The organism is Microbacterium sp. W1-4-2, from assembly GCF_058349885.2.
The window spans coordinates 111106-166313 of the sequence record NZ_JBYRJC020000002.1; the positions used below are offsets into that span (position 1 = coordinate 111106).

57 protein-coding genes (2 of these 57 only partly in view) are annotated in these 55208 nt (G+C 70.5%); 19 read left to right on the top strand and 38 right to left on the bottom strand.

What is annotated here, in order from left to right; translation table 11 throughout:
* Positions 1-879, top strand: partial view of a glucose-6-phosphate dehydrogenase (coenzyme-F420) gene (gene fgd, locus AC3RX0_RS08325; RefSeq protein WP_491505512.1) — the 3' portion only. 129 nt of this gene lie to the left of the window's left edge; 879 of the gene's 1008 nt are visible here — the last part of the coding sequence; the start codon falls outside the window, past its left edge; the stop codon is at positions 877-879.
* Complete coding sequence (gene cofC / locus AC3RX0_RS08330) at positions 836-1606, top strand: 2-phospho-L-lactate guanylyltransferase (protein WP_491505513.1); 771 nt, start codon at positions 836-838, stop codon at positions 1604-1606. Before fgd ends, cofC begins: the two co-directional genes overlap by 44 nt.
* Positions 1607-1774: 168 nt before the next feature.
* Here cofC and cofD read toward each other — a convergent pair whose 3' ends face one another.
* The 6 genes from cofD to AC3RX0_RS08360 form a co-directional block, all read right to left on the bottom strand.
* Positions 1775-2740: a 2-phospho-L-lactate transferase gene (gene cofD, locus AC3RX0_RS08335; protein WP_491505514.1), complete on the bottom strand. Its 966-nt coding sequence runs from the start codon at positions 2738-2740 to the stop codon at positions 1775-1777.
* Between the two features lie 7 nt (positions 2741-2747).
* The gene (locus tag AC3RX0_RS08340) at positions 2748-3557 is read right to left on the bottom strand and encodes a uroporphyrinogen-III synthase (RefSeq protein ID WP_491505515.1); all 810 of its coding nucleotides are present in this window, start codon (positions 3555-3557) and stop codon (positions 2748-2750) included.
* Between the two features lie 188 nt (positions 3558-3745).
* Positions 3746-4018 (bottom strand): hypothetical protein, encoded by a 273-nt coding sequence (locus tag AC3RX0_RS08345; protein WP_491505516.1) that lies wholly within the window; start codon positions 4016-4018, stop codon positions 3746-3748.
* The gene (locus AC3RX0_RS08350) at positions 4008-4418 is read right to left on the bottom strand and encodes a phage holin family protein (protein WP_491505517.1); all 411 of its coding nucleotides are present in this window, start codon (positions 4416-4418) and stop codon (positions 4008-4010) included. The genes AC3RX0_RS08345 and AC3RX0_RS08350 overlap by 11 nt, the downstream gene beginning before the upstream one ends.
* 1 nt (position 4419) lies before the next feature.
* The gene (locus AC3RX0_RS08355; protein WP_491505518.1) at positions 4420-4782 is read right to left on the bottom strand and encodes a hypothetical protein; all 363 of its coding nucleotides are present in this window, start codon (positions 4780-4782) and stop codon (positions 4420-4422) included.
* 67 nt (positions 4783-4849) lie between these two features.
* The gene (locus AC3RX0_RS08360) at positions 4850-6385 is read right to left on the bottom strand and encodes a protoporphyrinogen/coproporphyrinogen oxidase (RefSeq protein WP_491505519.1); all 1536 of its coding nucleotides are present in this window, start codon (positions 6383-6385) and stop codon (positions 4850-4852) included.
* Between the two features lie 83 nt (positions 6386-6468).
* Here AC3RX0_RS08360 and AC3RX0_RS08365 point away from each other — a divergent pair, with 83 nt between their 5' ends.
* The 3 genes from AC3RX0_RS08365 to AC3RX0_RS08375 all read left to right on the top strand — a co-directional run bounded on the left by AC3RX0_RS08365 (position 6469) and on the right by AC3RX0_RS08375 (position 8715).
* Entirely contained in the window at positions 6469-7161 is a 693-nt protein-coding gene (locus AC3RX0_RS08365) for an aspartate/glutamate racemase family protein (protein ID WP_491505520.1), read from the top strand.
* Positions 7162-7202: 41 nt separating this feature from the next.
* Positions 7203-7778 (top strand): HhH-GPD-type base excision DNA repair protein, encoded by a 576-nt coding sequence (locus AC3RX0_RS08370; protein WP_491505521.1) that lies wholly within the window; start codon positions 7203-7205, stop codon positions 7776-7778.
* Between the two features lie 103 nt (positions 7779-7881).
* A complete protein-coding gene (locus tag AC3RX0_RS08375) occupies positions 7882-8715 on the top strand; it encodes a universal stress protein (protein WP_491505522.1) in 834 nt (277 codons plus the stop codon).
* Positions 8716-8732: 17 nt separating this feature from the next.
* Here the strand turns inward: AC3RX0_RS08375 and AC3RX0_RS08380 are convergent, their stop codons facing one another.
* Positions 8733-10247 carry a fatty acyl-CoA synthetase gene (locus AC3RX0_RS08380; RefSeq protein ID WP_491505523.1) on the bottom strand — a complete coding sequence of 505 codons (1515 nt, stop codon included), beginning with the start codon at positions 10245-10247 and terminating at the stop codon, positions 8733-8735.
* 98 nt (positions 10248-10345) lie between these two features.
* Entirely contained in the window at positions 10346-10777 is a 432-nt protein-coding gene (locus tag AC3RX0_RS08385; protein WP_491505524.1) for a PPC domain-containing DNA-binding protein, read from the bottom strand.
* A gap of 93 nt (positions 10778-10870) precedes the next feature.
* On the opposite strand from AC3RX0_RS08385, the gene AC3RX0_RS08390 reads away from it, so the two are divergent.
* Entirely contained in the window at positions 10871-13888 is a 3018-nt protein-coding gene (locus tag AC3RX0_RS08390) for an FAD-binding and (Fe-S)-binding domain-containing protein (protein WP_491505525.1), read from the top strand.
* Here the strand turns inward: AC3RX0_RS08390 and AC3RX0_RS08395 are convergent.
* The 14 genes from AC3RX0_RS08395 to AC3RX0_RS08460 all read right to left on the bottom strand — a co-directional run bounded on the left by AC3RX0_RS08395 (position 13878) and on the right by AC3RX0_RS08460 (position 26809).
* A complete protein-coding gene (locus AC3RX0_RS08395; protein ID WP_491505526.1) occupies positions 13878-14876 on the bottom strand; it encodes a nucleoside hydrolase in 999 nt (332 codons plus the stop codon). The genes AC3RX0_RS08390 and AC3RX0_RS08395 overlap by 11 nt on opposite strands.
* On the bottom strand, positions 14873-15547 hold the full coding sequence (locus AC3RX0_RS08400) for a M24 family metallopeptidase (RefSeq protein ID WP_491505527.1): 675 nt from the start codon (positions 15545-15547) through the stop codon (positions 14873-14875). The genes AC3RX0_RS08395 and AC3RX0_RS08400 overlap by 4 nt, the downstream gene beginning before the upstream one ends.
* Positions 15548-15575: 28 nt before the next feature.
* Entirely contained in the window at positions 15576-16325 is a 750-nt protein-coding gene (locus AC3RX0_RS08405) for a glutamine amidotransferase (protein ID WP_491505528.1), read from the bottom strand.
* 42 nt (positions 16326-16367) lie between these two features.
* Positions 16368-17102: a BtpA/SgcQ family protein gene (locus AC3RX0_RS08410; RefSeq protein WP_491505529.1), complete on the bottom strand. Its 735-nt coding sequence runs from the start codon at positions 17100-17102 to the stop codon at positions 16368-16370.
* Positions 17103-17139: 37 nt separating this feature from the next.
* Positions 17140-17934 carry an energy-coupling factor ABC transporter ATP-binding protein gene (locus AC3RX0_RS08415; RefSeq protein ID WP_491505530.1) on the bottom strand — a complete coding sequence of 265 codons (795 nt, stop codon included), beginning with the start codon at positions 17932-17934 and terminating at the stop codon, positions 17140-17142.
* Positions 17924-18787, bottom strand: coding sequence for an energy-coupling factor ABC transporter ATP-binding protein (locus AC3RX0_RS08420; protein WP_491505531.1), 864 nt, complete (start codon positions 18785-18787; stop codon positions 17924-17926). Before AC3RX0_RS08420 ends, AC3RX0_RS08415 begins: the two co-directional genes overlap by 11 nt.
* Positions 18778-19581 carry an energy-coupling factor transporter transmembrane component T gene (locus AC3RX0_RS08425; RefSeq protein WP_491505532.1) on the bottom strand — a complete coding sequence of 268 codons (804 nt, stop codon included), beginning with the start codon at positions 19579-19581 and terminating at the stop codon, positions 18778-18780. Before AC3RX0_RS08425 ends, AC3RX0_RS08420 begins: the two co-directional genes overlap by 10 nt.
* Positions 19578-20228: a hypothetical protein gene (locus tag AC3RX0_RS08430; RefSeq protein WP_491505533.1), complete on the bottom strand. Its 651-nt coding sequence runs from the start codon at positions 20226-20228 to the stop codon at positions 19578-19580. Before AC3RX0_RS08430 ends, AC3RX0_RS08425 begins: the two co-directional genes overlap by 4 nt.
* Before the next feature lie 49 nt (positions 20229-20277).
* Positions 20278-21213 carry a carbohydrate kinase family protein gene (locus tag AC3RX0_RS08435; protein WP_491505534.1) on the bottom strand — a complete coding sequence of 312 codons (936 nt, stop codon included), beginning with the start codon at positions 21211-21213 and terminating at the stop codon, positions 20278-20280.
* Complete coding sequence (locus AC3RX0_RS08440) at positions 21210-22214, bottom strand: LacI family DNA-binding transcriptional regulator (RefSeq protein WP_491505535.1); 1005 nt, start codon at positions 22212-22214, stop codon at positions 21210-21212. The genes AC3RX0_RS08435 and AC3RX0_RS08440 overlap by 4 nt, the downstream gene beginning before the upstream one ends.
* Positions 22215-22336: 122 nt before the next feature.
* Positions 22337-23248, bottom strand: a complete 912-nt coding sequence (locus tag AC3RX0_RS08445) for an HAD family hydrolase (RefSeq protein ID WP_491505536.1) — start codon at positions 23246-23248, stop codon at positions 22337-22339.
* Between the two features lie 4 nt (positions 23249-23252).
* A complete protein-coding gene (locus AC3RX0_RS08450) occupies positions 23253-24641 on the bottom strand; it encodes a glycine--tRNA ligase (RefSeq protein WP_491505537.1) in 1389 nt (462 codons plus the stop codon).
* Between the two features lie 93 nt (positions 24642-24734).
* Positions 24735-25154, bottom strand: a complete 420-nt coding sequence (locus tag AC3RX0_RS08455) for a DUF4870 domain-containing protein (RefSeq protein WP_491505538.1) — start codon at positions 25152-25154, stop codon at positions 24735-24737.
* A 326-nt stretch (positions 25155-25480) separates the two neighbouring features.
* Positions 25481-26809: an alpha-hydroxy-acid oxidizing protein gene (locus AC3RX0_RS08460; protein ID WP_491505539.1), complete on the bottom strand. Its 1329-nt coding sequence runs from the start codon at positions 26807-26809 to the stop codon at positions 25481-25483.
* 51 nt (positions 26810-26860) lie between these two features.
* On the opposite strand from AC3RX0_RS08460, the gene AC3RX0_RS08465 reads away from it, so the two are divergent.
* Positions 26861-27481: a class I SAM-dependent methyltransferase gene (locus tag AC3RX0_RS08465; protein ID WP_491505540.1), complete on the top strand. Its 621-nt coding sequence runs from the start codon at positions 26861-26863 to the stop codon at positions 27479-27481.
* Positions 27482-27578: 97 nt separating this feature from the next.
* Here the strand turns inward: AC3RX0_RS08465 and menC are convergent, their stop codons facing one another.
* The 3 genes from menC to AC3RX0_RS08480 all read right to left on the bottom strand — a co-directional run bounded on the left by menC (position 27579) and on the right by AC3RX0_RS08480 (position 30762).
* Positions 27579-28712, bottom strand: coding sequence for an o-succinylbenzoate synthase (gene menC / locus AC3RX0_RS08470; RefSeq protein WP_491505541.1), 1134 nt, complete (start codon positions 28710-28712; stop codon positions 27579-27581).
* 80 nt (positions 28713-28792) lie between these two features.
* Positions 28793-29875 (bottom strand): ScyD/ScyE family protein, encoded by a 1083-nt coding sequence (locus AC3RX0_RS08475; protein WP_491505542.1) that lies wholly within the window; start codon positions 29873-29875, stop codon positions 28793-28795.
* 182 nt (positions 29876-30057) lie between these two features.
* The gene (locus tag AC3RX0_RS08480) at positions 30058-30762 is read right to left on the bottom strand and encodes a GNAT family N-acetyltransferase (RefSeq protein ID WP_491505543.1); all 705 of its coding nucleotides are present in this window, start codon (positions 30760-30762) and stop codon (positions 30058-30060) included.
* A 99-nt stretch (positions 30763-30861) separates the two neighbouring features.
* On the opposite strand from AC3RX0_RS08480, the gene AC3RX0_RS08485 reads away from it, so the two are divergent.
* Positions 30862-32331 (top strand): peptide MFS transporter, encoded by a 1470-nt coding sequence (locus tag AC3RX0_RS08485; RefSeq protein ID WP_491505544.1) that lies wholly within the window; start codon positions 30862-30864, stop codon positions 32329-32331.
* Between the two features lie 16 nt (positions 32332-32347).
* Here AC3RX0_RS08485 and AC3RX0_RS08490 read toward each other — a convergent pair whose 3' ends face one another.
* The 12 genes from AC3RX0_RS08490 to AC3RX0_RS08545 all read right to left on the bottom strand — a co-directional run bounded on the left by AC3RX0_RS08490 (position 32348) and on the right by AC3RX0_RS08545 (position 43824).
* A complete protein-coding gene (locus tag AC3RX0_RS08490) occupies positions 32348-33568 on the bottom strand; it encodes an MFS transporter (RefSeq protein ID WP_491505545.1) in 1221 nt (406 codons plus the stop codon).
* 199 nt (positions 33569-33767) lie between these two features.
* Positions 33768-34943: a thiolase family protein gene (locus tag AC3RX0_RS08495; protein ID WP_491505546.1), complete on the bottom strand. Its 1176-nt coding sequence runs from the start codon at positions 34941-34943 to the stop codon at positions 33768-33770.
* Between the two features lie 48 nt (positions 34944-34991).
* Positions 34992-35639, bottom strand: coding sequence for a 3-oxoacid CoA-transferase subunit B (locus tag AC3RX0_RS08500; RefSeq protein WP_491505547.1), 648 nt, complete (start codon positions 35637-35639; stop codon positions 34992-34994).
* A complete protein-coding gene (locus tag AC3RX0_RS08505; RefSeq protein ID WP_491505548.1) occupies positions 35636-36397 on the bottom strand; it encodes a 3-oxoacid CoA-transferase subunit A in 762 nt (253 codons plus the stop codon). Before AC3RX0_RS08505 ends, AC3RX0_RS08500 begins: the two co-directional genes overlap by 4 nt.
* Positions 36394-36828, bottom strand: coding sequence for a 4-carboxymuconolactone decarboxylase (pcaC, locus tag AC3RX0_RS08510; protein ID WP_491505549.1), 435 nt, complete (start codon positions 36826-36828; stop codon positions 36394-36396). Before pcaC ends, AC3RX0_RS08505 begins: the two co-directional genes overlap by 4 nt.
* 103 nt (positions 36829-36931) lie before the next feature.
* Complete coding sequence (locus tag AC3RX0_RS08515; RefSeq protein WP_491505550.1) at positions 36932-37735, bottom strand: alpha/beta fold hydrolase; 804 nt, start codon at positions 37733-37735, stop codon at positions 36932-36934.
* Positions 37732-39084, bottom strand: coding sequence for a lyase family protein (locus tag AC3RX0_RS08520; RefSeq protein ID WP_491505551.1), 1353 nt, complete (start codon positions 39082-39084; stop codon positions 37732-37734). The genes AC3RX0_RS08515 and AC3RX0_RS08520 overlap by 4 nt, the downstream gene beginning before the upstream one ends.
* Positions 39085-39112: 28 nt before the next feature.
* The gene (gene pcaG, locus AC3RX0_RS08525; protein WP_491505552.1) at positions 39113-39670 is read right to left on the bottom strand and encodes a protocatechuate 3,4-dioxygenase subunit alpha; all 558 of its coding nucleotides are present in this window, start codon (positions 39668-39670) and stop codon (positions 39113-39115) included.
* Positions 39670-40539 carry a protocatechuate 3,4-dioxygenase subunit beta gene (pcaH, locus tag AC3RX0_RS08530; RefSeq protein WP_491505553.1) on the bottom strand — a complete coding sequence of 290 codons (870 nt, stop codon included), beginning with the start codon at positions 40537-40539 and terminating at the stop codon, positions 39670-39672. The genes pcaG and pcaH overlap by 1 nt, the downstream gene beginning before the upstream one ends.
* Before the next feature lie 123 nt (positions 40540-40662).
* Complete coding sequence (locus tag AC3RX0_RS08535) at positions 40663-41418, bottom strand: IclR family transcriptional regulator (protein ID WP_491505554.1); 756 nt, start codon at positions 41416-41418, stop codon at positions 40663-40665.
* A 21-nt stretch (positions 41419-41439) separates the two neighbouring features.
* Positions 41440-41886 carry a MarR family winged helix-turn-helix transcriptional regulator gene (locus AC3RX0_RS08540; protein ID WP_491505555.1) on the bottom strand — a complete coding sequence of 149 codons (447 nt, stop codon included), beginning with the start codon at positions 41884-41886 and terminating at the stop codon, positions 41440-41442.
* 15 nt (positions 41887-41901) lie between these two features.
* Positions 41902-43824, bottom strand: coding sequence for an FAD-dependent monooxygenase (locus tag AC3RX0_RS08545; protein WP_491505556.1), 1923 nt, complete (start codon positions 43822-43824; stop codon positions 41902-41904).
* A gap of 78 nt (positions 43825-43902) precedes the next feature.
* Here AC3RX0_RS08545 and AC3RX0_RS08550 point away from each other — a divergent pair, with 78 nt between their 5' ends.
* Together AC3RX0_RS08550 and AC3RX0_RS08555 are read left to right on the top strand one after the other, a co-directional pair.
* Complete coding sequence (locus AC3RX0_RS08550) at positions 43903-44646, top strand: IclR family transcriptional regulator (protein ID WP_491505557.1); 744 nt, start codon at positions 43903-43905, stop codon at positions 44644-44646.
* A gap of 307 nt (positions 44647-44953) precedes the next feature.
* On the top strand, positions 44954-46135 hold the full coding sequence (locus AC3RX0_RS08555) for a 4-hydroxybenzoate 3-monooxygenase (RefSeq protein ID WP_491505558.1): 1182 nt from the start codon (positions 44954-44956) through the stop codon (positions 46133-46135).
* 59 nt (positions 46136-46194) lie between these two features.
* Here the strand turns inward: AC3RX0_RS08555 and AC3RX0_RS08560 are convergent, their stop codons facing one another.
* On the bottom strand, positions 46195-46668 hold the full coding sequence (locus AC3RX0_RS08560; RefSeq protein ID WP_491505559.1) for a MarR family winged helix-turn-helix transcriptional regulator: 474 nt from the start codon (positions 46666-46668) through the stop codon (positions 46195-46197).
* 120 nt (positions 46669-46788) lie between these two features.
* On the opposite strand from AC3RX0_RS08560, the gene AC3RX0_RS08565 reads away from it, so the two are divergent.
* The 9 genes from AC3RX0_RS08565 to AC3RX0_RS08605 all read left to right on the top strand — a co-directional run.
* Positions 46789-47700 carry an SDR family NAD(P)-dependent oxidoreductase gene (locus tag AC3RX0_RS08565; RefSeq protein WP_491505560.1) on the top strand — a complete coding sequence of 304 codons (912 nt, stop codon included), beginning with the start codon at positions 46789-46791 and terminating at the stop codon, positions 47698-47700.
* A gap of 14 nt (positions 47701-47714) precedes the next feature.
* Positions 47715-48611: an amidohydrolase family protein gene (locus tag AC3RX0_RS08570; RefSeq protein WP_491505561.1), complete on the top strand. Its 897-nt coding sequence runs from the start codon at positions 47715-47717 to the stop codon at positions 48609-48611.
* Positions 48612-48636: 25 nt separating this feature from the next.
* Complete coding sequence (locus tag AC3RX0_RS08575) at positions 48637-49104, top strand: MaoC family dehydratase (RefSeq protein ID WP_491505562.1); 468 nt, start codon at positions 48637-48639, stop codon at positions 49102-49104.
* Positions 49105-49191: 87 nt separating this feature from the next.
* A complete protein-coding gene (locus AC3RX0_RS08580) occupies positions 49192-50178 on the top strand; it encodes an ABC transporter substrate-binding protein (RefSeq protein WP_491505563.1) in 987 nt (328 codons plus the stop codon).
* Positions 50179-50250: 72 nt separating this feature from the next.
* Positions 50251-51801, top strand: a complete 1551-nt coding sequence (menE, locus tag AC3RX0_RS08585) for an o-succinylbenzoate--CoA ligase (RefSeq protein ID WP_491505564.1) — start codon at positions 50251-50253, stop codon at positions 51799-51801.
* On the top strand, positions 51798-52646 hold the full coding sequence (locus tag AC3RX0_RS08590; protein WP_491505565.1) for an ABC transporter permease: 849 nt from the start codon (positions 51798-51800) through the stop codon (positions 52644-52646). The genes menE and AC3RX0_RS08590 overlap by 4 nt, the downstream gene beginning before the upstream one ends.
* Positions 52643-53419, top strand: coding sequence for an ABC transporter permease (locus tag AC3RX0_RS08595; RefSeq protein WP_491505566.1), 777 nt, complete (start codon positions 52643-52645; stop codon positions 53417-53419). Before AC3RX0_RS08590 ends, AC3RX0_RS08595 begins: the two co-directional genes overlap by 4 nt.
* Positions 53409-54263: an ABC transporter ATP-binding protein gene (locus AC3RX0_RS08600; protein WP_491505567.1), complete on the top strand. Its 855-nt coding sequence runs from the start codon at positions 53409-53411 to the stop codon at positions 54261-54263. Before AC3RX0_RS08595 ends, AC3RX0_RS08600 begins: the two co-directional genes overlap by 11 nt.
* A protein-coding gene (locus AC3RX0_RS08605) for a Bcr/CflA family efflux MFS transporter (RefSeq protein WP_491505568.1) crosses the window boundary here: on the top strand, positions 54260-55208 show its 5' portion. The gene runs 278 nt beyond the window's last position; 949 of the gene's 1227 nt are visible here — the first part of the coding sequence; its start codon is at positions 54260-54262; its stop codon lies beyond the right edge, outside the window. Before AC3RX0_RS08600 ends, AC3RX0_RS08605 begins: the two co-directional genes overlap by 4 nt.

A 55208-nucleotide genomic window follows, 5' to 3' on the forward strand; every position in this document is an offset into this window, starting at 1 on the left:
ATGCACGAGGGCGGGCATGCTCCGGCGGCCCTGCCGTGGCTCGGCGCGCTCGGCGCGCGCACCGAGCGCGTGCTGATCGGAACGTCGGTGCTGACGCCGACGTTCCGGTACCACCCGGCGGTGATCGCGCAGGCGTTCGCGACGCTCGGGGTGCTGTACCCGGAGCGGGTGATCCTGGGCGTGGGCACCGGCGAGGCGCTGAACGAGGTCACGCTCGGGCTCGAGTGGCCCGATCCGCCGGAGCGGTTCCAGCGGCTGAAAGAGGCGATCACGCTCATCCGCGCGCTCTGGCAGGACGAGCGGGTCACGTTCGACGGGCGGTTCTGGCAGGTGAAGGATGCCACGGTCTACGACCGTCCGCTTCGTCCGGTGCCGATCTACATCGGCGCGTCGGGGCCCGCCGCCACGCGACTCGCGGGCCGCATCGCCGACGGGTACATCACGACCAGCGGCAAGGACCCGGCGCTGTACAGCGACACGCTGCTGCCGGCGCTGCGCGAGGGGCTGGAGAAGGCCGGCCGCGCCGCGGACGACGTCGACACGCTCATGGAGGTGAAGGTCTCGTACCACCCCGACCGCGAGACCGCGCTGCACAAGACCCGGTTCTGGGCGCCGCTGGCGCTGACCCCGGAGGAGAAGCGCGACGTGCACGACCCGATCGACATGCAGCGGCGGGCGGCCGCACTGCCCATCGAGCGCGTCGCGTCGCGGTTCATCGTGTCGACCGACCCCGACGAGCACGTCGAGCGGATCAGGCAGTACATCGACCTGGGATTCCGGCACCTGGTGTTCCACGACCCGGGCGCCGACCAGGAGGAGTTCCTGCGCATGTACGGTGCCGAGATCCTGCCGCGTCTGCGCGCGATGGTCGGGCAGTGAGTCCGGTGGTGGTGCCCCAAGCGCGCAGAACTCCGGAGATCTGATCATCACCGGCCCCCTTCGGCCTCTGCGCGGGCCGCACTCCGCCCGACGTCCACAGCTCTGCACGGGCTGGACCGTCGTCATTCCGGTCAAGCCGCCCGCGCACGGCAAGTCCCGGCTGGGAAGAGCCGGCGTCGACCGGGCGGAGCTCGCCCGCGCCATCGCGCTCGACACGATCGATGCCGCTCGCCGGGTCTGTGCCGTGATCGTCGTGACCGGCGACGCCGCGGTCGCCGCCGCCGCGCGCGGACTGGGCGCGACGGTGGTCGACGAGGGTGATCCGCACGGGCTGAACGCTGCCATCGCCCGGGGGATGGATGCCGCGGACACGGGCCACCGAGCGGCGCTGCTCGGCGATCTGCCGGCGCTGCGACCGGCCGATCTCGCCGCAGCGCTGCGGGCCGCGGCATCCATCGACCGCGCTGTCGTGCCCGACGCCGAGGGCACGGGGTCCACGCTCGTGACCGCTCGGCCCGGCATCGGATGGGCGTCGGCGTTCGGCGACGGGTCGTTCGCGCGGCACGTCGCGCTGGGCTGCACCGTGCTGGACGTACCGGATGCCTCGACCCTGCGCCGCGACGTCGACACGCCCGAACAGCTCGACGACGCCGCCGCGCTCGGCCTCGGCCGCCGCACAGCCGCGCTGTACCCCTCCGACCCCGCGGGCCCCCGCGCAAGCGGCTGAGCCCCGGGATCGAATGCTGCAGCATCCCGCTGATGCGGCAGGTTTCGCCGACGCGCTGCAGGCTCCCGCTGATGCGGCTGCTTTTCTCTGGCGCATCAGCGGGAACCTGCAGCCCAGCCACGGGGGTAGCCGGCGCGGCCGCGGGCCGGACGCCGCCGCGCGACGGGGTCAGCGGTCGAGATCGACCGCGGCGAGGGCGGCGTCGACGATGGCGGCCGACGCCGCGACGTCGGTCATCCACAGCGGGGCGACGACGGGCTTCACGCCCAGGGCTTCGACAGCCGGCGCGAGCGCGGCATCCTCTTCGCCGAGAAGCCACGCATCCAGCAGTCCGCCGCTCACACGGGCGCCGTAGTGGGCCGCGACCGCATCGGCGCGCGTGTCGACGCCGATCGCGGTCAGGCACACGTCGGCCATGCCGCGCACGACCTTGCCGCCGATGATCCCCGAGACGCCGACGACGCGGCGGGCCTCCCGCAGCGCGTCGCGGACGCCCGGCACGGCGAGGATCGGACCGATCGAGACCACGGGGTTGGAGGGCCCGAGCAGCACGACGTCGGCTGCGGCGATCGCCTCGAGCACGCCCGGCGCGGGCGCGGCATCCTCGATGCCCGGGTTCTCGAATCCGACCGGTGCAAGCGCCGCGCGGTGCCGGGTCCACCATTCCTGGAAGTGCATACGACCGCCGTCGGCCAGCCGCACGTGCGTGTCGACCTCGCTGTCGGTCATCGGCAGCAGCCGCACGCCGATCGGCCAGCGGCGCGAGAGCCGCTCGACGACCTCGGTCACCGACAGGCCGTCGCGCAGCCACCCGGTGCGGGCCAGGTGCGTGCCCAGATCCAGGTCGCCGAGTGTGAACCACGGCCAGCCCGCCCCCCAGGCCTGCAGCTCGGCGTTCACCCGCTCGGTGTCGCTCGCGCGGCCCCAGCCGCGCTGCGTGTCGTTCTGCTCAGCCAGCGCGTACAGCACCGAGTCGACGTCGGGCTGCAGCCGCACGCCCGACAGCCACAGGTCGTCGCCGGTGTTGACCACGACGGTCGCCTCGGGGTCGCCGCGGCGGACGAGCGCCGCGCGCACGCCGAGCGTGAACCTCGCGCCGCCGACACCGCCGGCGAGGACGACGACCCGGGTCACCCGGGCCTCAGAAGTGGAACTCGTCGGTCGCGTGCGGCAGCGAGAACTGCGACACGGCGTCGATCAGGGCGTCGACGGTCTGCCGTTCGGCGACGATGTCGACGTCGAGGCCGGCCTTGCGCGCATCCTTCGCGGTGCGCGGGCCGATCGCAGCGATGAGCGTCTCGGGCGGGATGTCGTGGAACTGTGTGCGCACCTGCTCGGCGACCGAGCCGCTGGTGACGAGGATCGCGTTGATGCGGCCGTTCGCGACATCGCGGGCGATGCGCTCGGTCACCGGCACGCCGACGGTGCGATACGCGACGACCGAGTGCACGTCGTGCCCGGCGGCGACCAGCCGCTTGGTCAGCACGGGCTTGGCGATCTCGCTGCGCAGGGTGAGGATGCGGCGGGGGTTCGCCTCGAGGGCGATCAGCTCGTCGGCCATGCCGGCTGCGGAATTGTCCTTCGCGGGCACGAGGTCGACGTTGTAGCCGACGGACTGCAGGGCCGCCGCGGTCGTCTCGCCCACGGCGGCGACCTTGGTCGTGGACGGGATCACGGCGCGATAGGCGAACAGGACGTCCACGGTGGTGGCGCTGGTCAGCGTCACCCAGTCGTAGGCGCCGGCGGCGAGATCGGCGATGGCCTGCTCGAGCGGGGTGAGGTCGTCGGGCGAGGCGAAGTTGATCAGGGGCGCGACGACCGGCACGGCGCCCTGTGCGCGCAGCGTCGCCGCGACGGAGTCACCCCATGGGCCGCCTCGGGGCACGAGTACGCGCCATCCGTCCAAGGGCTTGGCGGTCTCGGCCGCGGGATGCGATGTGGCTGGGTTCATGATGTGGTGTTCGGGGGCTCGGCTCATCTGATTCGACGCCGGCCGCCCAAGTTGGGGCAGCCGACGGGCGACTTCGGCCCCGGCGCGCACAATGCGCGGTTCGGGTTCGCGCCGTCGGCAGCACTCGCACCTTTGCCACTGCCTAACGACAGAGCATACCCCCGCCGGAGTGTGCTACGCACCGCGGGTCATCGCGTGTAGAGCTTGACGAGCCCCCACACCGTGAGTCCGACGGCTGCGGCGACCCCCACCACGGCGACCGACGCCAGGGCGGGGCTCTCCTGCGCGAACACCCGTGCGGCGGCGATCCGGCGCTGGGTGGCACGCGCGACCCGCTTGGGCACGTTCGCCTTCTCTTCGATCGCGGCGAGCGCGGCCTTCAGCTCCGCACGGGCCTTCGCGACGGGATCCTCGATGTCCAGCGGCACGGCGGTGCGCGGGATGCCGGTGTCAGAACTCATCGGTCACGTCCTTCACGATCTTCACGTCCTTGGCGATGGCCTGGCCGGGGTTCTCGCGACGGGTCAGCCGCCGGAACCGCAGCAGCCCCAGCAGCGCGAACACCACCGCCAGCAGCAGGCCGATGAAGAAGACGACCAGCGCCGACAGCCACACCGGCCACCACGACGAGAGCCCCGCGACGAAGAAGCCGAGCAGCACCGGCACCGACCAGAACAGGAAGAACAGGGCCACGACCATCCAGCCCGCGCCGATCCCGGCATCCTTCGCGGTGCGGCGCACCCACGTCTTGGCGGCGTCGATCTCGGCGACGACGAGATTGCGCACGAGCTCGGGCAGCTCGCCGACCAGGGTCAGGAAGCCGTCCGCCGACCGGTCGCGAAACCTGCGTGACGTGGGCATCTCAGCTCCCGTCGCGCTCGCGCGATGCGTCCTCGGCATCGGCGGCCGCCGTCTTCACCGCATCCGCGACGTCACCGGCGGCTTCGCGGCCGGCGCGGCCCGCGGCATCGACCCGTTCGCCCGCGGTGCCCCGCGAGCCGGCCGCCTTCACGACCTTCACCGCCCCGTCCCACAGGACGCTCGGCACGGCCATCGCCGCCGACTTGCCGAACTCCTTCGCCTTGTCGACCTGTTTCTGCACGGGCGGGAGGTTCCAGAGTTTCTCGGCCTGCTCCTTGATCTGCTCGTACCGCTCGCGTCCCGCTCGCGCCCCGAGGACGTAGCCCACGGCCATCCCGATCACGAGTCCGACTTTGCCCCTCATCGGGTCTCCTCACCTCGTTGGTCTCACCCCAGGGTAACGCTGTATGCCGTTTCAGGCATCCACCCTTTCAGGGCTCGGAACGATCCCCGAAGAGCGTGCGCCGACGCAGCCGATCGGCGGCCGCCGCCGCATCGGCGACCACCTGCGCGAGGCCGCCCCCGCCGATCCACGCACCGGTCACCGTGAGTCTCGGCAGCGCCTCGACGGCACGGCGTACGCGCGCGACCGCGTCGACGCGCCCCTGCACCGCGCGGTTGGGCGCGAGCACGAACGGCTCGCGGACGGCGGCGCGCACGGCGGCGGGCGGCAGCTCCACGCCGAAGAGGGCGGATGCCTCGGCCCGCGCGAGGTCGGCGGCCTGCGCGTCGTCGAGTCCGGCGGTGGCGGCGGCGCGGGCGCCCGACCCGAACGTGACGCGCAGGACATGCCGCGACCCTGCGGCCTCGGCCAGCCACGCCCACCGGGCGGTGAGGTGCTGGGCGCTCGCGGCGGCCCGCGCCCCGGGGGCGACGACGATCTCGGCGCCGCGCGGGCGTGCGTCCAGCCCGGGCGCGTCGACGACGAGCACGACGGTCTCGATCGCGACGCCCGCACCGGCTTCGGACCCGTCCCCGACCGCCGCGGGCAGCGCCTCGAGGATCGGCGCGAGCACCGCCCGTGCCGCGCCTTCGCCGGTCGCGACGATCACGGCGTCGAAGGCCTCGGGGGCGGGCTCGAGCTCGGCGGTCTCGACGGCGGCCTCGACCGTGGCCACCGTCTCGGCCGCCGTGTGCACGATCCACCGAGGACGGCCGTCGGCCGGCGCCTCGAGTGCCGTGGCCGCGGCATCCGTCCGCAGCCGCACGCCGCGGGCGGTCAGGTGCTCGGTCAGGGCATCGACGAGCCGGCCCATGCCGCCGGTCAGCGACCGCAGGGCGGGGCCGCCCTCTCGCTCGGCCCGCAGCACCGCGACCGCACCCGACAGCGACCCGGCGCGGGTGAGGGCGGCGTTCAGCCCGGGGGCGGCGATGTCGACGTCGATCCGGTCCGGCGTCGTGCCGTAGACGCCGGCGGTGAGCGGCGCGACCAGGCGATCGAGCACCTTCTGCCCCATGCGACGGCGCACCAGCACGTCCAGGCGGCGCTCGTGGCCGATCGTCAGCGGCGGGCGCAGCCGATCGAGATAGGCGCGCCACATGCCGGCGGTGCCGAGCAGCCGGCGTGCGTCGTCCGAGAACATGTTCTCGGGGATGCCGAGGACCGTGTCGCCCGGCAGCGGTGCGGCGGCGCCCGTCCAGACCCAGCGCTGCTCGGTCAGCGGCTCCACGACGTCGTCGGCCAAGCCCAGGTCGTCGATCAGGCGGGTCAGCGCGGCGGGACCGAACGCGTCGGCTCCGGCATCCACCCGCAGCCCGTCGATTTCGACCGAGCGCACCGTGCCGCCGAACCGCTCGGACGCCTCGAACACCGTGACGTCGAGTCCGACCTTCGCGCACTCCCAGGCCGCGACCAGACCCGCGACGCCCCCGCCGATCACGGCGACGTGCAGCCCGGCGGCCTGCGCCGCGAGCGCGTCGAGCGGAACTGCGTCCGACTCAAAGGAGGACGGGTCGTCGGTGTTCACCCGTCCATCCTGTCATCCGCGCCCCACCAGGGCCGCGGCAGGATCTTCTGCCCGGCGTCCGAGGCGATGGATACTGTGGGGCGATGAAGATGATCGGGCTGCTGGGCGGGATGAGCTGGGAGTCCAGCGCGGAGTACTACCGGGTGGTCAACGAACGGGTCCGCGAGCGGCTAGGCGGAGTCCATTCGGCTCGCGTACTGCTGGACTCGGTGGATTTCGACGACATCGAGGCGCTGCAGAGCACCGGGCGCTGGGAAGACGCGGGCGCGGTGCTCGCCGCACGTGCCGTCGCGCTGGAAGCAGGCGGGGCGCAGATCATCGCGCTGTGCACGAACACGATGCACAAGGTCGTCGCAGACATCGAGGCCGCCGTCCGGGTCCCGGTGCTCCACATCGCCGATGCGGTCGCACAGAGGGTTCGCGCGGCAGGCCTCGACCGGATCGGCCTGCTGGGCACCGCGTTCACGATGGAGCAGGACTTCTACCGGGACCGGCTCGCCGGGCATGGGATCGAGACCCTCGTCCCCGACGCGGACGACCGGGCCGTCGTCCACCGGGTCATCTACGACGAACTCGTGCGGGGCGTGATCTCGGAGGACTCGCGCCGGGCCTACCGAGAGATCATCGAGCGTCTCGTCGCGGTGGGCGCGCAGGGCATCATCCTCGGCTGCACCGAGATCGAGCTGCTCGTCGCCCCCGACGACAGCCCGGTCCCGGTCTTCCCCACCACGCGCATCCACGTCGAGTCCCTCGTCGACGCGGCGCTCGAGCCCTGAGGGCCCTGCGCGCCGTCACCACGAGGTGCCACACTGTCTGCATGGCGCTGAACATCACCGCGGACGCCGCGGCCGACGACCTGCTCACGCACAACCCGCTGGCGCTGCTGATCGGCATGCTGCTCGACCAGCAGGTCGCGATGGAGACGGCGTTCACCGGTCCCCTCAAGATCGAGCAGCGCGTCGGGTCGGTGGATGCCGCGACCCTCGCCGGCTGCGATCCCGACGCCCTCGTCGAGGCGTTCCGCCAGACGCCGGCGATCCACCGCTATCCGGGCTCGATGGCCGCACGCGTGCAGGCGCTGTGCCAGACGATCCAGCAGGACTGGGGCGGGGATGCCGCAGCCATCTGGACCCGCGACGAGCCCACCGGCGCCGAGGTGTACAAGCGACTGCGCACGCTTCCGGGGTTCGGCGAGCAGAAGGCGAAGATCTTCCTGGCCCTGCTGGGCAAGCAGCGCGGATTCACCGGCGCCGGCTGGCGCGAGGCATCCGCCCCCTACGGCGACGAGGGATCGCTGCGCAGCGTCGCCGACATCGTCTCGCCGGAGTCGCTCGCGAAGGTGCGCGAGTTCAAGCGCGAGATGAAGGCCGCAGCCAAGGTGGCCAAGGGCTGAGCGCTCAGGCGCCGAGGACTGAGCGCCCAGACGAATTCTCCCGGCGCCGGGGCTCGCCGCCGACCGCACCGGTGGCCTAGCCTGTGAGCACAGGGAGGTCATCATGAGCGACACGATCCTCGTCGGAGTCACCGCCGCCCCCGTAGCGGCCCGCACCGTGGACTGGGCGGCCCAGCGGGCGGCGGCCCTCGGACAGCACCTCGAGCTGATCACCGTGGTCGGCGGCGCCGTCGGCGCCGTCGGCGAGGACGACGTCGTCCGCACGGCCGAAGAGGCGGCCCAGCATCTGCTCGACCAGCACGCCGAACGCGCGCGTCGGGCGGGCGCGGAGGTCTCGACCCGCGTCGAGCGCGGCAATCCGGTCGCGCTGCTGGTCGAGGCATCCGAGTCCGCGGCGCTGCTCGTGATCGGCAGCGATGCGCAGGGACCGGGGTCGACGCGCGGGTCGCACGGCATCCGGATCACCGCGGCAGCGCACTGCCCCGTCGTAGCCGTTCCCGACCTCGACACGACGGGGCGCACCGGGGTCGTCGTGGGCACCGACGGCTCCGAGACCTCGGCCGGCGCGGTCGCCTTCGCCGCCGCCGAAGCGTCACGGCTCGGCGAGACGCTCACCGCGGTCAGTGTGTGGACGCCCATGCCCATCCCGGGCCCGCTCAGCGGATACCCCGAGCCGTACCTCGACGACATGCAGGGCGTGACCGGCGAGATCCTGCGCAACACGCTCACGGCGGTGCGCGAGCAGTACCCCGACCTCGAGATCGTCGAGCGCGTGGAGTGCGGGTATCCCTCGACGATCATCACCGAGCTGGCGCAGGACGCCCGGCTCGCCGTCGTCGGCAGCCACGGCCGCGGTGCGTTCGCCCGCCTGCTGCTCGGCTCGATCAGCCACGAGGTGCTCGCGCGCCTGACGACCATCACCGCGATCGTCCGCTGACCTGCGCGCGCCCCGCGTCAGCCGCGGGCGCGCAGCTCGCGCTTGAGCAGCTTGCCGCTCTGGTTGCGCGGCAGCTCGTCGACGAACTCGACGCGCTTGGGCACCTTGAACGGGGCGAGCACGCCCTTCACGTGCGCGATCAGCGCCTCGGGCGTGGCATCCTGCCCGTCGCGCAGCACCACGAAGGCCGTGACCGCCTCGATCCACCGGTCATCGGGCATGCCCACGACAGCGACCTCGGCGACCGCGTCGTGCGTGTACAGCGCGTCCTCGATCTCGCGTGACGCGACCAGGATGCCGCCGGTGTTGATGACGTCCTTGATGCGGTCGACCACCGTGATGAACCCCTCGGCGTCGCGGGTGACCATGTCGCCGGAGTGGAACCAGCCGTCGCGGAACGCCGCGGCCGTGGCCGCCTCATCGTTCCAGTACCCGTCGCACAGCTGCGGCGACCGGTACAGGATCTCGCCGGCCTCACCGTCCGGCACGTCTCGGCCCTCGGCATCCACCACCCGCGCCTCGACGAAGAACACCGGACGGCCGCACGACGCAGGCCGCTGGTCGTGCTCTTCGGGGCGCAGCACCGTGGCCAGGGGCGCCACCTCGGACTGGCCGAAGCAGTTGTAGAAGCCCAGGTCGGGGTAGCGTCCGCGCAGCCGCTGCAGCACCGTGACGGGCATGATCGACGCCCCGTACTGAGCCTTGGTCAGCGACGACAGGTCGCGAGTGTCGAGGTCGGGGTGGTTCGCCAGCGGCACCCACACCGTGGGCGCGAGGAAGAGCGACCCGATCCGCTCGGCCTCGACGCGCTCGAGGATCTCGCCGACCACGGGCGCACCCAGCAGCGTCACCGTCGCCCCGATCGACAGGTACGGCAGCATGAACACGTGCATCGCGGCCGAGTGGTACAGCGGCATGCACACGAGCGGCCGGTCGTCTGCGGCGAGATCGAGCGCGATGACGCACGACACGTACTCCGCGACCAGGGCGCCGTGGCTCATCATGGCGGCCTTGGGCTTCGAGGTCGTACCCGACGTGAACAGCAGCTGGGCGAGATCGCCGGCATCGGGTCCGTCGACGAACGAGGGCACGGGGCCGTCGGTCGCGGCATCCAGCAGCGAACCGGGGCCGTCGCGCAGGGGAATGACATCGTCGATCGCAAGGGCCGCGCAGACAGGGGTGGATGCCTCGGCCAGCGCCGGGTCGACGAGCACGACGCTCGCGCCCGACGTGGACAGCAGGTACGACAGCTCGTCGCCGCGCAGGGCGTAGTTGATCGGCACGTGCACGAGCCCGGTGCGGGCGCAGGCGAGGAACGCGATCAGGTACGCGTCGGAGTTCGTGCCGTACGCGGCGACGCGGTCACCGCGCGCGGCGCCCTTGGCCACCAGCCAGGCCGCGGCTCGCGAGACGGCGTCGTCGAGTTCGCGATAGGTCCACGTCCGGTCCTGGAAGGTCAGTGCGGTGTGATCGGGGGTGCGGGCGGCGCTGCGACGCAGCACGCCGTCGACGCTGTCGGCGCGGGGGTTCATGCCTGAAGCCTAGTGCGGGCGACATGGGTCGAAGGCGGCGTCCGCGTGGCGATGGGCAGGCGCCGGGCGACGCGCGCGGAACGGTGCGGGGACGGTGTTCAGAGTCGGATGAGCGCGAGGCCCGATTCCGGATCGATGTGCTTTCTCAAGGGTGCCGGCGTCTGGGTCAGGATCAGTTCGCACGTCGGCCGGACCGTCGCCTCCTGCAGGTGCCCGCCGTGTGCGGTGCCGTCGCGCCGGCCGACGACGACATGCGCGTGCACGACCGGTTCGTCGTCCTTCAGGGCGATGTCGCCGGCCAGCGAGAGCAGTTCGATCTGCTCGCGCAGGTCGACGGACACCCGGTACTGCTTGGTCTCCCAGTCGAACCAGGCCAGCGTCACGGACGAGAGGGCGCCGATGGCGGTGAAGCTGCCGCCTGAGATCTGCTGCTCCGCGACGAATCGCTGCAGCCCTGCCACCAGGTCGTCGCCTGTCTCGAAGATCAGGGCGTAGGTCTTGGGATCCTCTTCGATCACCTTGTAGCGCATCGCTTCCCTCCGATCTCTTGCACGCAGGATAGACGCGATGCCGCGAAACGCAAGGGGCATTGCCCGCAGGCGCTCCGGGACGCAGGATGGAATATGGCCGCTCTTCAGCTGCCGGACCTCGTGTCGTCTGAGCGGACGGTCGACATCGCCGCGCTGGCGCGCGAACTGCGCGCTCGGGTGGACGGTGAAGTGAGGGTCGATCCAGGGTCGCTGGCGGCGTATTCCACGGATGCCTCGAACTACCGGCAGACGCCCCTTGCCGTGGTTGTGCCGCGCACGGTGGATGCCGCGGCAGAAGCGGTCGCCGTGTGCGCACGGTTCGGAGCACCGGTGCTCTCTCGAGGCGGAGGCACGAGCCTGGCCGGGCAGGGGTGCAATGCGGCGGTCGTGATCGACTGGTCGAAGTACTGCAACGAGATCGAGTCCATCGATCCGGCATCGCGGACGGCGATCGTGCAACCCGGCGTGGTCTTGGACCAGCTCAATGGCAGGGCCGGCGAGCACGGGCTGATGTACGGCCCGAAGCCTGCCACGCACGCGCACTGCACGATCGGCGGGATGATCGGCAACAACTCGTGCGGGGCCACCGCGCAGGCGTACGGGAAGACCTCCGACAACATCGTCAGGCTCGAGGTCCTCTGCGCTGACGGCACCCGATTCTGGGCGGGCGGCGAGAGAGAGCTGAACGGGGACGGCGACGGCCGGGTGGGAGAGATCCACCGCGGGCTGCTGACGATCGTCGACGAATTCGGCGACGACATCCGGCAGCGGTTCGTCGACATCCCCCGGCGGGTGTCGGGCTACAACCTCGAAGATCTGCTGCCCGAGCGCGGGGTCGACCTCGCGAAGATGCTGTGCGGTTCGGAGTCGACCCTGGTCACAATCCTGCGCGCCGAGATCGCTCTGGTCCCGGTGGTGCCCGTCACCTCGGCGGTGCTGCTCGGATACCCGTCGCTGTCACAGGCGGCAGATGCCGTGCCGCAGATCGTGCCGCACCGCCCGTTGCAGCTGGAGGGATTCGACGCGCGCCTCGTCGACCGGGAACGCACACGCGGACGCAACGCCGCCGGCATCGCCGCACTGCCTGACGGCCAAGCATGGCTGATGGTCGAGTTCGGTGGCGCCGATCGCGACGAGGCGGACGCGCGGGTGCAGGCGCTCGTCGATGCCCTGAAGCACGCGGACCGCCTGCCTGCCGTGGCGATGGCAGAGGACGAACAGAGCCGCGCGGCGGTGGTCAGGCTGCGCGAAGACGGCTTGGCGGCCGCCGCCGGCTCCCCCGCCGATCAGTCGAGCTGGTCAGGGTGGGAGGATGCGGCGGTTCCGCCGGAGCGGCTGGGCGACTACCTGCGGGACTTCGATGCGCTGCTGAGCGAGTTCGACTACCGCGACGGCACCACGATCTACGGTCATTTCGGGCAGGGCTGCGTGCACTGCCGCATCCCCTTCGAATTCGGCAGCCTGCAGGGCATCGGGCGCTTCCACCATTTCGTGGCCCGGGCCGCCGAACTCGTCGTGGGCTACGGCGGCTCGCTGTCGGGCGAGCATGGCGACGGGCAGTCCCGCGGCGAATTGCTGCCGATCATGTTCGGCGATCGGGTGATGGAGGCGTTCGCCCGCACCAAGACGCTGTTCGATCCGGCCGACCAGCTGAACCCCGGCAAGATCGTGCGCCCCCACGGCGTCGAGGACGATCTGCGTCTGGCCGGCTACCGCCCTCGGGCCGTTCGTCATCAGCAGTTCGACTATCCGGATGACGGTGGAGCTTTCGGCAACGCCGCGTTGCGCTGCATCGGCGTCGGCGCCTGCCGCAACCACTCCGGCTCCGTGATGTGCCCGTCGTATCGGGCGACCGGTGAAGAGGAGCACTCCACTCGGGGCCGCGCCCGGCTGCTGTTCGAGATGCTCGACGGGCAGCGTACGCGCGGCAGCATTCAGGATGGCTGGCGCTCGACCGCGGTGCGTGACGCCCTCGACCTCTGCCTGTCGTGCAAAGGCTGCAAGTCCGACTGCCCGGCCGGCGTCGATATGGCCACGTACAAGGCGGAATTCCTTTCACACCACTATGCCGGCCGCATCCGGCCCGCCTCTCACTATTCGATGGGCTGGCTGCCCTCCTGGGCACGCCTGGCGCGCCTGGCGCCACGTCTGGTCAATCTGCTCGTGCACGTCCCTCTTCTCGCTTGGCTCGCGGCCCGCATCGGCGGGCTCGAGCCGCGCAGGCCGATCCCCTCCTTCGCGACAGAGCGATTCACCGACTGGTACCGGCGGCGTGGCCCCCGTGGCGACGGCAGCCGCGGCGAGGTCATGCTCTGGCCCGACACGTTCGACAACTACCTCCAGCCGGCGGTAGCCCGGTCCGCCGTGGAGGTGCTGGAGGACGCCGGCTATCGCGTGACGATCCCCGAGGACGATCTGTGCTGCGGCCTCACCTGGATATCCACCGGTCAGCTGCGCCGTGCGAAGAAGGTGCTGACCCGCACCGCCCGCGCCTTGGCGCCTGCCCTGCGCACGGGAACCCGGCTGGTCGGGCTGGAGCCCAGCTGCACGGCGGTCTTCCGATCCGACGGCCCCGAGCTGCTTTCACGGGATGCCGACGTCGCGCTCCTCGCCGATCGCACGGTCACCTTCGCCGAACTGCTCAACGACATCGATGACACGGAGTGGACGCCGCCGGCGGTCGACCGCGCGGCGGTGGTGCAGCCGCACTGCCATCAGCACGCGGTCTTGAGCGTCGACGCCGATCTGGAGTTGATGCGCAGGGCGGGCATCTCGCCGGAGACGGTCGGCGGATGCTGCGGCCTCGCCGGCAATTTCGGATTCGAGGCCGGTCATTTGGAGGTGTCGCTGGCGTGCGCCGAGACCGAGCTGCTCCCGGCCGTGCGGGCCGCCGATCCCTGCACCCTCGTCGTGGCGGACGGCTTCAGCTGCCGCACACAGATCGAGCAGTCCGGGGTCGGCAGGCAGGGGGTGCACCTGGCCGAAGTCCTCGCTGCGCGCCTGCGCGGCGTGGAGTTCGCCGACCACGCCGAAGAGTCCATCCTGGTGCGCCCGGCGCCGCCGCAGGTCATCCGCCGTGCTCCCGCGGCGCGGCCGTTCGTCAGACGTTGAGCACGGCTGTCGAGTCTGGGCCGGCCGGCCGATTCCCGTCAAGAGTCGAAGCCGAGATGGCGGCATCCAGCCGCGACAGCCGCGTGTCGAGCAGCGTGCGGAACCGTGCGACGTCCACGTTCATCGCGACGTCGCAGTTCGGCGCGCCGCCGCGTCCCGAGAGGTCGACGACGGTCATGCCGGCGGTGAGCCGTCCGACGTTCTCGACGTCCACGAACGCCGGGACGGTCGTCAGCACGGCCGGGTCGATGACCGCGGCCATCGCGAGCGAGTCGTGCTGCGGCATCGCCGCATCCGGGTCTCCCCCGACGTCGTGATACCCGTCCAGCAGCTGACCGACGATCTGGGCGACCGGACCGCCCGAGGCGAACAGCCGCGGCAGGTGCTTGCGCCCGAGCAGCGCCTGATGTGTCGCGTTGAGCCCCACCATCGTGATCGGGATGCCGCTCGCGAACACGCGGGTCGCGGCATCCGGGTCGAACCAGATGTTGAACTCGGCCGCGGGGGTGACGTTGCCGAGCACGTCGCCCGTACCGCCGCCCATGATGACGAGCCGCTCGATCTTGCGCGCCGTTTCGGGGTACTCGTTCACGAGGAGCGCGATGTTCGTCAGCGGCCCGATCGGCACGAGCGTGACCGGCTCAGGGCTCTCGTCGATGAGCCGGGCCAGCAGCGGCAAGCCGGGCTCGAGGACGCGCGTCGACGCGGGCAGGCTGTGCCCGGCGAAGCCATCCGTGCCGTGCACGTCGGGGGCGAACGCGATGTCGCGACGCCACAGGGGGCCTGACGCACCCCGCCCCACCGGGCAGTCCAGCCGAACCAGGTCGGCGAGCGCCGCGGCGTTGGCCGAGGTGTGCTCGATGCCGACGTTGCCGGCCACGGCGACGATGCCGCGGATGTCGACCTCGTCGCTCGCGGCGGCCAGCATGATCGCCAGCGCATCGTCGATGCCGGGGTCGGTGTCGATGACGATCGGCCGCGCGCTCATGCGATCACCGTGCAACGAGTCGGGCCGAACCAGACGACGTCTTCGCGTTTCACCCCGTAGAGATGGTTGCCGATGAACGGTTCCACCGCCCAGGCGCCCCGCATCACGGTCTCGTTCCACGCGTCGATGTAGCCGTCGTCGTACGACGAGTTCGCCGTGAGCGAGTGGCCGATATTGCTCAGCCGGTCCAGGAGGACGTACGGGGTCTTGGCGAGCTCTTCAGCGAACACGCCGAACCAGTCGCACGCGCGCATGCCCGGCCGGGCGGCGGCGAGCACGGTGGCGTGGATGCGCTCGATCGTGGCCAGCGCTTCGGCCTGCGCCTTGTTGTCACCGCGCTGGAACGACCGTGTGCAGTCCCCCCACCAGCCGTCGGCCGTCACCGGGTGCACGTCGATCATGCCGAGGTCGAGGTTCCACAGCGCGCGGTCGGTGGGGACGTCGGTCGGGAAGCAGCTGAGCGTCCCGACGCCGAACCCGACGGTGGTCGGCGTCCAGGTCCCGACGGCCCCGGCATCCAGGACCATGCGGTCGACCACGCGATGCAGCTCGCGCTCGGTCTGTCCGGCCACGGCCGCTCGGGCGCCGGCCTCCGCGACTCGGATCGCGATCCGCTGCGCGGCCACGAGGCCGGCGGGCGGCTCGTCGGTGATGGGCTGCTGTTCGGTCATGTTCGCTCCTCGTCAATGCTTTCCGGTCTCAGTGCGCGTGGCCGGCCAGCCACGCCACCAGGTCCTGCCAGAGCGGGTCGTACCCGTCCCACGCAAGGAACTCGGGCGGCAGCCAGTGCGGTCCCATGTCGCTCGCGAACGCCGCGACCCGACCCTCGCCGGCGCGGCCCACCACCAGCAGCGGTCGCCCGTCCACGGCGATGAGCGTCTCGGCCGCCGGGCGCATCGTGAACCGCTGGTAGCCGAGGATCGGGGGCAGCTCCGGCGCGACCCGCGCGACCGCGGCGTGCCGTGCCACGACGTGCGGGCGCACTCCGTGCGGCGTCTCCTCACGATCGTCGCCCACCTCCATCACGACGGGGAGGACGTCGGCCAGCGCGGTGGCACGATAGTTCGCCTTGGCCTCGATGCCCTGGAAACTGAGGTATCCGCCGACCATGAGCAGCGACCCGCCGCCGCGCACCCAGTCGGCGAGGGCGGCGAGCCGGTCGGGCATCGCCTGCCCGTGCGCGAACACGCGCGGCGGCAGAAGCAGCGTGTTCGCTCCGATGTCGCTGAGCACCACGACGTCGTATGCGGCCAGCTCGTCGGCAGTGGCCGGGAAGCGCTCGGATGCCACATGGTTGGGCATGAACTCGACGTCGTGGCCTTCCCGCTCGAGCGCCGCGATGAAGGCGCCGCCGCCCTCTTCGTAGCTCGACGTGAAGAACGAGTCGAACCCTTTCGTGTGGATCGCCGTCGTCGACCAGGATTCTCCGGCGAGGAGTATGCGTGCCATGTGGCCTCCGCTCGATGGGGGGGTGAACTGCAGGGGATCGGGTCAGCGGACCGCGCGGACGGCACCGACGAATCGGGCGACGTGGTCGGCCGCGACGTCGCCCGTGTCGGCGAGCGTGTCCTTCAGTGCGCTGCCGACGACGACGCCGTCGGCCGCGGCGAGCTGCTCGCCCGCGTTGTCGGGGGTGACGCCGGCGCCCACCACGATCGGGAAGTCGGGTCCGACGATCGCGCGGAACGACGAGATCTTCTCGAGGGGCGTCGTCAAGCCGGTGCCCTCACCGGTCACGACGATCGCGTCGCAGCGCCCGACGGCCAGGGCGAGATCCTCTTCGAGCGTGCGGCCCGAGCGGTACGGCTGGTACTTGAACCGCACGCCGCCGAACACCGCGGCATCCACCCCCGCACGCGCGTCGGCGAGCCACTCGGCGAACTCGGCATCCTCGTCCGGGGGCAGGTGCCCGGCGACCGAATCGAGCTGGATGAAGGCGACGTCGTACCGGGCCGCCAGCGCGAACGCCTGCGCGTCGTCGCGGAGCACGTTCAGCCCGGTGATGACGTGGGGGCGCTCAGCCGCGAGGTACTCGAGGACCGCGACGACGTCGTCGACCTCACCGAAGTAGTTCTCGACGATGATCGCGTCGACGCCGTTCTCCCACAGGAGGTCGATCTCCTCGCGCGCGCGCCGCAGGCGGTCTTGCGCGTCGTCCCCCTTCAGGTGGAGCATGGCGAACACCGGGATGCCGGTGGGGAACACGGATCGGTATGAGCTGCTCATCGACTGTCTCTCTCCTGTCGGTGGGTGAGTGCGCGGGTCACGGGACGAGGGCGACGACGTCGTCGACCGTCAGCGCTCGCGAGCCGAGGTTCAGGTCGCGGGCGAGCTGGGCGGCGTCTGGCCGGCGGATACGGGAGCGGCGCAGGATGTCGTCGTCGAGGAACACGTCGCGACGGTCGCCATCGGCGATGACGGCGCCGTCAGCCATCGCCACGACACGGTCGAACGCGTCGATCACGAAGCGCATGTCGTGCGTGATCGTGATGACGGAGATGCCGTCCTCGCGGAGTCGGTCGATCATCCGGTGCAGCAGCTCGAGCCCTCTGCCGTCCAGGCCCGCGGTGGGCTCGTCGAAGATGACGTAGCGGCACTCAGCCACGAGGACCGCGGCGATCGCGACGAACTTGCGGATCGCGCTGGGCAGGTCCTTGGGATTCGTGTCGAGGTGGTCGCCGATGCCGGTGAGCTCGATGGCGCGGGCGCAGCGCTGCTCGCGCTTGTCGTCCGGCCAGCGCAGATACCTGGGCAGGTACTCGACCTCGGTGCGCACATCTGCAGAGAAGAGCTGGTCATCGGGGTTCTGGAAGACGTACCCGACCACACGCGCGACCTGCGCGGTGGTCTGCGTCTTCGTGTCGACGCCGTCGACCAGGACCTGACCCGACGTTGGGATCAGCAGCCGGTTCATGAGCTTGACGGTCGTGGTCTTGCCGGCGCCGTTCTGGCCGACGATCGCCACCCGCTCCCCGGCGTCGACGCGAAGACTCACCTTCCCGATCGCCGGAGTGCCGTCGGGGTAGGCGAATCCGACGTCCTTCAGTTCAATGGGCATGGCTGACTCTCCTGATGCGTGCCGAGATCTCGTCGAAGGCCTCCGCGCGGGTGATCGGCAGCCGGTCCAGCGGCTTGCCCGCGTCGGCCAGGCGCCTGCCGAGCGCGGTGACCTCGGGCGCGATCACGCCGTAGCCGGCGTATTCGTCCGATCCGACGACATCCCTCGTCGGCCCGCTCATGACGGCGGTGCCCTCGTGCATGACGGTGATGGTGTCGGCGTACTGTGCGAGCAGGTCGACCTTGTGCTCGGCGAGCACGATCGACTTGCCCGCGCGTTTGAGGCCGTCGACGATCTCGAACACTGCCTCGGAAGCCTCCGGGTCGAGCTGCGACGTCGGCTCGTCGATGACGATCACGGGCGCGTCCATCGCGATGATCGATGCGAACGCGACCTTCTGACGCTGCCCGCCGGACAGCTCGTTGGGGTTCTTCTCGACGATCGCCGCGATGCCGAGCTGCTCGACGACGCGCTCGACGCGCTCGATCATCTCGCTGCGCTCCACGCCCAGGTTCTCCAGCCCGATCGCGATCTCCTCGAAGACGGTGTCGCGGATGCCGCTGATCTGCGTGAACGGGTTGTCGAAGACGCACCCGATCGTGCGGGACAGCTCCGCCGGATCCCAATCGAGGAGCGGCCGGCCGAGGACCACGACCTCCCCCGTGAGATCGCCGTGGTGAAAATGCGGGATGACGCCGCGGATGAGGCTGCACAGCGTCGTCTTGCCGCTGGAGTTGAGGCCCACGATGCCGTGCAGGCATCCTTCCTCGAGTTCGAGGTCGACGTCCACGAGGGCCGGGCGGTCCGCATAGGCGTAGGTGAAGCCCACGCCCGACAGGGATGCTAGAGCCATCCGAGGATCCCTCCGATCACGGCGGCGATCGCGACGACGATCGCGATCACGACGAGCACGGTGTCGCGGGGGCCCCACGCCTTCAGCTCGAGCAGGCTCGTGTGCCGGCTGCGGCTGTTGAACGCGCGGGCGTCGAGGGCGATCGCGCGCTCCTCGGTGGCCGACATCGCGGTGAGGAACACCGGCGCGAGCACCGGGAAGAACGCCCGTGCGCGCACGATCAGGTTCCCTTCCGCCTCGATACCGCGCGCCTTCTGCGCATCGAGCACGACCCGCGCGGTGGCGCCGAGGTCGGTGATCGCCTGGAATGAGGCGAGGATGACGTAGCTCACGCGAGGGCTCACCCCGATCCGTTCGAGGGCGAGCATGAGCCGGCGCATCGAGACGATCGCGAAGAACAGCGTGACGCCACCGCAGATCGCCATCACAGCGGTCGTGAAGCGCAGCCCGTCCTCGATGCCCTCGCGGGTGACCGCGATCGGGCCGAGCGGAACGAGCACCGTCTCGCCCTTCACGAGCAGGGCGCGCAGGACGAACAGGATGATGCCCACCGCGGCCCACAGCTTCAGGATCGTCGACAGGTACGACCGGCCGCGGCCCGCGAAGAAGGCCGCGACGACGAACAGCACGCTGACCGCCAGCGGCACGATCCACCCCGCGCTCGCCAGCCCCACCACGATGAGGGCCGCGATGCCGGCCACCATCGCGATGGGATGGATGTCGAGGACCGTGTTCCCGAGCGTCATCGGGCGCCGGTAGCGGTCCGCGACGGCGGTCAGCGTGCTGCCGGTCATGCGGGAGAGGCGGTGGTCGAGGCGGACTTGCGCGAGCCGGGCTTGGGCTGGGCGAGGTACACCCAGCCCAGCGGCAGTTTCACGAGCAGCCGCTTCGGGATGCCCTTGATGATCGCGTACACGATGAGCACGGTCGGGACCTTGTCGAGCACGTCCATCGGCATCTGCGCGACGAAGTTGGCCGTGTTGAGGTCCATGCCCATCGCGGTGAGCGCGCCGACGACGATGGCGCCGCCGCCGACGGCGAGGCCGCCGAACACCCAGATCGTGATGAGGGCGCCGCAGAAGCCGCCGATGAACGCGAAGGCGAGCGACGAGATGAGGGTCTTCCACCACACCCGGAACACGCCGAGCCGGCCGAAGTAGCCGGCCAGCAGGCCGAAGGCCACGTTCAGGATCGCGAACGCGAACGTCGGCGGCGAGGTGATCGAGTTGATCCCGTTCGAGACCAGCCCCACGAGCGCACCGGGGAGGCTTCCGCAGGTCGCACCCACGAGGATCGTCCCGATGCTGTCAAGGTAGATCGGCAGCTTCAGCAGGAGTGCGAGCTGCCCACCCACGAAGTTGATCGCGATGCCGATCGGGATCATGAAGATCGTCAATCGGCCGTAGCCGCGCATGAATGTCGCGAATCGACTGGAAGCCATCGTCGGCGTCCTTTCTTTCTGTGCCGAACTCGGGTGTCGGCAGAGCGGGTCACGTCGTCGGTGACGTGGTCGGGGTGTAGGAGCGGAGGAAGGCCTCGACGGCCTCCCGGGTGGTCATGCCGGCGCGGGCGCCGACCTTGCCGACCGCCAGGGCGGCGGCGGCGTTGGCGAACTCGGCGGCGCCGACAAGGTCGCGGCCGGACGAGAGGGCATACAGGAACGAGCTCGTGAACGTGTCGCCGGCGCCGGTGACGTCGACGACCTCGACGGGCATGCCGGGAACGGCCGCGACGCCGTCCGCGGTGTGCAGTTCGCAGCCTTCGCTGTCCTTCGTGACGACGACGGCGGTCGCGCCGCCCGCGAGCAGCCCTTCGATGGAGGCGCCCGTCTCGGCGAAGCGCTCCGCGCCGAGCGCGTTCATGAACACGATGTCGCACAGTCCGACAAGACCCGTGCCGTGATTCTCCTCGTTGTAGACGTCGAGGTCCATCACGATCTTCGCGCCTCGAGCGCGCAGGGCCCCGAGCACCTCGTGTGCACCGAGTTCGCCCATCCGGAACGGCTTCGCATCGGTGAGCGTCGTCACGACGAACTCGGCCTCGGCCATGTGCTCGAAGGCTTCAGGGGTGATCTCGGTGCGCGTGATGCCCAGCGTCGGGATCAGCACGATGTGCTGCTCCCCCGAGATCAACACGATGCAGTGCGAGTCGGGGACCTCGTCGTCGAAGATGACATACCGGGTGTCGAGCCCCTGTTCGCGCAGCTGCGCCAGCAGCCGCTGCGTCAGGGCGCCGGAGTTGAGTTGCCCGATGAAGGATGTCGGCATCCCGTAGTGCGCGAAGATCGACGCCGCGTTCGCCACGCTGCCGCCGAACTCGGGCTCGAGCGCGTGCACGATGACCTTGTCGCCGGCCTGCGGGAAGTGCGGCGCGACATAATACTCGTCTTGTGCGACGTCGCCGAAGAAGACGGAGTGGCGGCTCATCGGCGGGCCTCTCCTGTCGAGTCCCGGATCACGAGCTGGACGGGCAGGGCGACGCGCCCCGGGGCGATCGGCTCGTCCGACTCCAGTGCGTCCAGCAATGCCCGGGCGGCCCGGGTGCCGAGCTCCAGCGCGTCCTGGTGGACCGTCGTCAGTGGCGGCCGGCTGTAGCGACTGATCGAGACGTCGTCGAACCCGGTGACGGACACGTCGCCGGGGACGTCGAACCCCTGGGTGCGCAGTCCGTCGATCGCGCCGAGCGCCATGAGGTCGTTGTGCGCGAACACCGCACTGAACTCGCCTGCTGCGAACCCGTCTGCGTGGCGGTCGACGGCCTGCCGGCCACTCTCCGCAGAGTAGTCGCCTGCCGTCGTCACGATCTGGCCGCCGGCGGGCTGCCAGAGGCTCGCGAAGCCCGTGCTGCGCAGGATGCTGGTGACCGGTGAGTGCGCCCCCTGGATCTCCAGCACCTTACGATGACCGAGGGCGAGCAGGTGCTCGGCAACCAGGCGGCCGCCGGCCTCGTTGTCGGAGACGATCGCCGGCAGCTCGATGCCCTCGATCTCCTCGTCGACCAGGATGACGGGCAGCGGCCCGGTGAGCGCGTCGCGAGCTTTCGCCCCGACCGCGGCACCGGAGGCGTAGATGATCCCGTCGACCGCACGCGAGGCGATCATCTCGAGGTAGCGGCTCTCCCGCGTCGAGTCGAAGCCCGTCGTCGCGAGGATCATGTTGTACCCCCGATCCATCGCTACCGACTCGATCCCCTTGGCGAGCTCGGCGAAGTACTCGATGGAGATGTCCGGCACGATCAGCGCGAGCACGTTCGTCTTGCCGAGTGCCAGGCTCTGCGCCGCACGCGTGGGCACGTAGTGGAGCTCGGCCATGGCCAGGTGGACCTTCTCGCGAACCGAGTCGCTGACCTTGCGCTTGCCACTGAGGGTGTGTGAGACCGTCGTCGGACTCACCCCGGCGTGACGGGCGACGTCAGAGATCGAGACCACCTGCTGCACCTTCCTGAGTCCGGGCGGGGCGCGTCCGCGCTTCTCTTTACCAAACCGCTTTGCCAAACCGCTTTGACACAGCATAGGCCCGCATGCCGGAACGCACAAGAGGTCGGCGAAGATCAGTTCCGCCGGCGCATCCCCCTCATGCCCGACACCACGCTCCGCGGCCCTCCGGCCCCGGCGGCACGGTCGACCGCGGCGTGCTCCGCGAGCCACTCGGCGACGCCGTCGTCGTCGTTCGACCTGATCGTTCGCGTCGCGAGCGACCGCAGCTCGGGGACGGCGTTCGCCACCGCGCAGGTCTCGTCGGCGACACGGAACAGAGGGATGTCGTTGACGTTGTCACCGAACGCGACCATGCGCCCGGCGCCCAGATCGTCCGCGAGCCGCTTCGCGGCGCGCGCCTTCGTCCCGTCTGCCGCATGGATCTCGAGCCAGTCCTCGCGGGTGTAGCCGTCCACGGACAGGAAGTGGGCGCAGCCGGCCAGCTCGCCGGCCAGCCCGCGGACGAACTCGTCGAGGCGCTCGCGGGGCGCGATCATAGTGACGTAGAACACTGTTGCGGGGTCCATCTCGTCCCACGACAGGATCGATGCCAGGCGCGGATCTCCCGCTCTGCGCCCGACGAACGACCGGACGCCCGGCGAGCCGGAGGCTCCGTCCCAGCGGATCCGATCACGGCCACCGTCCATCGTGAAGACGATCGGCTCGACGGCGAGTTCCCGCGCCGCCGCGAGGATGACGCCCACGACGGTCGGCGTCATCAGCGCGACCCGAAGCGGCGTTCCGTCGTGCGGGTCGGCCGTGACCGTCCCGCCGTATGTCACGACGGGCAGGACGAGGTCGAGCGCGCGCGTCACGCGCCGCGACGAGCGGACGGAGCGGGCCGTGGCGTACGTGAATGCGACCCCGTCGGCGATCAGCGCATTGATCGTGCCGGCGGCACCGGGGCTGAGTGTCCCGTCACTGCGCAGGAGCGTGAAGTCGAGATCGCTGACGAACAGCGTCCCACCCGACCCCGCCAGGCCCACCGGCCTACGCGCCCTTGAGCCGCTCGGCCAGGTACTGCTCGACGCCGGCGACCGGAACCCGCTCCTGGGCCATGGTGTCGCGGTCGCGCACGGTCACGGCATCGTCGTCCAGCGAGTCGAAGTCGACCGTCACGCACAGCGGCGTGCCGATCTCGTCCTGCCGGCGGTAGCGGCGGCCGATCGCGCCGGCGTCGTCGAAGTCGGTGTTCCAGCCGCGGCCGCGCAGCTTGTCGGCGAGGTCGCGGGCCAGCGGCGACAGCCGCTCGTTGCGCGAAAGCGGCAGCACCGCGACCTTCACCGGCGCAAGCCTCGGGTCCAGGCCCAGCACGGTGCGGGTGTCGGTGCCGCCCTTCGCGTTCGGCGCCTGCTCTTCGCGGTACGCGTCGACGAGGAACGCCATCATCGCGCGGGTGAGCCCGAACGACGGCTCGATCACGTAGGGGATGTACTTCTGGCCCGATGCCTGATCGAAGTACGAGAGCGACTGGCCCGAGGCATCCGAGTGCGAAGACAGGTCGAAGTCGGTGCGGTTGGCGATGCCCATGAGCTCGCCCCACTCCTTGCCGGCGAAGCCGAAGCGATACTCGAGGTCGATCGTGCCGTCCGAATAGTGGGCGCGATCCTCTTTCGGCACGTCGAGCCGGCGCATGTTGTCGGCGTCCAGGCCCAGGTCGACGAACCAGTCCCAGCACTCCTCGACCCAGTGCTCGAACCACTCCTGGGCGTCTGCCGGCGGAACGAAGTACTCGATCTCCATCTGCTCGAACTCGCGGGTGCGGAAGATGAAGTTGCCCGGCGTGATCTCGTTGCGGAACGCCTTGCCCACCTGGCCCACGCCGAACGGCGGCTTCTTGCGCGATGCCTGCACGACGTTGGCGAAGTTGATGAAGATGCCCTGCGCGGTCTCGGGCCGCAGGAAGTGCAGGCCCGACTCGTCGTCCACGACGCCCAGGTAGGTCTTCATCAGGCCCGAGAACGACTTCGGCTCGGTGTACTGGCCTTTCGTGCCGCAGTTCGGGCACGGCACCTCGGCCAACCCGTTCTCGGCCTTGCGGCCCTTGCGCGCCTCGAAGTCCTCGATCAGGGTGTCGGCGCGGAATCGCTTGTGACAGTGCAGGCACTCCACGAGCGGGTCGGTGAACGTGGCGACGTGGCCGGATGCCTCCCACACGCGCTTGGGCAGCACCACCGACGAGTCCAGGCCCACCATGTCGCCGCGGCCGCGCACGAACGTCTGCCACCACTGGCGGCGGATGTTCTCCTTCAGCTCCGTGCCGAGGGGGCCGTAGTCCCATGCCGAACGAGAGCCGCCGTAGATCTCACCGGCCTGGAACACGAACCCGCGGTGGCGGGCGAGGGCGATGACTTTGTCGAGGCGGGAGGGCTCGGCCACGGTGGCTCCAATGGTCGCAGAAAGAGAAAGGAGGATGCCGCGAGTCGCGGCATCCTCGATTCTATCGGCGGGGCGCTGCCGGCCCCGTCGGGCTCACTTGATGAACGGGATGGTCATCGGGTACGTGTACCACTCGCCCCGGTTGGCCTTCACCGCGGCGATGATCGAGAACACGATGCTCAGCACCCAGACCGCGAAGATCAGGATGCCGAGGATGCCGAACGTCACGACGGTGAGGATCACCGACACGACGTACGCGATGATCAGCGTGATCTGGAAGTTCAGCGCGGTCTTCGTGTGCGCGTTGATGAACGGCCCGCGGTCCTTGAGGACGAGGTAGCCGATCAGAGCGGGCAGGAACTCGAAGAAGATGCCGCCGATGTGCACGAGCGTCGCCCAGAGCTTCTCGTCGGCGGGGTTGAGGGGCTGCTGCGGGGCCTGGCCGTAGCCGCCCGGCGGGGGCCCCGGAGGCTGCTGCGGCGGCTGCTGCGGAGGAACCGGAGGTGTGGTCATGCCGCCCAGCCTAGGGGTTTGCTGTGCGGGTGCGCTACGGGGTTATCCCCCTTCTGGTCGTTGAGCGAGGCCGCGCGCAGCGGGCGCCGAATGTCGGCGTTGGCCTCGAGGCCCTGCCGCCGGTGCGCAAGGCGATCGGCAGCGGGTCCGACACGAAGACGATCACGCTCACGGTCGGAACGCTCACGACGGAGGTGACGGTTCCGCAAGGGTCGTCGATCCTCATGCTGTGCAACCTCAGCGCGCCGGAGTCGTACTTCCAGGCGGCGTTCCGGGTGCAGTCGCCGTGGGTGATCCGCACTCCCGTATCGACCCGCTGCGCTCGCTCAACGATCGACCGGGACCTCGCGCAGCGCGCTGCGGTCGAGATCGGCCACCGAGGTGAGCCCCGCCAGCCCGAGCGTGATGTCGAGCTCGGCGAGTACGTGCCGGATCACCGCGGCCACGCCTTCCTCCCCCGCAACCGCAAGCCCGTATGCGTACGGCCTGCCGAGCGCGACGACGGTCGCGCCCAGCGCGAGGGCGAGCGCCACGTCGGCACCCGAGCGCACGCCCGAGTCGAACACGATCGGCACTCGACCGGCCACCCGGTCGGCGATGGTCGGCAGCACCTCGAGCGTCGGCACCGAGCGGTCGATCTGGCGGCCACCGTGGTTGGAGATCCAGATGCCGTCGGCTCCGGCATCCAACGCCCTGAGGGCGTCATCGGGGTGCACGATGCCCTTCAGAATGATCGGCAGCCGTGTCCACTCGCGGGCACGCGCGAGGTCGACCCAAGTGAGCGCCGGCGTCGAGAACACGTCGAGGAACGTCTCGACCGCCGCGCGCGGCAGCGGTGAGCGCAGGCTCTCGCGCAGTCCCGCGCCTGTGATCGCAGCGCCCTTCCGAGCGATCGACACCCCGGCGGCGATCGTCTTCGGCGTGATCCGCACGGATGGCGCTGGCACGCTCGATGCCGCGCGCTCCCGCACCAACCGGGCGAAGACCGGGTCACTCGTGTACTGCGCGATGCCGAGCCCACGAGTGAACGGCAGGTACCCGAGATCGAGGTCACGCGTGCGCCACCCGAGCAGGTGCGTGTCGAGCGTGATCACGACCGCCTCGCAGCCGGCCTGCTCCGCACGCCGCAGCAGCGACGCGTTCAGCTCGTCGGAGTTCGACCAGTAGAGCTGGAACATCCGGGAGCCGGCGGGCGCAGCATCCACCACCTGCTCCATCGCGACGGATGCCTGATTGCTCAGCACGCAGGGAAGACCGAGGGATGCCGCGGCCCGCGCCACGGCGATGTCGGCGTCGCGATGAACCAGCTCCATGACGCCGAGCGGTGCCAGAAGCAGAGGCGTCGGCCGCGTCGCGCCGAGGAACGACACCGACAGGTCGCGCTCTGACACGTCGCGCAACGGCCTCGGCCACACCTGCCAGCGGTTGAACGCCGCGCGGTTCGCGGCCATGGTGCGCTCGCAGCCCGCTCCCCCGGCGACGTACGCGAACGCCTCGGCGCTGAGCGCTTTGCGCGCCGCACGCTCGAGAAGCGCGGGATGAACCGGAACCGGCGGCTTCGCCCCGCTGATGCCGGCGCGGTAGATGTCGGACTGCACCCGCCGCGAAACACCGCGCACGGCGGCCGCCGGGTCTTCGGGGGCGACGCTGCTCATGTGGGTCAGCCTAGGGCGGGTCACCGTGCGGCCGTGCTGCAGACTGGGGGCATGCCGAGTCCCCCGATGATCGACGACGACGCGCTGGACGACCTCGAGCGCGAGTTCATGGGCCGTGCGCGTGGGCGCGTGCTCGAGCTGGGCGCCGGGCGCGGCGAGAACTTCGGAGCGTTCCGTCCCGACATCGCATGGCAGGGCCTTGAGCCCGACGCCGAGCGGCGCGAAGAACTCGGCCGCCGTGCACGGGAATGGAGCCATGACGCCAGACCGCTCGATGCCGTCGCCGAGCGCGTGCCGCTGGCCGCGGCATCCATCGACACCGTCGTCGCAACGTACGTGCTGTGCACCGTCGAAGACGTCGCAGCCGTCCTGGCGGAGGCGCGCCGCGTGCTGGTTCCGGGCGGTCGGATGCTGCTGGTCGAGCACATCCTCGCGCCGCACAGCGCCACGATGCGCACTCTGCAGCGCATCGCGACGCCTTTCACCGTGCGCTGGTGCGGCGGCTGCCATCAGGATCGCGACCCGCTGCCTGCGCTGCGCGCCGCCGGGTTCGCCGACGTCGACGTGCAGCACCGCCGCGTGCACGATCGGCCGTTGCCGCCGGAGTCGATTCTGCTGTACGAGGGGGTCGCACCGGGGGCCACCAGGTCTCACAGAGTTCGGAAGATCTGACCGACCTCGGATGATTCCGCCGAAATCGTCCGCGATTCGCGCGATGCTCCGAAGCCTGTGAGTGCGCCGACTCGCGCAGCGCGACCGCGACGTCGCGTCAGCGGCGCAGGTGGACGCGCTCGACAGTGACGTCGTCGAGGGCCAGCGGGTCGATGTCCACGCCCAGGCCCGGACCGGTCGGCACCGTGATGTGCCCGTCGACGAGCTCGGCGGGCTCGGTCACGATGTCGCGGGTGTAGAACCGGCTCGACGCCGATACGTCGCCGGGCAGAGTGAAACCCGGCAGCGCGGCCAGAGCAGCGTTCGCGGCACGGCCGATGCCGGTCTCGAGCATGCCGCCGCACCACACCGGCACACCGGCATCCCGGCACAGATCGTGGATGCGCACGGCCTCGAGGTATCCGCCGACCCGTCCTGCCTTGATGTTGACGATGGATGCCGCGCCCAGCGCGAGCGCGTCGGCGGCGGCCTTGGCCGAGACGATCGACTCGTCCAGGCACACCGGGGTGCGCAGGCGCGCGGCCAGGGTCGCGTGGTCGACGATGTCGTCCTCCTGCAGCGGCTGTTCGATCAGCAGCAGGTCGAACCGGTCGAGCTCGGCGAGCACATCGGTGTCGTCGAGGGTATAGGCGGAGTTCGCGTCGACCTGCAGCGGGATCGCGCCGAACGCGTCCCGCACCGCGGCCGTCTCGGCGATGTCTCGGCCGGGCTTGATCTTGATCTTGATGCGCACGTAGCCCTGGTCGAGGTAGCCGCGCACGACCTCGACGAGCGCAGCCGGGTCGCGCTGGATGCCCACCGACACCCCCGACGGCACCCGGTCGTGCACCGCGCCGAGGTACTCGCCGAGCGGGCGACCCTCGGCGCGCAGCGCGGCATCCAGCACCGCCAGCTCGAGCCCGGCTTTGGCCATGCGGTGCCCGACGAACGGCGCGAGCACGCCTGCTACCTCTTCGGGCGCGAGCGGCCCGTGGTCCAGCAGCGCCGGGATCAGGAACCGCTGCGCCACGTCCCACGCCCCCTGCGTGTACTCGCTGGAGTAGAGCGGCGAGGCCGAGGTCACCATCTCGCCCCAGCCGTCGCCGTCCGCCGTCAGCGCCCGCACGATGATCGCCTCACGCACCCTCTCGGTGCCGAACGACGTCGTGAACGGCGACACGAGCGGCAGGTGCACGACGCGCAGCTCGAACCCGTCGAGGGCGATGGATGCGGCGGCTCGAGCGATGGGCATGACGAAAGGCTACGCCCCGGCAAGGAAGCATCCCGGCCACCCTGCCGGCGACCGGGATGCTCCACTTCCGTGCGAGTGCTTCAGCCCACGCCGTTGTACCTCACGATCGAGCCCGGCCCGGTCTCGCCGACCATCGTCGCCGCGTACAGGGCGCCGTGGCCGTCGGTCTCGAGCGAGAGCACGCCCGGCAGCTCGGCGAACGTCGAGGTCACGCCGTGCGAGATGCGCTTGATCGCGCCGCCGAACAGCTCGGCCACGTAGACGTCGCCGCTCGGGGTGACTGCGAGGTTCGTCGCACCGGCGAACCCGGTCGCGACGAGCGTCGCCTTGCCCGAACGTGCGTCGACGCGATAGACCGAGCCACGCGCGCCGGCCGAGGGGTCCTCGGGCCCGCCGGGCAGCGTCGTCACGTAGAGCGCACCGTCGGGACCGACCTCGACGTCGGTGGGCACGGGCTCGAAACCGTACACCTGGCCGACCGCGCAGTCGGGCATGCCCGCCTCGGCGACCATGCCGGCCGTGACCCGGGCGTTCTGCACCGGGAACACCGTGAGCGTGCTGATGCGCCCGGCGCCGTCGATCCGCCACAGGACGTTCGCACCGGCGTCGGCGACGATCCAGTCACTGCCGTAGGCGGTGACCGAGTAGGCGTGCGAGTCGACGCCGCCCTTGTACGACGCGGGCTGACCGGCGGCCTTCATCGCATCGCGCAGGCACTTGCTCGGCGTGTTGAACCCGTAGGTGTGCGACTTGTCGGGGTTGTACTTCGCCTCGTACGCCGTCAGGTCGACGTACGTCTCGGTGCCGTCGGACGTGCGGATCGTCAGTCCGCTGGCCGTGTTCTCGAACGTCTCCTCGTTCGAGACCGTGGTGGTGTACGCGACGGTCTTGCCGTCCTGCGACACCGCGACCCCTGCCGCTCCCGGGCGGTCGGTCAGCCACGGCGTGACCGTGCCGTCCGCAGCGACGGTCTCGATCATGTTCGTGAAGCCGTCGGCGACCAGCAGCTCGTCGCCGTGCACGGCCATGTTGAACGGCCCGAAGAACCCGAATGCGACCGGCGTCGGCGGCGGCGGTCCGTCATCCGCCGTGGCCGCCATCGGCACGGCCAGGGTCAGCCCGACGGCGGCGGTCGCCGCCAGGACGAGACGAGAAACACGCATAGGACTACCTCTTCCTCAACACGACCCGCGCGTGCGCGGGTGCCCCAGATGTCCCCAGGCGGCGACCCAGACTTCCCGCCGCACGAAGAGGGAATCGTCTTCGATGACGATCCGCCCATCTTGGCCCGGCGCGTGATCCGCGTCAATAGGCAGACGTGCGGAACCTGTGCGCCGATCCCGTCTCAGCGCGGCGCGACGAAGAGGTAACCGCGCTCGTCGTCGAATCCGCCGACGACCAGGCCTTCTGCCAGACGGGCGAGGAACGCGTCACGGACCCGGGTGCGCCAAGCCGCGGCATCCTGCGCCGATTGCGCCCGCACCTCCTCGATATCGACGGGCACCGCGACGGATGCCACGACCCGGTCGGCATCCGGCGTGGGCGCCGGGGGCGCGGCCAGTGCCCAGGTCACCAGCAGCCGGTCGGATGCGTCGCCGCGGTTGACGCCGTCGTCCATCGCGCCGTAGTGGTCGACGAGGTACTCGGTCACGCGGGCGCCCAGCACCCGCAGGTTGAAGTGCGCGTTGCGCGACACGAGCGGGTCGAACGTCCACGTGATCCGCCCCACGTCGTGGGCGAGCGCCCATTTGCGCTGGTGCTGCTTGAGCACACGGCCGAGCCCGAGGCTGCGGTACGCGGGCAGGATGCCGGTGATGTGCGAGTGCATGGACCGGGCGGCGGGTGCGGCGAAGAACGCGGCCGACGCGCCGATCATCCGGTCGCCGTCGAACAGGCCGACCGCATAGTTGCCGGAGTGGGCGAGGGCGCGCAGCAGGTTCGGCGGCATGCCGCTGTGGTCGCCGCCCCACACGTCGCTGAGCACGCGGGATGCCTCGAACACCCGCTCCACGGTGTCCAGCGGTTCGATCCGGATGTGCGACGCGTCCATCTGCCCAGTCTTCCACCGCGCGTGCGTCCGCTGTGCGTAGGTCCGCTGTGCGCGCGGGAACCTCCTGTGCACACGCGCCACCGCGGTTACCGTGGAGTGATGAGCACGCCGCAGAGGGACACCGTACACGGCAGCAGCGACACCCGCTTCTTCGGGCAGCCCTGGGCTCTTGCCCACCTGTTCGGGGTGGAGATGTGGGAGCGCTTCAGCTTCTACGGCATGCAGGGCATCCTGCTGATCTACCTGTACTACTCGGTCGCCAAGGGCGGGCTGGCCGTGCCCGAAGCGGTCGCCGGCGGGATCGTCGGCGCCTACGGCGGCGCGGTGTATCTGTCCACCATCCTCGGCGCATGGATTGCAGACCGGATGCTGGGGTCCGAGCGCGTGCTGTTCTACAGCGCGATCGTCATCATGTGCGGGCACATCGCGCTCGCGCTGCTGCCCGGGTTCGTCGGCGTCGGGGTGGGCCTGGTCCTGGTCGCGGTCGGATCGGGCGGACTGAAGGCCAATGCGACATCCGTGGTCGGCACGCTGTATGCGCCGGACGACACCCGCCGCGACGGCGGGTTCTCGCTCTTCTACCTGGGCATCAACCTGGGCGCGTTCTTCGGGCCGATCCTGACCGGGCTGCTGCAGTCCACGCTCGGCTTCCACTACGGCTTCGGCGCGGCCGCGGTCGGCATGGCGCTCGGGCTGCTGCAGTACTCGTTCGGGCGCAAGCAGCTGCCGGCCGAGGCGCATCACGTGCCCAACCCGCTTCCGCGGGGCCGCTACCTGCCCGCTGCGCTGATCGCGGCCGCCGCGATCGTGGTGATCGTGGTGCTGGTGCTCACAGGCGTCATCCGCGCCGAGAACCTGTCGCCGATCGTGATCTTCGTGACCCTGGTCGCGGCGGTCGCATACTTCGCCGTGATCCTGACCAGCCGGCGCATCGACGACACCGAGCGGGCGCGGGTGTGGGGCTTCCTGCCGCTGTTCATCACGAGCGTCGCGTTCTGGTCGCTGTACCAGCAGCAGTTCACGGTTCTCACCGTCTACTCCGACAAGCGCCTGGACCGCAGTCTGTTCGGCTGGGAGATGCCGGTCTCGTGGGTGCAGTCGATCAACCCGATCTTCATCATCGTGCTCTCGGGCATCTTCGCCGCGATCTGGACGAAGCTGGGCACCCGCCAGCCGTCGACACCGCTGAAGTTCGCACTCGGCGCGATCATCATGGGCGCCGCGTTCTGGCTGTTCCTGCCGTTCGCGAACGGCCCGGCCAACTCCACGCCGCTGCTGGCGATCGTCGGCATCCTGTTCGTGTTCACCGTCGCCGAGCTGTTCCTCTCGCCGATCGGGCTGTCGGTGGCCACCAAGCTCGCGCCCAAGGCGTTCCACACCCAGATGGTGGCGCTGTTCTTCCTGTCCGTGGCGCTGGGCACGGCGATCTCGGGCTGGCTCGTGCAGTTCTACGACCCGCGCGACGAAGTGCCGTACTTCGCGATCCTCGGTGCGATCGCCGTGGCCGTCGGCGTCGGGCTGACGCTGTCGGTCAAGCCGGTGCTGGCGATGATGAAGGGCGTGCGCTGACGCGTCGGTGCACTCGTCAGGCCTGCGCGGGCCGACTGGGGCGCGCGGGCCGCTGCAGCAGGCGGGTCACGCTCCAGCCGCCGATGCCGAACAGCACGACCGCGGCCAGCACGACCAGCAGCGGCAGCGTCCAGTCGCCGGTCGTCTCGCGAAGGGCGCCGAGGATGAGGGCGCCCGGGGCGGCGATCGCGTACCCGATGCCCTGGACGATGCCCGAGCGGCCGGCCGCGGTGTGCGCGTCGCCGGGGAACGCGTTGATCATGATGAACGCGACCGTGATGCCGGCACCCTGCGCGAGCCCGCCGATCGCGCACCACGCCAGCCACAGCTGGGGCGCGAACAGGAAGCCGAACGGGATCGTGAGCCAGCCGATGAACACCGCCACGACGCCGGCCCGGATCGACGCGCCGACCGTGAGGATCGGCAGCAGCAGGCCCCCGACGATCCCCGCCACCTGGAAGATCGAGGCGATCGCACCGGATGCCGTGCCGCCGAATCCCTGGTCGGCCAGGATCGTCGGCAGCCATGCGGTGATAGCGTAGAACGCGAACGCCTGGCCCGCGAACGCGACGGCGAGCAGCCACGTGCTGCGGCTGCCGAGCACCGAGCCGCCGCCCCCGCCCGAGGTACTGTGCACCGCGAACGGCGTGAACGTGCGCCGGATGCCGCGCAGCGGGATCCACGTGGCCAGCGCCGCGACGCCGAACACCACCCACACCAGCACCGCCCAGCGCCAGCCCGCCTGGGCGGCCAGCGGTGCGGTGGTGAGCGTGACGATCATCGTGCCACCGGTCAGCGACGACGTGTAGACGCCGGTCATCGCATGGGCGCGACGCTCGCTGAAGTCCCTGCCGATGATCATCGGCAGCACGACGTTGCCGATCGTGACGAACGCGCCGATCACGGCCGTGCCGATCAGCACCAGCACGATGCCGCCGAGCGACCGCAGGACGCTGCCGGCGATGATGCCGATCAGCGAGACGGTGAGAGCGACGTCTGCCCCCGCCCGGCGGATGATGCCGATCGCGAACGGAGCGAACACCGCGAAGCACAGCACGGGGATGGTGGTGAGCAGTCCGATCGTGCCCGCGCCCACGTCGAGGTCGGCGCCGATGACCCGGGCCACCGGCGCCACCGTGAGGATCGGCGCGCGCAGCAGCGCCGCCGACAGGACGATGACGACGGTGAGGACGGCCAGTCGGCTGGCGGTCGAAGCGTCTGGGCGTTGCGAAGTCACGAGGGGCAACACTATACCGCAATTCTGTATACCAAATTGACGCAAGCGTCAGGCCCGGATATGTCCACTCGCGCGACCGGCCTCAGCACGCCTCGCGACGACGAGCATCGCAGCGCGCGTGCGCACGGCGCCCACCGAGCGCTTGGTATACCAACTTCTTCGGAGGTGTGCCGAGGGCGTGGATGCCGCGCTCTCGCGGTCAGCGCTCCAGGACGACGGCCAGGCCCTGCCCGACGCCGATGCAGATCGCCGCGACCGCGACGCCGCTGCCGCGGCGGGCGAGCTCGTGCGCGGCGTGGCCGACGATGCGGCCGCCCGAAGCGCCCAGCGGGTGGCCGATCGCCAGCGCGCCGCCGTGGATGTTGACCTTCTCGGGGTCGAGCTCGGGCCACCCCTGGATGTCGGCGAGAGACTGCGACGCGAACGCCTCGTTCAGCTCGACGAAGTCCACCTCCGCCCATGTGCGGCCGGCGCGCGCGAGCGCCTTGTTGGCCGCCTCGATCGGCGCGAGCGGGAACACGTCGGGGTCGACGCCGTGCGCTCCGCGTCCGGTGATCCGCGCCAGCGGCTCGATGTCGAGCGTGCCTTCGGCCCCGAGCAGCACGGCCGAGGCGCCGTCGTTGATCGGCGAGGAGTTGCCGGCGGTCACCGACCCGTTCCCGTCGTCGGCGAACAGGGCGCGCAGCCCCGCGAGCTTCTGCATCGACGTGTCGTCGCGGATGCCCTCGTCGCGCGCCAGCTCGGCGCCGGGCACCTGCACGATCTCGCGGTCGTACACGCCGTGGGCCCAGGCATCCGCCGCCAGCCGGTGCGAGCGCAGCGCGAACGCATCCTGCTCTTCGCGGGTGAGGCCGAACATGCGGGCGACCTTCTCGGCCGACTGCCCGTTCGAGATGGTCCACTCCGGCGACAGCTTCGGGTTCACCATCCGCCAGCCGATCGACGTGTTCCACATCGTCGGGTTGCCGCCGGCGGGCCACGGCCGCGGCGACTTCTCGACGATGAACGGCGCACGGCTCATCGACTCGACGCCGCCGGCGAGCACGAGGTCGGTGTCGCCGGCCTCGATCGCGCGCGAGCCCTGCACGACGGCCTCGACCGACGAGGCGCACAGCCTGTTGACGGTCACACCGGTCACTGAGGTGGGGAACCCCGCCAGGAGGGCCGCCATGCGCGCCAGGTTGCGGTTGTCTTCCCCGGCCTGGTTCGCGTCGCCGAAGATCACGTCGTCGATCCGGGCCGGGTCCAGGCCCGTCCGCTCGATCGTCGCCTTCATCACGACCGCGGCCAGGTCGTCGGGGCGCACGCCCGCCAGGGCGCCGCCGGCGCGGCCGAAGGGGGTGCGCACCGCGTCGTAGATATAGGTGGCGGTCATGTCAGTCTCCTGGGGTGCGGTGGGTGCGTTTCGACTCGCTGTGCTCGCTCAACGAGCGGTGGCAGCGATCAGGGTCAGTCCGGTGAGTTCTTCCAGGCCGGCGATCGTGTTGTCGCCGAACGCCTCGCGCACGGCGAATCCGTCGGGTGTGACGTCGAAGATCGCGTGGTCGGTGTAGACGCGGGTGACGCATGCGACGCCGGTGAGCGGATAAGAACAGGATGCCACGAGCTTGGACTCCCCGCTCCGGGTGAGCAGGTCCGTCATGACGTACACGCTCTTCGCACCGATCGCGAGGTCCATCGCGCCGCCCACGGCGGGGATCGCCCCGGGCGCGCCCGTCGACCAGTTGGCGAGGTCCCCGGTCTGCGAGACCTGGAACGCGCCCAGCACGCACACGTCGAGGTGACCGCCGCGCATCATGCCGAACGAGTCGGCGTGGTGGAAGTACGCGGCACCGGGCAGGGCCGTCACCGCCTGCTTGCCGGCGTTGATCAGGTCGGGGTCGACGTGGCCGGCAGCCGGCGCGGGCCCCATGCCGAGCAGGCCGTTCTCGGTGTGCAGCACGATCTCCTGATCGGCGGGCAGGTAGTCGGCGACGAGGGTCGGGGCACCGATGCCGAGGTTCACGTACGAGCCCTCGGGGATGTCGGCGGCGATGCGCTGCGCCAGCTCGGCGCGGGTGATCGTGCTCATTGGTCCACCTCGTGGTCGGCTGCGGCATCCGGACTCGACGGACGACCCTCCAGGTCGACGCCGCCGACGAAGTCGCCGTCGCGCAGCCAGGGCCGCTCGCCGACGGCGACCACCCGGTCGACGAAGATCCCCGGCGTGACGACCGTCTCGGGGTCGAGTGCGCCGAGGGCGACCACGTCGTCCACCTGCACGATCGTGCAGGCTGCGGCCGATGCCATCACCGGACCGAAGTTGCGGGCGGTCTCGCGGTAGACGAGATTTCCCCAGCGGTCGGCGCGCAGGGCGCTGATCAGCGCCACATCGGCGTGGATCGGGTACTCCAGCACGTACGTGCGCCCGTCGATGTCGCGGTGCTCCTTGCCCTCGGCCAGCTGCGTGCCGACGCCCGTCGGCGAGAAGAACGCGCCGATGCCGGCGCCGGCGGCGCGAATTCGCTCGGCGAGGTTGCCCTGCGGCACGAGCTCGAGCTCGAGCTCGCCGGCGCGGTACAGGCGATCGAACACCCACGAGTCGTGCTGGCGCGGGAACGAGCAGATCACCTTGCGCACGCGCCCCTCGGCCAGCAGCGCCGCCAGGCCCACGTCGCCGTTGCCGGCGTTGTTGCTCACGATCGTGAGGTCGCCGGCGCCCTGGGCGATGAGTGCGTCGATGAGCTCGACGGGCTGACCGGCGCGGCCGAACCCGCCGACCATGACGGTCGCGCCGTCGCCGATGCCGGCGACGGCCGACGCGACGTCGGGCACGGTCTTGTCGATCACTCTTCCTCCTCGGCGGAATCCGCCCGGTCCGGCCCGGCCGCACCGGGCTCGTCGAAGACCTGCTGCGCGATGCGGAACGCGGTGTTGGCCGCGGGCACCCCGGAGTAGATCGCCGACTGCAGGATCACCTCGCCGATCTCGTCGACCGTCAGCCCGTTGCGCAGCCCGGCACGCAGGTGCATCGCGAGCTCGTCGTGGTGGCCATGGGCGATCAGCGACGTGATCACGGCGATCGAGCGCGACCGGCGATCCAGGCCCGGCCGCGACCACACGTCTCCCCACGCGACCCGGGTGATGAAGTCCTGGAAGTCCGCGGTCAGGGCGGTGGTCCTCGCGTTCGCACGGTCGACGTGCTCGTCCGAGAGCACCGCTCGGCGCACGGCCATGCCCTGGTCGTACCGCTCCTGGTCTGTGCGGCGTTCGGCTGTCATCGGTGGTACCTCGTGTTCTGTGCGGATGGGGGTGTCGTTTCGACTCGCTTCGCTCGCTCAACGACCAGGGATGCGCTCGCTCAACGGCCGGGGATGCGCTCGCTCATCGATCGGTGCGGGCTTCGCTCGCGGAGCGACCGGGGACGGCGAAGAAGTCGAGCAGCAGCCGGACGACGGCGTCCGGATCGTCCACGGGAGCCAGGTGTGAGGCATCCTCGATCCCTTCGGCGCGTCCGCACCGAACGCCGTCGGCGACCTCGCGCGCCGAGGCCTCGGGCGTGACGACATCATGGGCGCCCCAGACCGCGAGCACGGGAGCGGCGATCCCGCCGAGCCGCGCCCGCACATCGTGGCCGGCGAGCGCCTCGCAGCACAGCGCATAACTCTCGTCGTCGGCGTCCTGCAGTGCGTGCAGCAGGCGTCCGGACAGATCGGGATGCCGCGTCATGCTCTCGGGCGCGAACCAGCGCTGGGCCGAACCGACGATCAGCGACGACGTGCTCTGCGCGCGCACCTGCGCGGCGCGCTCGTGCCAGCCGGCGGGCGTGCCGATCACGGCCCCCGAGGCGAGCAGCGCCACCGCCTCGACGAGGTCGGGATGCCGCAGGGCAAGCTCGAGCCCGACCGCCCCGCCGAGCGACACCCCGGCATAGCGCACCCGGCGCGCGCCCAGCCGGGCGGCGAGGCCTGCGACGGCGTCGGCGAGGTCGGCGACGGTGAACGGCCCGGTGGCGGCCGGCGAAGCGCCGTGCCCCGGCAGGTCCCACGCGGCGACGCGGAACCGGGCGGTCAGCGATGGGATGACGGTCTCCCACAGGATCGTCGACGTGCCCAGCGACGGGCCGAGCAGCAGCAGCGGGGCGCCGGCGGATCCGACCGGTTCGGTGACGGCGAGGGCGGGGGTCATCCGTCTGCTCCTGACGGTTCGGGCGCGGCGGCCGGGGCGGCCTCGTCGACGAGTCTGCCGGCGAGGCCGGTGTAGGCGGCGGGGTCCAGCAGCGCGTCCACGTCGATGCCGGCCGCTTCGGGCAGGGCGCGCACGGCCTCGGCGAGCTGCGCGCGATCGGGGGCGCCCGCCACGAGGTCGGCCACCCGTTGGCGGCCGATGAGCGGCCCGAGCACGATCGACAGCCGCTCGGCGAGCATGCCCACACCGGCCGCGTTGCGCGCGACGGCGCCGGAGTCGACCCGCAGACCGCGCACGAGCTGCTCGGCATGGGCGCTGACGCCGAGGGCCAGGCGCAGCATTTCGCGCAACGTGGGCCACTCCGCGTGCCATGCGCCGTCCGGGCGTTCGTCGACGGCCAGACTCGCCGCCAGGTGCAGCGTTGCGCCCAGCTGCGGGGCGCGCAGGACGGCCGAGCGGATCAGCACCGACCGCACGGGATTGTGCTTCTGCGGCATGGCCGACGAACCGCCGCCCTCGCCCTCGGCCAGCTCGCCGATCTCGGTGCGGCTGAGGGTGGCGACGTCGGCGGCGATCACGCCGACGGCGTCGATCGTCTGCACGAGCGCGTCGCCGAGCTCGGTCACGGGCCACCGGCTGGTGTGCCACGGCGCGGCGGGAGCGGCCAGGCGCAGCTCCTGCGCGAACGCGGCGGGCAGGGCGGCCGCGGCATCCTCTCCCCCGATCTCGACGAACGATGCGAGGGTTCCGGTAGCACCGCCGAGCTGTGCCGGCAGCTCGGCGTCCTGCAGGCGCTGCATGGCACGGCGCACGCCGCGCAGCCAGGTCGCCGCGCGCAGACCGACCGTGGTCGGCACCGCCTGCTGGGTGAGCGTGCGGCCGGCGGCGACCTCGTCACGGCGGTCCCGGGCGAGGGCCCCGAGCGAGCACGCGACCTCTTCGAGCGAGAGGGCGATGCGGGTCAGCGCTCCGCGGGCGACGAACATCAGCGCGGTGTCGAGGATGTCCTGGCTGGTCGCCCCGCGGTGCACCCAGGCGCGCGCGTCGTCGGGCACGCGCTCGCGCAGCAGTGCCACCAGCGGGATCACGGGGTTGCCGCCGGCGGGGGATGCCTCGGCCAGCGCCTCGAGGTCGATGCCGTGATCGCGCACCCGCGCGCCGGGGCGACGCCACCCCAGGGCCTGCGAGACGGCCGCGGACGCGGCATCCGGAGCCACACCGACCGTGCGCCATGCGCGCACCAGCGCGGCCTCGGCGGTGACGAGCGCGTCCAGGACCGACGCGTCCGAGACGGCGTCGTCGTGCCCGACGGTCACCGGGGAGAGCAGCCCCGCATCCCATGGCGTCACAGAGTCCCCTTACCTCTTTTCGTCGATGCTACGAGAAGGCGAGGAACACGGTCTCGCGCTCACCCTGCAGGCGCAGGTCGTGGCGCAGCGACCCGTCGGGCAGCCGCGTCGCGATCAGCGTCGTGCGCTCCTCGGGGGCGAGGGCTGCCAGCAGCGGGTCCGCGGCGAGCGCGGCGTCGTCGTCGGGCAGGTAGATGCGCGTGTGCAGCTTGTCGGGAAGGCCGCGTGCGAACACGACCACCGCGAAGAACGGCGCCGCGCCGGGGGCCGCGCCGGGGTTGCGCGTCCAGAACTCGTAGCGGCCCTCGTCGGTGGTGAACGAGCGGCCGAACCCGGTGAAGGAGTGGTCGTCGCGGCGGAAGGCCCCGCGTGTCCGCGGCACGCTGCCGTCCGCGTCGGCGCCGAACACCTCGATCATCGCGTCGGGGATCGGCGCACCGGCGCCGTCGTACACGGTGCCGCCGAGCACGACCGCGCCGGGGCTGTGCGGGTGGGCGACCTCGTGCATCTTCGGGTACACGGTGCCGTACGCGTAGAACGGGCCGATCGTCTGACCGGGGGTGGGCGGCAGGGTCTTCTCGGGCATCAGTGCTCCCCCTCGGGCTCGGTCCAGGTGGCGTCGGGTCCGTCGATCACGATGTCCCAGCGGTAGGCCATCGAGAACTCGGGGACGGTCAGATCGTGGTCGTACGTCGAGATCAGGCGCTCGCGGTCGGCCTGGCGCCGGATCGAGTTGTAGATCGGGTCGAGCGCGAACAGCGGGTCCCCCGGGAAGTACATCTGCGTGATGATGCGCTGCGTGAACGCACTGCCGAACACGGAGAAGTGGATGTGCGCCGGCCGCCAGGCGTTCTGGTGGTTCTTCCAGGGGTACGGACCCGGTTTGATCGTCGTGAACAGGTACTCGCCGTCGTCGTTGGTGACCGTGCGGCCCGCGCCCGTGAAGTTCGGGTCCAGCGGGGCGGGATGCTGGTCGCGCTGGTGGATGTAGCGGCCGGCCGAATTCGCCTGCCAGATCTCGATCAGCTGGTTGCGCACGGGACGTCCCCACGAATCGAGCAGGCGGCCGCGCACCGTGATGCGCTCGCCCAGCGGCTCGCCGGAGTGCTGCAGGGTGAGGTCGGACTCGATCGCCGCGACGTCGCGCTGCCCGAACGCCGGCGAGAACAGCTCGATGGTCTCGGGGTCGACGAGCTTGGGGTTCTTCGTCGGGTGGCGCAGCAGGCTCGAGCGGTACGGCGGGAAGTCGTGCATCGTCAGCGGCAGCTTCTCGCCCGCGGCCTCGCGGCGCTCATACTCGGCGTGCAGGTCCTGGATCTCGCGGGTGATCGCCGACTGCGGCAGGAAGTCCTGTGAGGCGAGCAGCGACTCAGGGGCTGCGGCGGTCGAACCGCCCTGCTCGAGGACGACGGACGACGAGAAGGCCTCGGCTCCCGTGGGATCGGCATCGGTCATGGGTGTCTCCTTCGACGCGCCCTGTCAGCCATGAAGCAGCTGCGTCGCGGGCGTCACTGGAATCCAGAGTGACAGGGCGCGGCATCCACACCCGGATCGACTCTCACTCAATGAGAGTCTCACTCAGCGAGCGTTACGCAGATCGCGATGCAGGTCGCGTGCCGCCTGCACGACCAGCGGCGACAGCCGTCGCACGTCGGCCTGGTCCAGATGCACGACCACTCCCAGCGCGATCGGCGGCAGCCCCTGCACGTGCGCGACGGGGGCTGCCACTGAGATGTTGCCGAGCGTCATCTCCTCGCGGGTGGTCGCGTAGCCGCGCGCACGTGCGCGGACGATCTCGGCGCGCAGCACCACCGGGTCGGTGATCGACCTCGTGGTCTCGTGCTGCAGCGGCGTGCGCAGGTAGCGGTCCAGCCACTCGTCGTCGCGGGTGGAGAGCAGCGCCTTGCCCACGCCCGTCGTGTGCAGCGGTTGGCGCCCGCCCATGCGGCTGAGCGTGGGGATCGAGTCGCTGCCCGAGACCCGCCCGACGAACAGGGCGACGGATGCCTCGGGCCCGGGCCCGTCCAGCACCGCGAGGTGCACGTTCTCACCGGTGGCCTCGTACAGCCGGGCCATGTGCGGCAGGGCGGTCTCGCGCAGCCGCAGCGACAGCGGCGAGAGCTCGCCCAGCTCCCACAGGCGCGCGCCGATCGTGTACGCGTGCCCCGGGGCGCGGGCGAGCAGTCCCTCGGCGACCAGGTCGGCCAGCAGCCGGTACAGCGTCGAGTCCGGGATGCCGGTGCGCGCACCGATGCGGGCCGCGGTCGCCGCCGGCTCGTCCTCGGTGAAGCACGACAGCACGCTCATCGTGCGCGCGAGCATGCCCTCGGCCATCGTTCCTCCCCCCGCCCGAGGCTAGTCCGACGGACGGTCGAGCAGGAGCCGCAGGCCCCGGTGCAGACCGACGGCATCGCCGGGTGCCAGGTGGGCGGTCAGGCGGCGCTGCAGGTCTTCGACCAGCGGCGCGAGTCGGTGTCGTTCGACGGCGCCCGCCTCGGTGAGCGTGACCACGTTGCGCCGCGCGTCGTCGACCGACCGTCGCCGCTCGATCAGGCCGCGCCGCTGCATGCGTCCGACGAGGTCGGCGACGGTCGACCGGTCGAGGTCGACGTCGTCGCACAGCTCGCGCTGGCTGGCCTCGCCGCGACGCTCGAGCACGAGCAGGATGCTGTACTGCGCGCTCGTGGTCTCGGTCGACACGACGCGCGCCCACATCGCCAGGTGCAGCTGCTGCGCGCGGCGGATGAGGTTGCCGACGTGGTCCTGCGGGGCGGGCACGTCGTCGGCGAGAGTGGTGGCCACGGCATCCATCCTCGCCTACCGGAGTGCGGGCAGCGTGCGAACGGCCCCGGCCGGCAGCAGAATGCGGGAGAAGAAGTCGGTCACTTCCCCGCGCGCCGACAGCGGCAGCACGGTCGCGACGTACTGGTCGGGCCGCACGATCACGATGGCGCCGTCGTCGGCGATGCCGCGCAGGTCGAACACGTCGACGTCCGGGTCTGCGGCCCAGGCCTTCTCCCAGTCCTGCAGGCCGAGCCGTCCGGTGCGAGGCAGCAGGATCTCGGGCAGGTCCGTGGTGTCGATGTCGTGGCACGACCCGCGGAACACGCCGTGCACGTCGATCACGCTGTCGACGTCGGCGCCATCCGGTGTGAAGGCGCGGATCGGCGAGTCCGCGGCATCCATCAGCCAGAGCGCGAACGCGGGCAGTCCTGTGCCCGCGGCATCGGCGAAGGCGTACAGGCGCCAGCGCCCGTCGGCGAGATGCGTGTGGCCGAGCTGCCCGCGCCGGGCGTCGGCGACGCGCTGCACGGGTGCCGAGTGGAAGCGGGTGCCGATGGCGAATCCGGATGCCGCAGCCTGGTGTTCGCCGGTGCCGGTCAGTCTCGACGGCGTGTACATCGTCGCCAGGCCCGCCGTGTACCGGCCCTGGCGGGCGAACTCGGCCTGCATGTCCTCCGTGGCCACGCCCCCGCTCTCGGGGCGGGCGGGATCCAGCGCGGGCTGCGCGATGAACGCCGACCAGAACTTGTCGAACTCGATGAGGTCGTGGGCGACGGCCTGGCGCTCTTCCGAATAGCTGCGCAGTAGAGTGGCGTCGGAGCGGCCCTGCAGCACTGCGGCGAGCTTCCACCCCAGGTTGAAGGCGTCCTGCATCGACACGTTCATGCCCTGACCTGCCTTGGCGCTGTGCGTGTGGCAGGCGTCGCCTGTCAGGAACACCCGGGGCGTGCCGTCGCTTGCGGCGTCGTCGGGCAGGTCGTCGAACCGGTCGGCGAGGCGCTGGCCCACCTCGTACACGCTCGACCACGCGACCGAGCGCACGTCGATCTCGTACGGGTGCAGGATCGCGTTGGCGACGGCCGCGATCTGCTCGACGGTCGTCTGGCGGATGCCGGTGTCGCCGGCCGGGACGGCGCCGAGGTCGACGTAGCAGCGCACCATGTTGCCGCCCTCGCGGGGGATCATCAGCAGGCTCCCCTTGCCGGCGGATTGGATCACGTTCTTGGTGCGCCAGTCGGGGAAGTCGGTGACGGCGAGCACGTCCATCACGCCCCAGGCGTGGTTGGCGGTGTCGCCCTTGAGCTCGCGCCCCACCGCGCGGCGCACATTGCTGCGCGCGCCGTCGCAGCCGACGACGTACTTCGCACGCACCGTGAACTCCTCGCCGGCACGATCGCCCTCGGTGTGGCGCAGGGTCACGACCACCGGGTGCTCGCCCTCGTCGAGCGCGTACGTGACGAACTCGATGCCGTAGTCGGGCTCGAGCCGAGCCGCCGAGCGCGCCGCCCGCTCCAGCAGGAACTGCTGCATGCGCGCCTGGTTCACGATCACGTGCGGGAACTCGCTGAGACCGGGTGGCGTGTCTTGCACCCATCCGGTGCGCACGATGCGGGAGCGGTCGGTGGCCGACGGCCCCCAGAAGCGGACCTCATTCACCCAGTACGCCTCGCGCAGCAACTCCTCGGCGAGGCCGAACGCCTGGAACATCTCGACCGTGCGGCACGCGACCCCGTCGGCCTGCCCGACCTGCAGGGGGCCCCCGCGCCGCTCGACGATGCGCGTGTCGATGTCGGGGAACGCGGCGAGCTGCGCGGCGAGCACGGTGCCCGCGGGGCCGGTGCCGACGACGAGCACGTCGACGGTCCCGCCGATCTCGGCGGTGCGGGCCAGCGCCTCGGGTGCGGGCGGCAGCAGGTCGGGATCACCGGGCCGGTACCCGTCGCGGTAGAACTGCATGAGATCTCCTTCGATCGCATTCCCCAATAGTTGGGACCCCAACGATTGTAGCCTGATCAGCCGTGAGAGGGTAGCCCCATGGCGAACTCCCCCTCGGGCGACTCGGTCACCGAGCGGCTGCTGCGGGTGCTCGAGACGTTCACCCCGACGCGTACCGTGCAGACCGCGTCCGAGATCGGGCGCCGCGCCGGACTGCCGTCATCGACGGCGCACCGATTCATCGGCGAACTCATCGAGACGGGGCTGCTGGAGATCGATGAAGGCCGGCGGGTGCGGGTGGGCATGCGTCTGTGGGAGCTCGCCACCCGGTCGTCGGCCGCACTGCGCCTGCGGCAGGCGGCGATGCCGGCGATGGAGCGCGTGCAGGCTCAGATCGGCGAGCACACGCAACTGGCGATCCTCGAGCAGGATGAGGCGCTGTTCCTGGAGCGGCTGTCGAGTCCGGATGCCACCTCCAACGTGACCCGGATCGCCGGCCGGCTGCCGCTGCACGCCTCGAGTTCGGGCCTCGTGCTGCTGGCGTTCGGCCCGGCCGAGTTGCAGGAGCGCGTACTGGCCGGGCCTCTGGTCGCTCTCACGCGGGCGACGATCACCGACCCTGCCGCGCTGCGGCGCAAACTCACCGAGATCCGGCGGCTCGGTCACGTCGTCGCCCCCGGCTACATCGAAGATGTCGCCACAGGCCTGGCCGTGCCGGTGCGCTCCCGCGGCGACGTGGTGGCGGCGCTGTCGGTAATCGTCGCCCGCGAAGCGCCGGTGCGGCCCGGCCTGGACGCCCTGCATCGCGCAGCCCGCGACATCCAATCCCGGCTCGAGAGGTGAGCCCGCACCTCAGCCCGACCGGGTGCGCCCGCGCTGTACCCGCACCTCAGCCCTCGCTCTGCCCGCACCTCAGCCCTCGCTCGCCCGTGCCCGCACCTCAGCCCTCGCTTGGAGCGAGGAGATCTCACGAAACGAGGATCGAATACGCCCGTCGCATCCTCGTTTCGTTAGATCCCCTCGCCTGAAGCGAGGGTGGTCCATTCCGATTCTTGTTGAACGGGAATACGCGGCCGACCGCGCAAACCATCGGCCACAATGAACTCAGCCACCAGGGACTCAGCCACCACGAACGTCGAAGGAGACGCCCATGACCACCACCGTCCGCACCCGGGTCGCCATCGTGGGCGCGGGGCCTGCAGGGCTGCTGCTCGCGCAGCTGCTGCGCACCGCCGACATCGAGTCCGTTGTCATCGACAGCCGCTCGCGGGCAGACATCGAGCAGACGATCCGAGCGGGCATCCTCGAAGAGGGCACGGTCCAGGCACTCCTGGCCGCCGGCGTCGACACGCACGCACACCAGGTCGGGATGCGCCACGACGGCATCGAGCTGCGCTTCGACGGCGCCGGGCACCGCATCGACTTCGCCGACCTCGTGGGTCGCGGGGTCTGGCTCTACCCGCAGCACCTCGTGCTGCAGGACCTGCTGGCAACGCTCGTGCCGGCGGGGCAGGACATCCGGTTCGAGCTGACCGGTCAGCGGGTGGAGGACGTCGACGGCGACCGGCCGCGCGTGATCGCCACCGACGCCGACGGCAACGAGACCGAGATCATCGCCGAGGTGGTCATCGGCGCCGACGGTTCGCACTCGATCGTGCGCAAGGCCATGTCGGGCTCGCGCGCGGGCCTGTACCGGGAGTACCCGTTCGCGTGGTTCGGCATCCTGTGCGAGGCGCCGCCGAGCGCGCCCGAGCTGATCTACAGCAACTCGCCGAACGGGTTCGCCCTGATCAGCCAGCGCAGCGACACGGTGCAGCGGATGTACTTCCAGTGCGAACCCGACGTCGACCCCGACTCGTTCACGCAGGAGCAGCTGTGGGAGATCCTGCAGTCCCGCGTGCCGGGGACGACGCTGCACGAAGGGCCGATCTTCCAGCGCGACGTGCTGCAGTTCCGCAGCTTCGTCGCCCAGGAGCTGCGCCGCGGGCGGATCGCGCTGGTCGGTGACGCCGCGCACACGGTGCCGCCCACCGGCGCCAAGGGCATGAACCTCGCGATCGCCGACGTGCTGCTGCTGCACCGCGCGCTGGAGGCGTTCCTGCTCGGCAGCGACCCGCGGCTGCTCGACGACTACGAGCAGACGGCGCTGCACCGTATCTGGAAGGCGCAGAACTTCTCGTGGTGGATGACGAGTATGACGCACCGAATGCCGGACGCCTCCGACTTCGACCACATGCGGCAGCTGGGCGAGCTGCGGGCGGTGACCGATTCGCGCGCCGGGCGCACGTACCTCGCCGAGGCGTACACGGGGTGGCCGCTGATGCAGTCGTGACCACCGGCGCGATACTCCCCATCGGCCGTGCCCGTTTCGTTCTCGAGCGGCGCTGACCGCTACGGGTCGATCCGGGCGAGACGGCGCATGAACGATGTCAGCTGGGCGAGTTCCTCGTCGTCGAGCACCGAGAAGTGCTCGCGCTGGTGGGCGTGCACCTGCTCGTGTGCGCGCCCGTACGCTTCGCGACCGGTGTCCGTCGCCACCACGACCTTGACCCGACGATCGCGCGGATCGGGCTCCCGCCTCACCCAGCCGCGCTGCTGCAGGTCGTCGACGAGCGCCACGATCTGACTCGGGTCCAACCGCAGGAACTCGCTGAGCTCGCGCTGGTTCGGGCGCGTGTCGGCGGCGGCCAGCGCCAGCACGGAGTATGAGCGCACCTTCAGCTCGAGGTCCGCCAGGGACCGGTTCGCGCCCGCCAGCGACACGGCGTTCGCGCGCGCCAGCAGAAAGGCGAGGTCACCCCCCACCGAGGTCTGCCAGAACCGCAGCTCTGTGTCATCGAGCGCCTGCACAGCCGTGTGATCCATCGCGCCTCTCCTTCGGGTCGATTCTCGCAGAAGACAACCATTGACTTTTTCAATCATTTAGGTTTACATCGGATTCACGTACGACGCAAAGATGCAGACGCAGACGCAGAGGAGCAGCGGATGTCATTGGACGGCAAAGTCGCCATCGTCACCGGTTCGGGTCGCGGACTCGGACTCGCCTACGCCCAAGAGCTCGCCCGTCAGGGCGCCGCCGTGGTCGTCAACGACGTGGATGCCGCGACGGCCGCCGCTGCGGTCGCCTCGATCGAGTCCGAAGGCGGACGTGCCGTCGCGCTGGCCGCTCCGGTCGGATCGACCGAGACCGCGAAGCAGCTCGTGCAGACCGCCGTCGAGACGTACGGTCGGCTCGACATCCTGGTCACGAACGCCGGCGTGCTGCGCGACACCGTCCTGTGGAAGATGAGCGACGACGACTTCGACACCGTGATCGGCGTGCACCTGCGCGGCACGTTCACGTGCGTGCGCGAGGCCGCGACCTACATGCGCGAGAACGAAATCGCCGGTCGGATCATCTGCATCGGCTCGCCCACCGGTCAGCGCGGCAACTTCGGCCAGACCAACTACGCAGCCGCCAAGGCGGGCATCGTCGGCATGGTCCGCACGTGGGCGCTCGAGCTCAAGAAGGCAGGGATCACGGCGAATGCCGTGATCCCTGTCGCGGCGACCGCGATGACGGCGACGGTTCCCTACTTCGCCGCCGCCGTCGAGGCGGATGCGAACGGCGAGCAGATGCCCGCGTTCTTCCGGCACGACCTCGGCTTCGGCACTGCCGACGACGTGGCCGGACTCATCGCCTACCTCGCCTCGGACGAGGCATCCGGCGTCACCGGCCAGGCCATCGGCATCGGCGGCGACCGCCTGCAGGTGTGGACGCACCCCGAGCCGGTGGTCACCGCCTACCACGACGGCGGATGGAGCTACCCGACGCTGCAGGCCGACTTTCCCGATCTGTACCGGGCCCAGGAGGTCGGCGAGAAGTTCGCGCCCCTGCCCGAAGAGCTCAAGCGCTGAGCACGGATCCTCCCATGACCCGTTACGAATCCGCGATCGATGTGGACGCCATCGAAGCCATCGACGTGCACGTGCACATCGAGGACGACGGCCAGGGCCACAACTCGCTGCCCGCGGAACTCTCGGCCGCCGCCGACAGGTACTTCGGCGCGGGGGGACCCGCCCGCGACCTCGATGCGGTCGCCGCCTACTACCGCGAGCGCAGAACCGCCGCCGTCGTGTTCACGGTCGACGCCGAGATCGCCCTGGGCCACCCTCCCCTCTCGAGCGCCGAGATCGCGGCCGGAGCGGCGCGCAACAACGACATCCTCATCCCGTTCGGCTCCGTCGACCCGCACCACGACGATGCGCTGGAGCGCATCCGGCGCCTCATCGACCAGAGCGGGGTGTGCGGCTTCAAGTTCCACCCGACCGTGCAGGACTTCGATCCGAGCGACGAGCGCTGGTTCCCGCTGTACGCGGCGATCCAGGACGCCGGCATCCCCGCCCTGTTCCACACCGGCCAGACCGGCATCGGCGCAGGTCTTCCCGGCGGGTACGGCCTGCGCCTGGCGTATTCGAATCCGATGCTCCTGGATGCCGTCGCCGCGGCCTTCCCCCGACTGCAGATCATCATGGCCCATCCGTCCGTTCCGTGGCAGGACGAGGCCCTGTCGGTGGCGACCCACAAGCACAACACGTGGATCGACCTCTCCGGCTGGAGCCCGAAGTACTTCCCCGCCGAGCTGGTCCGGTACGCGAACTCGCTGATCAAGGACCGCGTGCTGTTCGGATCGGACTTCCCGTTGATCACGCCGGATCGCTGGCGCAAGGATGCCGAGCAGACGGCGTTCAAACCCGACGTGCTGCCGTCGATCATGAAGCACAACGCGGCACGGCTGCTGGGACTCGGCCGCGCCGCGGCATCCTGACCCCACGAACACCCGAGGAGACCCTATGAGCACCGCCACGACCCGGACCACGATCGGTTACGGCGATCTGCCCGACCTCGTCGGCCGTGATTTCGGCCCGACCGACTGGCGCGAGATCACGCAGGACCAGGTCGATACGTTCGCCGACGCCACCGACGACCACCAGTGGATCCACACTGACCCCGAACGGGCCGCGACCGGACCGTTCGGCGGACCGATCGCGCACGGGTTCCTCACCCTCTCGCTGCTGATCCCGCTGTGGGACTCGCTGCTGGACGTCGAGGGCGTCACCACCAAGGTGAACTACGGGCTCGACAGGGTGCGCTTCGTCTCACCGGTGAAGGTCGGCGCTCGCATCCGGGCCACCGCGACCATCGCCGAGGTCACCGAGATCGCCGGCGGCTACCAGCTGACCGTCGACGTGACGATCGAGACCGAGGGCGGCAGCAAGCCCGCCGTGGTCGCCCGCAGCCTGCAGCGCTTCTACGCCTGAACCACGACTGAACCCATACAAATGAACACCGGCCGGGCCACCGGCATCCCTGCCCGAACGCACCACAGTCACAAGGAAGTAACTGCCATGAAGAAGAACCGCATCGCCGCCCTCGTGGTCGCCGCGGCCGCCGCGCTCGCCCTGACAGCCTGCTCGTCGGGCTCGCTCTCCGGCGACAAGGCCGCCGCGCCCAGCGGCGGCACCGGCGACCTCACCCCGGTCACCGTCGGCCTGCTGAAGATCGCACCGTCCGCCGCCGTGCAGATGGGCATCGACGACGGCATCTTCAAGAAGCACGGTCTGGACGTCAAGGTCCAGCTCGGCCAGGGCGGCGCCGCCCTGCTGCCCGCCGTGTCGAGCCAGTCCATCCAGTTCGCCGTCGGCAACCCGCTGTCGGTGCTGGTGGCGGCGAGCCAGGGACTGGACATGAACATCATCGCGGGCTACTCGAGCATCGCGGTACCCGAAGACAAGGCGCCCTCCGGCGTCGTGGTCAAGAAGTCCTCCGGCATCACGTCGTGGAAGGACCTCGACGGCAAGACCGTTGCGGTGAACGCGCTGAACACGCAGGGCGACCTGACCACGATGGCCTCGGTCGAGCAGGACGGCGGCGACCCCAAGGGCGTGAAGTTCACCGAGATCGCGTTCCCCGACCAGCTCGCTCAGCTCGAGCAGAACCACATCGATGCGGCTTGGGTCCCCGAGCCGTTCCTCTCGGCGGCCCTCGCCCAGCCCGGCATGACATTCTTGGGCGACCCGATGCGCACGATTCCGAACCTGTACACCATGGTGACCTTCACCTCGGGCGCCTACGCCGACGCGCACCCCGAGGTCGTCAAGGCGTTCCGCGACGCGATCGCCGAGGCCACGCAGGCCGCGATGGACGACACCGCACACTACGATGACGCGATCGTCTCGTTCACCGGCATGCCGGCCGACGTCGTGAAGGGCATCCACCTGGAGCACCTGACCGGCAAGCTCGACCGCTCGGTGATCGAGAATCTGAGCACGATGGCGCAGAAGTACGGATTCGTCAAGCAGGCGCCCGACCTCGGCAAGGTCATCCTCGATTGATTCCGCGCCGGATTCCGCTGCTCCGGCCGCGGCATCCGGCACCCCCATTTCTTCACCGTCGAAGGAGCAGCCATGCAGAACCAAGGCATCGGCACGTGGGTCGCCCGCCGCGCCCAGCGCATGCGCGAAGACGTCGCGATCGCCTTCCGCGACGAGCGCATGGGCTATGACGAGCTCGACGAGCGCATCACCCGACTGGCGAACGCCCTGCGCGACCGCGGCGTGCAGCCGGGCGATCGCATCGCGTATCTCGGCAACAACCACCCGTCGTTCCTCGAGGCGCTGTTCGCCACTGCGACGATCGGCGCGATCTTCGTGCCGCTGAACACCCGGCTCGCCGCGCCCGAGATCGAGTTCGCCGTCGACAACTCGGAATCGACGACCCTCATCTTCCACTCCGACCTGCACGAACTCGCCCGCGCGGGCACGTGGTCGACGACCGCGCAACGGCGCATCCAGGTGGGTGGGATGCCGCTGCCCGGCGTAGAGGACTACGAGACGGTCCTGGCGTCAGGCTCACCCGAGTACCGCGACCAGTCCGTGACGCTCGACGACGCCGCGATGATCCTCTACACCTCGGGCACCACCGGGCATCCGAAGGGCGCAGTGCTCACGCACGGCAACCTGACCTGGAACTGCTTCAACGCCCTCGTCGACTACGGCATCAACGCCGACGAGCGGGTTCTGCTCATCTCCCCGCTGTTCCACGTCGCGGCGCTCAGCATGGGTGCGCTGCCGGTGCTGCTGCAGGGCGGCACGGTCGTCCTGCACGAGAGGTTCGACGCCGGGGCGGTGCTGCGCACCGTTCAGGACGAGCACATCACCATGCTCTCCGGAGTGCCGACCACGTATCAGCTGCTGCAGGAGCACCCGGACTGGGACGCCGCCGACATCTCGAGTCTGCGGCACCTCACGTGCGGCGGATCGACCATGCCCAAGCGGATGCTGGAGGCCTATGAGCAGCGCGGCCTGCACTTCTCGTGCGGGTACGGCATGACGGAGACCTCCCCCGGCGCCACCGCGATGCCCCCGCGGATGAGCATCGAGAAGATGGGGTCCAGCGGCCTGAAGCACTTCTTCACCGATGTGAAGATCGTCGACGAGCACGGGCAGGAGCTGCCCCCCGGCGAGGTCGGCGAGATCTGGATCAGCGGGCCGAACGTCATCACGTCGTACTGGCGTCGCCCCGAGGCGACGCAGGAGGCCATCGTCGACGGCTGGTTCCGCTCGGGCGACCTGGGATCGTTCGACGAGGACGGCTACCTCTACGTCTCCGACCGGCTGAAGGACATGATCATCTCCGGCGGCGAGAACATCTACTCCGCCGAGGTCGAGGGCGCGATCATGCAGATCCCCGAGATCAGCGGCGTCGCCCTGATCGGCGTGCCGGACGAGAAGTGGGGTGAAGTGCCCCTCGCGGTCGCCACACTGGATGCCGGGGCCGCCCTCACCGCGGAAGACGTCGTCCGGCACCTGCAGGGGCGGCTGGCCAGGTACAAGATCCCGCGTGAGGTCGTGTTCGTCGACGCGCTGCCACGCACGGCGAGCGGCAAGATCCGCAAGGCGGACCTGCGCGCTCAGTACCCGTCCCTGCCGCACGCGACTCCGGCGGCGACATCATGACCGCCCCGGCCGCCGACCAGACCGTCACCCGCACCGTCGCCCTCGCGAACGCGCGCTCGACGCGGCGTCGCACGCGCCCTCGACGGGCATTGCTGGGGCTGGCGGGCATTGTGGCGTTCCTGCTGATCTGGGAGACCGCGGCGCGCAGCGGCCTGGTCAACGGCAAATACCTGCCGGCGCCGTCCGAGGTGATCCCGCAGCTCGTGCAGATCGCGACGCTCAGCGACTTCTGGCTCGCCGTGGGCGACACGATGCTGGCCTGGGCACTCGGACTGCTGATCGCCGTCGTGCTCGCCTGCGTGCTCGGCGTGATCATCGGCCTGTCGCCGTTCCTGCGACGCGCGACCCACTCGACGGTCGAATTCCTGCGCCCGATCCCGTCGGTGGCCCTGATCCCTCTGGCCGTGCTGCTGTTCGGCGTGCGGATCGAATCGAGCCTGCTGCTGGTCGTCTACGCGGCGTTCTGGCAGGTCTTCATCCAAGTGCTGTACGGCGTCGCCGACGTCGATCAGGTGGCGATGAACACCGGGCGCAGCTACGGCTTCTCGGCATGGCAGCGCATCCGGGACATCGTGTTCCCGACGACCCTTCCCTACCTCATGACCGGCCTGCGGCTCGCCGCCGCGGTGGCCCTCATCCTGGCGATCACCGCCGAGCTGATCATCGGCACGCCCGGCCTCGGCCTCGAGATCCTGAGCGCGCAGAACGCCGGCCTGTACACGACCATGTACGCACTCGTGTTGGCGACGGGGCTGCTCGGCGTCGTCATCAACGTCGGCGCCCGCGCGCTGGAGAAGCGTCTGCTGAGCTGGCATCACTCGGTGCGGGAGGACCTCGGATCATGAAGAAGCTGCTGGCCGGAGTCGGGTTCACCCTCGGACTCCCCGCGGTCCTGGTGCTCCTGTGGTGGCTGTCGACGGTGCTATCCCCCAACTTCTTCGTCCCCACTCCGGGCGAGCTGGTCACCACGTTCTTCCAGGTCTGGTTCGGCCCGCCGTTCTGGCAGGACGTACTGCCGAGCATCGGCAGGTTCGCGCTCGGCGTGATCGCGGCGATCGTGATCGGCATCCTGCTCGGCATCCTCATCGGCCTGAACCGCACGCTGCGCTCCGTCACCGAGCCGGTGTTCGAGTTCTTCCGCGCGCTGCCCGCGCCGGCGCTCATCCCCGCCCTGCTTCTGCTGTTCGGGCCCACGGACGCCGAGAAGATCTTCCTCATCGCCCTGGCCGCGATCTGGCCGGTGCTGCTGAACACGATCGAAGGCGTGCGCGCCGCCGATCCGGTGCAGAACGAGACCAGCCGCTCGTACGGCATCTCGGGGCTCAACCGGGTGCGCTACCAGATCCTGCCGGGGGCCGCTCCGCAGATCCTCGCGGGCGTACGGCAGGCCCTCCCCATCGGGCTGATCCTGATGGTCATCTCGGAGATGTTCGCGACGACGTCGGGGCTCGGCTTCTCGATCATCCAGTTCCAGCGACGATTCGCGATCCCCGAGATGTGGTCGGGCATCCTCGTGCTGGGCCTGATCGGCTACGCGGTGGCCATCTTCTTCCGCTTCGTCGAGCGACGACTCCTGCGCTGGTACCACGGACTGAAGGACCTGGAAAATGCTGCCTGACACGCCTCTGGACACGACCGCCTTCGGGCGCACCCTGCCGCCTGACGAGACCCTGCTGTCCGTGCGCGGACTGAAGAAGGTCTACCACACCGATGGCGGCGACATCGAAGCCGTCCGCGACCTCACCTTCGACCTCGGCAAGAACGAGCTGACGTGCCTGGTCGGTCCGTCGGGTTCGGGCAAGACGACGCTGCTGAAGTGCATCGCGGGTCTGCTGGCGCCCACCTCGGGCGAGGTCGTTCTCGGCGGCAAGCCGGTCATCGCGCCGCCGAAGAACATGGCCGTCGTCTTCCAGGAGTACGGCCGGTCGCTGTTCCCGTGGCTGCGCGTCGCCGAGAACGTCGAGCTGCCGCTGCGCAACGCCGGGGTCCCGAAGGCCGAGCGCGCCGAGCTCGTCGCCGAAGCGCTCGAGAACGTGGGACTCGGGCACGTCCCGCGCTCGTACCCGTGGCAGCTTTCCGGTGGAATGCAGCAGCGGGTGGCGATCGCCCGGGCGATCGCGTACCAGCCCGAGGTGCTCCTGATGGACGAGCCGTTCGCTGCCGTCGACGCCCAGACCCGTGCAGACCTCGAGGACCTGGTGCGCCGCGTGCGCAGAACGCTCGGCATCTCGATCCTGTTCGTCACGCACGACATCGACGAGTCGGTCTACCTCGGCGAGCGCGTCATCATGCTCTCGAGCTCGCCCACGATCGTGCAGCAGGACCTCGTCGTCGATCTGGGCGACGAGCGCGACCAGCTCGAGACGCGGTCGAAGGCACGGTTCACCGAGCTGCGGCACTTCGTGTACGAACAGATCCAGCTCGCGAAGAACGGGACCCGCGCAGGCGCGGCCGTCGCATGACAGAGACGGTCGGACACCGGCTCGGCGTCCGGCTGACCGGGGCGCTCGGCTACCTTTCGATGGCGGGCTCGCTGTCGACGGACCTCTACCTGCCGGCGTTTCCCGACATCGCCGACGATCTGGGCGCACCGGCCTCGGTGGTCCAGCTGACCCTGACCGCGTTCCTGATCGGCTCGGCGCTCGGACAGCTGGCGATCGGCTCGATCTCTGACGTCTTCGGCCGGCGACGAACGCTGATCGTGGCGCTGACCGTGTTCACCGTCTGCTGCTTCTCGGCCGTGGCGAGCCCGGTGATCGGGATGCTCATCGCCGTGCGCGGCGTCCAGGGCTTCGCCGGGGCAGCGGGCTCGGTGCTTGCGCGCGCGGTCGTGTCGGACCTCGCGGCGCCGGCCGAGGCGGTGCACGCCTTCAGCAGACTGTGGATCATGACCGCCCTGGGGCCGGCCGTGGCAAGCCCGCTGGGCGCCCTGCTGACGCTGTTCGGCGGCTGGCGTGCGGCCCTGCTGGGGCTGGCGCTGCTGGCGGCGGGGATGCTGCTGACCGCAGTCCTGGCGATCCCCGAGAGCCTTCCCCCTGAGCGCCGGCATCCCGCCACGGTCCGGGCGATCGCCCGGACGATGGTCCGGCTGGTCGGCGACCGGAGGTTCGCGGGACCGGCCATCGCCTTCGCGGCCTCGTACGCGGGGCTGATGACCTACATCTCCTCGTCATCGTTCATCGTGCAGGACGTGCTCGGCATCTCTCCTCTCGGGTACGGGTTCACGTTCACGGCCACGTCGGTGGCGGTGATGCTCGGCGCGTGGTCGAGCGGACGCCTGGCGGCACGTCGGGCACCCGCCGCAGTGCTGCGATCCGGCCAGCTGCTCGCGCTCGGGTCCGCGGCGGCCATGGGAGCCCTCGCGGCGACGCAGACGCTGACGCTCGGGAGCTACCTGCCGATCGTGG

What these genes read in the sequence shown, in the direction of transcription:
- AC3RX0_RS08340 (WP_491505515.1), bottom strand. Translation starts at nt 3,557, where the DNA reads ATGAACCCAGCCACATCGCATCCCGCGGCCGAGACCGCCAAGCCCTTG.
- AC3RX0_RS08345 (WP_491505516.1), bottom strand. Translation starts at nt 4,018, where the DNA reads ATGAGTTCTGACACCGGCATCCCGCGCACCGCCGTGCCGCTGGACATC.
- AC3RX0_RS08350 (WP_491505517.1), bottom strand. Translation starts at nt 4,418, where the DNA reads ATGCCCACGTCACGCAGGTTTCGCGACCGGTCGGCGGACGGCTTCCTG.
- AC3RX0_RS08355 (WP_491505518.1), bottom strand. Translation starts at nt 4,782, where the DNA reads ATGAGGGGCAAAGTCGGACTCGTGATCGGGATGGCCGTGGGCTACGTC.
- AC3RX0_RS08365 (WP_491505520.1), top strand. Translation starts at nt 6,469, where the DNA reads ATGAAGATGATCGGGCTGCTGGGCGGGATGAGCTGGGAGTCCAGCGCG.
- AC3RX0_RS08370 (WP_491505521.1), top strand. Translation starts at nt 7,203, where the DNA reads ATGGCGCTGAACATCACCGCGGACGCCGCGGCCGACGACCTGCTCACG.
- AC3RX0_RS08375 (WP_491505522.1), top strand. Translation starts at nt 7,882, where the DNA reads ATGAGCGACACGATCCTCGTCGGAGTCACCGCCGCCCCCGTAGCGGCC.
- AC3RX0_RS08380 (WP_491505523.1), bottom strand. Translation starts at nt 10,247, where the DNA reads ATGAACCCCCGCGCCGACAGCGTCGACGGCGTGCTGCGTCGCAGCGCC.
- AC3RX0_RS08385 (WP_491505524.1), bottom strand. Translation starts at nt 10,777, where the DNA reads ATGCGCTACAAGGTGATCGAAGAGGATCCCAAGACCTACGCCCTGATC.
- AC3RX0_RS08390 (WP_491505525.1), top strand. Translation starts at nt 10,871, where the DNA reads ATGGCCGCTCTTCAGCTGCCGGACCTCGTGTCGTCTGAGCGGACGGTC.
- AC3RX0_RS08395 (WP_491505526.1), bottom strand. Translation starts at nt 14,876, where the DNA reads ATGAGCGCGCGGCCGATCGTCATCGACACCGACCCCGGCATCGACGAT.
- AC3RX0_RS08400 (WP_491505527.1), bottom strand. Translation starts at nt 15,547, where the DNA reads ATGACCGAACAGCAGCCCATCACCGACGAGCCGCCCGCCGGCCTCGTG.
- AC3RX0_RS08405 (WP_491505528.1), bottom strand. Translation starts at nt 16,325, where the DNA reads ATGGCACGCATACTCCTCGCCGGAGAATCCTGGTCGACGACGGCGATC.
- AC3RX0_RS08410 (WP_491505529.1), bottom strand. Translation starts at nt 17,102, where the DNA reads ATGAGCAGCTCATACCGATCCGTGTTCCCCACCGGCATCCCGGTGTTC.
- AC3RX0_RS08415 (WP_491505530.1), bottom strand. Translation starts at nt 17,934, where the DNA reads ATGCCCATTGAACTGAAGGACGTCGGATTCGCCTACCCCGACGGCACT.
- AC3RX0_RS08420 (WP_491505531.1), bottom strand. Translation starts at nt 18,787, where the DNA reads ATGGCTCTAGCATCCCTGTCGGGCGTGGGCTTCACCTACGCCTATGCG.
- AC3RX0_RS08425 (WP_491505532.1), bottom strand. Translation starts at nt 19,581, where the DNA reads ATGACCGGCAGCACGCTGACCGCCGTCGCGGACCGCTACCGGCGCCCG.
- AC3RX0_RS08430 (WP_491505533.1), bottom strand. Translation starts at nt 20,228, where the DNA reads ATGGCTTCCAGTCGATTCGCGACATTCATGCGCGGCTACGGCCGATTG.
- AC3RX0_RS08435 (WP_491505534.1), bottom strand. Translation starts at nt 21,213, where the DNA reads ATGAGCCGCCACTCCGTCTTCTTCGGCGACGTCGCACAAGACGAGTAT.
- AC3RX0_RS08455 (WP_491505538.1), bottom strand. Translation starts at nt 25,154, where the DNA reads ATGACCACACCTCCGGTTCCTCCGCAGCAGCCGCCGCAGCAGCCTCCG.
- AC3RX0_RS08460 (WP_491505539.1), bottom strand. Translation starts at nt 26,809, where the DNA reads ATGAGCAGCGTCGCCCCCGAAGACCCGGCGGCCGCCGTGCGCGGTGTT.
- AC3RX0_RS08465 (WP_491505540.1), top strand. Translation starts at nt 26,861, where the DNA reads ATGCCGAGTCCCCCGATGATCGACGACGACGCGCTGGACGACCTCGAG.
- menC (WP_491505541.1), bottom strand. Translation starts at nt 28,712, where the DNA reads ATGCCCATCGCTCGAGCCGCCGCATCCATCGCCCTCGACGGGTTCGAG.
- AC3RX0_RS08475 (WP_491505542.1), bottom strand. Translation starts at nt 29,875, where the DNA reads ATGCGTGTTTCTCGTCTCGTCCTGGCGGCGACCGCCGCCGTCGGGCTG.
- AC3RX0_RS08480 (WP_491505543.1), bottom strand. Translation starts at nt 30,762, where the DNA reads ATGGACGCGTCGCACATCCGGATCGAACCGCTGGACACCGTGGAGCGG.
- AC3RX0_RS08485 (WP_491505544.1), top strand. Translation starts at nt 30,862, where the DNA reads ATGAGCACGCCGCAGAGGGACACCGTACACGGCAGCAGCGACACCCGC.
- AC3RX0_RS08495 (WP_491505546.1), bottom strand. Translation starts at nt 34,943, where the DNA reads ATGACCGCCACCTATATCTACGACGCGGTGCGCACCCCCTTCGGCCGC.
- AC3RX0_RS08500 (WP_491505547.1), bottom strand. Translation starts at nt 35,639, where the DNA reads ATGAGCACGATCACCCGCGCCGAGCTGGCGCAGCGCATCGCCGCCGAC.
- pcaC (WP_491505549.1), bottom strand. Translation starts at nt 36,828, where the DNA reads ATGACAGCCGAACGCCGCACAGACCAGGAGCGGTACGACCAGGGCATG.
- AC3RX0_RS08515 (WP_491505550.1), bottom strand. Translation starts at nt 37,735, where the DNA reads ATGACCCCCGCCCTCGCCGTCACCGAACCGGTCGGATCCGCCGGCGCC.
- pcaG (WP_491505552.1), bottom strand. Translation starts at nt 39,670, where the DNA reads ATGCCCGAGAAGACCCTGCCGCCCACCCCCGGTCAGACGATCGGCCCG.
- pcaH (WP_491505553.1), bottom strand. Translation starts at nt 40,539, where the DNA reads ATGACCGATGCCGATCCCACGGGAGCCGAGGCCTTCTCGTCGTCCGTC.
- AC3RX0_RS08535 (WP_491505554.1), bottom strand. Translation starts at nt 41,418, where the DNA reads ATGGCCGAGGGCATGCTCGCGCGCACGATGAGCGTGCTGTCGTGCTTC.
- AC3RX0_RS08545 (WP_491505556.1), bottom strand. Translation starts at nt 43,824, where the DNA reads ATGCAGTTCTACCGCGACGGGTACCGGCCCGGTGATCCCGACCTGCTG.
- AC3RX0_RS08550 (WP_491505557.1), top strand. Translation starts at nt 43,903, where the DNA reads ATGGCGAACTCCCCCTCGGGCGACTCGGTCACCGAGCGGCTGCTGCGG.
- AC3RX0_RS08555 (WP_491505558.1), top strand. Translation starts at nt 44,954, where the DNA reads ATGACCACCACCGTCCGCACCCGGGTCGCCATCGTGGGCGCGGGGCCT.
- AC3RX0_RS08560 (WP_491505559.1), bottom strand. Translation starts at nt 46,668, where the DNA reads ATGGATCACACGGCTGTGCAGGCGCTCGATGACACAGAGCTGCGGTTC.
- AC3RX0_RS08565 (WP_491505560.1), top strand. Translation starts at nt 46,789, where the DNA reads ATGTCATTGGACGGCAAAGTCGCCATCGTCACCGGTTCGGGTCGCGGA.
- AC3RX0_RS08570 (WP_491505561.1), top strand. Translation starts at nt 47,715, where the DNA reads ATGACCCGTTACGAATCCGCGATCGATGTGGACGCCATCGAAGCCATC.
- AC3RX0_RS08575 (WP_491505562.1), top strand. Translation starts at nt 48,637, where the DNA reads ATGAGCACCGCCACGACCCGGACCACGATCGGTTACGGCGATCTGCCC.
- AC3RX0_RS08580 (WP_491505563.1), top strand. Translation starts at nt 49,192, where the DNA reads ATGAAGAAGAACCGCATCGCCGCCCTCGTGGTCGCCGCGGCCGCCGCG.
- menE (WP_491505564.1), top strand. Translation starts at nt 50,251, where the DNA reads ATGCAGAACCAAGGCATCGGCACGTGGGTCGCCCGCCGCGCCCAGCGC.
- AC3RX0_RS08590 (WP_491505565.1), top strand. Translation starts at nt 51,798, where the DNA reads ATGACCGCCCCGGCCGCCGACCAGACCGTCACCCGCACCGTCGCCCTC.
- AC3RX0_RS08595 (WP_491505566.1), top strand. Translation starts at nt 52,643, where the DNA reads ATGAAGAAGCTGCTGGCCGGAGTCGGGTTCACCCTCGGACTCCCCGCG.
- AC3RX0_RS08600 (WP_491505567.1), top strand. Translation starts at nt 53,409, where the DNA reads ATGCTGCCTGACACGCCTCTGGACACGACCGCCTTCGGGCGCACCCTG.